This window comes from Bradyrhizobium cosmicum, from assembly GCF_032290525.1.
Lineage (GTDB): Bacteria > Pseudomonadota > Alphaproteobacteria > Rhizobiales > Xanthobacteraceae > Bradyrhizobium > Bradyrhizobium cosmicum_A.
Map to the genome: position 1 here is coordinate 1 of NZ_JASXTA010000037.1, position 45,085 is coordinate 45,085.

A 45,085-nucleotide genomic window follows, 5' to 3' on the forward strand; every position below is an offset into this window, starting at 1 on the left:
GGACTAATCTCGAAATTCAGTGACCTGAATATGCTCGTCATGCTCGGCGCGCTGGAACGGAGCTACGAAGAGTATTCCGCGCTATGCCGAACGGCCGGATTTGAGATGCGCGGCACAGCTCGCGCGGGCTCGCACTTCCAAGTCATCGAGGCAGTTCCCACTTAGACCGAACCGGTGTGGGACCTTGCTTCACGGCCGCAGGGGCCCGCATCAGATGCGCTTTCGTAACCTGAGGTCTGGTTATGGCCCTTTTCGGACATGGGGCCACGTCCGACTTGAGTCCGTTATCGGCACCAAGGCGGACGTCCGCCGTCCGCTCCATGTTTATGGGTTCACGCCCTAGATGTGGCCCCCCAGGTCAACGGCGGACTCCGATCCTCAAGATCTGAGAGCGTTACGCCTCCCGGGGCGAGGCGATCGACAGGCCTGCGCCGAGATGGCGGCCTGCAATCTCGGCGGGGCCACCTCGCAGCCCGCCCCGCTCATGCGAAATTCCCTGGCGCGGGCCCCCGGGCGTCCCAGCCGCCCCAACGCACCAGCGGCTCTCCCAGCGCGATCCAGACCCTAACCGCGCCAGTGTTGACCGCGCCTTAAACGATGGGCAATAGATTGGTCCGAGACCAAAGGAATCGCTGGCTGTGAAAAGAGACCTCTCTCTGGTCGGATTGGGCCTATATTCGCCAGCCGAGGCGGCCGCGCTAACGCATGTGCCCGTAGCTCGTATCCGGCGCTGGCTCACCGGCCACACGATCGGCGACAAGGATTACCCGGCGCTCTGGCACAGCCAGCTCGAACAATTCGACATCGATCAGCTCTGCCTGAGCTTTCTGGATCTGGTGCAGCTCCGCGTCGCAGAGGCCTTCATCAAGGAGGGCCTGAGCCCGCAGAAGGTGCGCCGCGCCATTGAGGTCGGTTCCAAGATCGTCGCCTCGGATTACCCTTTCGCCAACGCCAAGTTTCGCACGGACGGCAAGACCATCGTGCTGCAAGTGATGGACGACGACGGCGACGAGAAGCTGATCGACCTTTTCAAGCACGGCCAGTATCTGATGCAAAAGGTGATCGAGCCGAGCCTCAAGAATCTGGAGTTCGATGGCGACATCGCGGCCCGCTGGTGGCCGCTCGGTCGCGCCAAGGGCATCGTGATTGATCCCCAGCGCCAGTTCGGCCAGCCGATCGACGATTCCAGCGGCATCCCGACCAGCATCCTCGCGCAGGCCGAGAAGACCGAGGGTTCGGCCCAGCTCGCCGCCAAGCGCTTCATGGTGCCGGTCGCATCCGTCCGGCGGGCTGCAGCGTTCGAACTGCGGCAGGCCGCTTGAAGGTCTTTTTTGATAACTGCACCTCGCCCGTGTTCGCGGGCAGCCTCAATGCTCTAATTCAGCCCGATGGGGACCAAGCTCACCACGTCCGGTTCATGTCCGCTTTCGGATTTGCGCACGACACCAAAGACGTTGACTGGATCACCAAGCTTGGCGCCGACAATGCCAACTGGATTGTCGTCACCGGCGACGGCCGCATCCGCAAGAATCTAGCCGAGCGGGCCGCGTGGATCAGGGCGGGACTGAAAGGCTTCGTGCTGGCGCCCGCCTATCAGAAAACCCCGCTGCATCAATGCGCTTCGATCCTGCTATGGCGCTGGCCCGAAATGAAAACCTTTATCGCCTCAGCCGCTCCAGGCTCGATGTTCGAGCTGCCGATCAACCGGCGGCCCGGCGGTTTTGTGACTCTGGCCGTGAAATAGAAGTGAGAAGGAAACGGATAGCCATGTTGCGCAGCTCGGGTGCCGCCCAAATCATTTGTCGGCTGCTTGCCGTTGCGGGCATGGTCTGCCTTAGTTGCGAAGCCTGTTTTTCGCAGACGATCGGCGATCCGAAATGCCGTGATCAACAACATACCTCGGAGCGCGTTGGGGCGATCCGCACGAACGTCGTGGGCTTGCGGGATTTAGTCGAGATGGTTCCTCCCGACGAAGCGGCGTACATCCATTCGGAAGCGCAAAAGGCCTTGGATCAGAGCAATTCCGCCCGCTACAACGCGGTGGCCAATCGCCGGTACTTTCGTGCGTTGCAGTTTCACGATGATGCACAAGTCGTACTGGACAACCTCGATGCGGCCAAGAATGCCTCGGGCAAGGATTTGGCGCGTCACCTTGTCGTGGTGCTGTCGAGGCTCGGAGAGGTGAACGAACGGATGAGTGCATTCATAGACGCTGATAGTCGTCGCGCTTCACCCACGTTGGACAAGGCGACGCGCGATGAAATCTATTACCGGCTTCCCGCTGCGAAGGCCGTTGTCGTGAGCCTACTGCAATGCGTCATTAGTGCCCTCTGAGCGCTACCTTGAGCGCAGCGCCATGATCGAGGTCATCGGCATTGCTCCAATCGCGTTGGGAGCGGTGGTGGTGCTTTCCTTCGGCGCACGGCCGCCAAAAGCGGGAAAGGGCCGCTCAAAATGGCTAAACCGCCGCCACTGGGGAAGCGCCGGCCGTCGACAACGCATTCGACACGAAGTCGAGGCTGCAGCGCTGGTTCGTGCCTGCGGAATTGCCCTTCTTGTGCCGAGCGCCCGTTTGCGCCCGCTGCTTCGGCGGACCTTGCAGCAGTTCCTCAGGCAGAGAAGGAGGAACTTTTTGTGGATCATGGTCAGGCCCTCGCGGCACATTAGCACGAGCAAACGGCGGTACCGATGCTCGATAATGCCATGCTCAAGGACGTGGCCTCAAATGGTGACGCCCGGCGCCACGCGAGAGGCCTCACTGGGCTCGTGGTAACGTTGGCGAAGCGGCTAGTTGTGCATTCTCAAAAATCTTTTCCGTTTCAGCAAGAGAAGTAGTTTCGCGCGAGTTCTAGAACACAAAATCAGCAGCGGGATTGGCACCAAGTGTGGGTGTAAACCCCGTCCGCATCGTGGCCTGCAGGAGGGGCATCAGCTCCGCGACCGCCACCCGCATGCTGCGCGGGGCAGCGCACAGAACGCGGAGCAGTGCCAATGGATCCATTTGTCTGATCATCACCGCCAGAAGGCCCTCCGCTGCCCGGAGGCAACACGTCGCCACAAACATGCCAACGTGTGGCATTGACTGGATTGTGGCATTGCTTTAGGAATGCCACGCGAGGTCGTTCATGCCGGTTTATGGATATTGCCGAGTTTCCACGGCCGAACAGGCCAACGGGGGCTTGTCTCTGGATACGCAGCGCCAGCAAATCACCGGATACGCCATGATGAAGGGGTGGTCCGTCCAGGACTTCTTTATTGAGAGCGGCGTATCGGGATCGGTACCTCTCGCGGAGCGAGTTGCAGGCCGCGGACTTCTCGAGCGCCTTCAGCCAGGGGATGTGGTGATCACGGCGAAGCTCGACAGAGCTTTCAGGTCTGCAGCTGACGCCCTGGGCACGCTCGAACAGCTGAAGGCCGATAAGATCGCGCTCCACATGATCGATCTCGGTGGTGATGTTACCGGGAATGGCATTAGCAAATTGGTTTTTACGATCTTGTCGGCCGTCGCCGAGAACGAGCGCGACCGTATTCGCGAGCGGGTCCGCGACGTCAAGCGACACAGAGCTTCTCAGCGTCTTTTCAACGGGGGCAAGAGGCCTTTCGGTTTTGTTGTCGAAGGTGAGGGTAGGGACAGGCGTTTAGTCCCTAATCACAACGAGCAGGCCGCGCTAGCTCGCGGAAGGGCACTCAAGTCGCAAGGAGCGAGCTTCCGCGCGATAGCTCAGCTCTGGGTCACCGAATATGGTCTGTCCGCGCTCGACGCTAAAAGCGTAAAGCGCATCATCGAGCGCGTGGACGAGCCGACCTGATGCCTGCGCGCCTGAAACGCAACAAGCGCGGCCACCGTGCGCACATAATGCTAAAGGCAATCCAACTTTTCCGGCAGGGCATGCACGCGCCAAATGACCATGCGACCAGGATCGCGCTTGCCGCAGCGCTCGGCCGCTCGAAATTCCGGGCCAATCCGCTGGATCGCGAACCGTGATCGTTGCTCGGCTGCGACCCCGAGCCGGTCGAGGTTGCGCTCGGACTTCGGGCAAAGCTGCTCAAGATGATCTGGATCGACAGGCGCGGCAAGGACTCGGCGGAAAATCTGCGCGTCGGGTGAGGCGCCCGAGATCCGGTCTAGGGACTTGCAGCGTTTCGGCAGGGAAGGGAGCGCGAGTGCTCAATGTACTCCGCTGGCCGTGCCTTTTGAGATCGCACGCGTCACAGCCTCAAGACGGGCTGCGATGCCGCTCATCCGGCGTGCCGTATCTTGAAGCGCTGCTACATCGGTCGGCCCGGCGCCAGTTGCGAGATTTAGTTCGTTTTGCAGGTGCTGGAATTCTGCCTTGCACCGGTCCAGCTCGGCCAGAAGCATCACGAATTCGTCCATTGGGGAGAGGCCCTTCAGTCGAACGGACTTTAGGATGAAGCCCACCATCCGTCGGGGAATGGCTCCAGAAAAATCCACTCGCCTTCGTTTTCGTTGTCAGGCGTACAGATAGCGCCTGCGTTCCTGCTTGGACGCGCAAGGCGACGTAAGCGGACTGCCAAGGCGCGCGGTTCGCGACTGCGAAGGCGGCGCGAAGCAAGACGTGTCAAGCGCAACCGAGACGCACCACAGGCGCGGCGCTCTGCTTCTTCGACTAAACCTCGAAGGTCTGATTCTGAGAGTTGAAAAGTGAGTTCGCTAAGTCGTTGGGCATAAAGGATTGCGCGAGAGCCTCGCATGAAATGTCCTCCCTAGTACAAAAAGCACTATCAGGACGGCTTCAGAGCAAACAGAGTCAGCGTAAAGACCTAGAATACCACAGGTAAATCGGATTTCAATCACCTCCAGGTTACTGCCCAGGATGCGCAATTGGAACCTCTTCCGCATCTGAGTGTTCATCGGCAAACAACCCCAGGGAGTCGCCGATGAACAGAATGCTTGTGTCGCTTGGGACAGTAGCCTTGATGGCGATCTCAGTTGCGAACGCATCTGCGAAAGATAAGCAAAGCGAGGCGTTCCTTCAGAAGGCAATCGAGGGCAATTTCGCTGAGGTGAGCATGGGAGAGCTGGCGCAGCAGAACGGCCAGAGCGATGCCGTCAAGTCGTTCGGCAGAATGCTCTCCACAGACCACGCGGCCGCCAATCAGAAGGCTTTAAATGCTGCCCAAGGATTAGGAATGAACTCGCCAAGCGGGCCGAATGCGAAGCAAAAAGCCGATTTCGATAAGATGGCGAATATGTCCGGCGAACGCTTCGACAAGATGTTCGCATCCCACATGGTCGCAGATCACCAGAAGGATATCGCCGAGTACAAGAAGGCGTCAAAAAGCAAGGATGCTGCCGGCGAATATGCTTCCGGCCAGATAGACACGCTGCAAAAGCATCTGGACACGGCAAAATCGTTGAAAGCTGGCCGGTAATCGATGCGAGGTCGGAGGTCTCAATAGGCGCCAACCCGAGGCCCAATTGCCCGCGCCGCTCAGGCGGCGGGCGCAGGCCCAGGGTTAACCAGCCCATTGCGCGAAGGCGTGTCCGCTCGTTCGGCTTGTTCGCCCTCGCTGCTTGCGGAAGCGTTGTAACCGACCGTACACGGCCTGGCGACTGCGACCCAAGCGCTCGCCCAGCTCGGTCGCAGTCATGCCCTCGTCGAATAGCGCAAGTAGTTGCGCTTCTTCTTCGGGCGACCACGGACGGATCTCTTGTCGATTGTTGGACATCTGATTCATGCCAGCAAAGGCACTGCGGAGCGTCATCGTACATCGAGATAGTAAACGATGCGTATGCCGTTGGTGGAGGTGACGCGCGCTCCGGTGATCCGCTTCGCGGGCGCCTGTCGTTTTTGACAGGTGCGGGCCGTCCCAACACGTGGGCATGATCGCGGCTTAAGGACGAGGGCCGCGGTATGCGACGTTACCACTTCCCGATTTTTCACAACGGCGAGACACAGGCGGACGATGTGGGGGAGCTATTTCGCTCGCCTGATCTAGCAGCCCAATACGGCGAGCGCATCGCGCGGGACATCGCCAGCGATCCCGAATATGACCGTGAGGCGGGCACTGTCGTGCTCGTGGTTGATGCCTCCGGTGCCGAGATCGCGCGGCATAGCGTTTGCAAGACAGAACCCTGAGCAGCCGGTAGCGTTATGGAGCGGTTCCTCACTTCCTAGCTGTTGTTGGCCAGTGTCGCCATCATGCTCTTCGCGTCTCTGGTAGGTAACTCGGTGAATTGCTGTTTGGTGACTCCTCCGATCGCGGCCATTGTATTGAACAGTTTTAGGGCGACATCCGTCAGCTCGCGCAACTCGGCAGGAGACACCTTTGCTAGATCGAAAACATCATTGTAAGAAACAACGCTGCTTCGATGGGCGAACGCGTTGTTGCGTAGAATGGCCACTTTCCCCGCTGCAGATTTGGCGGTCAGCATGAGCGCCGCGACCTCCTCTTCTTGCGAGCCCTGCAGATGACCCGCGCCGGTCATGGCTCGGATCAAAGCTCCAAAGTTTATCGTGTCGCGCCTCTTTTCAAAGGCTCCTGCGATGTAGATGCAGTAGGTGAGAAGATATGCGTGCGGAGTGAACCGGAAAAACTCATTGTAGTCCCGCATGGTCTCAATGATATGCTTTCTGGTGTCATCCAGTTCGAAGTAGGACCAGAGATCCAGAAACAGTCGCGCTCTCACGACATGCTGGCCAAGGCGATCGAGCCGCTGTTCAATCGATAGTTGATGCTGCGCTGTTCCTGTTTTCAAGGCCTATCTCACAAGTGACCGATCAAAGCTGGCGTTGATGGACAGATGCTTGCGTTGGTCGGCCCAACTCAATTCGATCAGGTTACGAATGCCTCCTGTGGTCACTCCGATGCGTCCTGGTCTGTATAGCCATTCACCTAGAATCGGGCTCTTGGAAACGACTGGAGCGGCTATCATGAGCACGAATTCTAATCCCAGAAAGCTCGTCCATAGACCGACGATTTCCTGATCGGAGTCGCCGTACCAGGGCTGAATCTGAATTCTTGTGTTATTGATGAAGCGGCTGCCCGGACGCATAACAAAGTACAATCCGGTGGCCTCCGGCCACGTCGATTGATCATCGATCATCTTCACGACGTCGACGTCGCGCTGAAACAAGTCCGGCAATTTTACTCTGCCGCTCGCGAGATTTCCGGACGCCGCCATCGCCTTCAGGGTCTTAAGTAACCAACGCTCCAAATCGTGGCCTGACAACAGGACCGGCTGTTCCGGCTCGTTCCTCTCCAGGCATCTTTTAAGGGCGGAAAAAAATAGTTTCGCGCAGTCATCGAGCGGATGGATGGCGCTGTTGTGTCCCCTGCATAGGCATTTCGCTGTGAGATTCCCGGGCGCCAGAGCTTTTGTTTCCCCGGCCTGGAGCCATGGCAAGCCACCGACAGTAAATTCACCACCTGCGGACAAGATTTCGATGACGCTCTCGCTGATGATATGCTCCCGCGATATTGGCGCTGCGCAGTTGCCCAGCGTTCGCATATAGCATCGAGCCAACGGCGGTGCACATGTCGGGAGCCGCAGCCGAAGAGAGGCGGGGGGCTTGTGCCAGCGGTTGCCGGAAAGGCAGCAGATGCCCGCGATCCGCCCAGACCGGCATCTGCAAAGGCTTGCCTTCTGTTGTTCGCGCTCCCTCCTGGCCTGAAGCATCAGCGAACGTTGTCGTCTCGTCACTTTCCCTGCTTATCCTTCGTCATGCTCATAGTAGCCCTCAATGAGTCGATCCAGATCGATCTTCCTGATTGATGCTACGATCGATCGGTCCACTTTCCATATGCGTGGCTGCGCAAATTTCCAACGCAGACAAAGCTCTATTTGGTTTTCTGGGCTGATTTGGTCGTAATCACGAGGTTTGAAGATTGGGAGTAGGGCCTCGCCACCGGCGCCTAGCGAGATGGTCGTATCGCCATCGAACATGGTTTGAAGCACGCCTTCTACCGATTGCCCTTTGGCGACGCGCATTTTTCTGTGGTCTCCGTCCTTCCAGGAAACCAAAATGGGTCGATCACTGGCATTCTTGAGATGCAGGAATGGGACTATCTGACGGCTGCCTGCCATGAGCGGTCTTGCGACGATGACAGCCACAGGGACGTGTTTAACGTAACGATCCCAAAGCAAGAGGCTGATAGCCAGCAATCCGGAAGCGGCACCGACGGCCTTGGCAATCTCGTAGAGTATGTCCAAGCTATAGTCCCTGCGGTTAATGGGCTCGTAATCGCCATTGTAAATTCGGTAAACGCAACGAGAGCACGACCAAGGCCACTGGAGTCCCACAAAAAGTCGGTTGTGCTAGCGCGTTCATCAATGCGGCTCGTCCGGTTTCTTTTGCAGCTTTTGCATCACCCACTCCATGATCGGATTTGGGTAACGGGCCTCGCTAGAGCCAGCGTCCATTCGGGTGGCCGGGTTGAATGTCAGCTCAAAGAACGCCGCGGCTGCTATTGCGTCCTTCATCTCGGGCGCTTGCTGCTTAAAACCCTCAACCGATGAAGCGACCGAATACTTGAAGGCGTAGTGCTCCCTTAGACGAAAGAGCCGCTCGTGCCGCGCCGCCGTAAATCGCACCAGCCATATGCCTGGGACGAGCAGCAGTGCTCGTGCGGCGATTTGTGCGATTGTCTCAAAGGACGAGTGGTCGGCCAAGCTCTTTGGCAACAGCGGATCGAATGACAATCCGGTGATCTGCTTCAAAAGGATCTGCAGCCCAGGGAATACGTAGATGGCAATGGGGAGTGTTAGGAAGACGAGCAGGGTGATGCTTAGGTAAAAAGACCAGCGAGCGAAGAGTAACTCTCTCCCAATTGTTTTCTGCAATCGCGAGAAGCTGGCCGCCAGACCCGCATTTGTTGCGCCTCGCAGCAAATTTTCCGAATCGTCAAGTAAGGCGCTCGCTCTTTCCTTCGCCTCAGTGAGTTCGCCCTTTAGCTCCTCGTATTGGCTCTTTTGGGTCGCGAAAACCGCCGTGCGGAGCTTGGTCTCGTCGTCGAATTGATCGAAGGATGATTTGTGCGCCTTGATGGACGCCGAGATCTCTGCTGCGCTGTCTTCTACCGCAGTTAGCTCAGCTAGTTTTGCTGTTGCGGTCGCAGCGTTCTCGTCGATCGATTTGCGCTCGCTTTGCACAGCCTTGAGTATGCGGTTGATCTCTAAGAGACTTTCGTCAGCGCTCTCGTGCCACTTAATGATTTCCTCGCTTATCGACTTGATTCCATCGGTAGATTGTGCCGCTGTGTCTGCCAGGTCAGAAATCTTGCCTGTTTGTACTTCTCCCAAGCGCAGGATGCTGGACAGTTCCTTTAGCTGTGGGGTTCGCACCACGAGCCGAAGTTGATACCAGGCCGCGTAAGCCGCATCCATCCTGGCGAAAGCATTCCGGATCGGCTTCGCAAAGTTGATGGCGTTGCCAGCCTTTGTCGTTGTGATAAAATTGGCTTCGTCAAAGGACGCGAAGCCGCCCTGATCGGCGACAGCCCGGAATTGCGAGTTTGCGCTTTCGAGGGCAGAGTCGAATTCTTTGAGACGATCCCTGAGCGCTTCCAAGTATGCCTTCGGAACGAAGGCGCCGCCGTCCTTGACAGTAACTTTCGTTGTCATGGCCGCCAGCGCCGAGGCAGCGCCAAAGAATGTCGCAAGATCAAAATCAGCGCTGGGCAAAATGCCGTCAACTGGGAGTACGCGATTTTCGGAAGCAAATACCCTATGAGTCTCGCGCAATTCATTTGTTCGAACTTCTACGCTTACCGCCCACTCGTTGATTTCTGTGAGAACAGCCTCGTGCATTACGATTCACCTGATAAAATGGCTATTTGCAAGGCCAAGCCTGACTGAGAGCGGTCATCGCCAACATTCGAATGGCTCGTTGAGAAGCTGCGGATTGTTTTGCATGAAAGTAACGACAACTCGAGCAGCCTGCTCTTTAGTGTGGCCCTTGGGAGGACAGGTTTTGAAGCCTTCGGGAAGCGCGTTGCCCAGGAAAATGAGCGTTGCGATCGTGCCGCCGCACTCACCGTCCCAAACGTCAAATTGTGCAGTCCTGACTATGTAGTGTTCGCAATGTTGGAGCATGTAGTTGCCGCTGCTGAAATCGGCTTCGGTCGCGAATACGGACGAAACGGGAGCGAATGCGAGCGTGGCAGATAAGATCGCGATCTTCATTTCGGGTGCCCGGTCTATTGACTGACACGGACATCGCCGTAGCTTTCTGCCATCGGTCGCTCGCCATCGAAATCTGTATGAGCGAATAGGGCGCCTATACCGAACAGCACCATGCCGCCTATCCAGATCAATGCGGAGGCAGCAAGAAGCGCGGAGGTGCCAACACCGATTGAGCCGGTGAGACCGAATAACGTCCCGGCGTTGAACAACAGTCCGACGATACCCCAGAGCCAAAACAGTACGACAAGAAGCCCCTTTGAGACGCCGTGATTGGCACAAAGCCTAAACGTGCGCTCCCATTTTTCTTTGCGTTGAAATAGCCCCATCAGGCCATAGAACCGCAACCAAAACGAGAGCGCAAGGGCCATTACGCCAACAAGCGGTGGATTGCCACCAATCATCCTTTGACCCGCCGCGACTCAGGCGCTGCATTGCGCAGCGCAATCCTGCGCTGTGCGGAGGCGAGCATGGGAGCAGCCGTTTACACGATCCGGGACGAGACGGCCGCGAGGTTGATGGTACATCTTCCGCGCCAGAAACATCGTGCATATCGGCTGGTCGCCACCTGGATGGTAGAGGCCCTCTCCGCGCTGGACCAAGAACCCGTAGACACGAGCCAGCCGCAGCGGCTTGATCATCCCAGGAAACAGAACGATGCGCCTGTCCGTCATTTCCTCTCCCAAGCGCCGGTATCGATGATCGTTCCGGAATGCTCGGGCTGAAGACTTCATCTCGTGGTCAGGGAGCCACCGTGTCTTCCTTGTCAGCGCCGCGCGCGACGATCTTGAGGGCGTCATCCGTTAGCGGGCGCTGTAACGCCTTTGCATCATCCACCACCACTCCTGACTTGCGCAGTTGGCGTTCGCTGCTGGAAAGAAGGAACGGCGCGCCGCTTCCATGTACAGCCAGGTCGTGACAGCTAAAATGCACGGCGCCGATCCGCAGCTTGGCTGGCCGATGTCCTTGCTCGCATGGCCACTCATCCGGCTCATCGGCTCGACGAACTTGTGCCCTGGACTTGGATGCCAGCATCAGCGTTCTCCGCTCGAGCCGCATGACTAGCCACGACAACAAGATCCAGCACGTCACCACGATCACTAAGGTCGCGGAGGACCTCAGTGAAGATGAGGATTGGCTATGCGACTTCGGGATCTCACAGAAAATCCTTGCCGTTTCTGCATAGCGCTCACTGCGCGCACATCTCGAACGTGCTCGCGGGGCGATTGGTTTGAGAGAATTCTGCCCATCTTTTCATGTCCCCGAGCCCTGGACGCCTAGGCGATCGTTTCACGTTCAATAAAGTTGGTGGGCATCTCGCGCACGAATTCAAAGGCTTGCCTGTCGATGCGAAAAATTGGATCGCCGAAAGGGCACGGTGCAACGACGCCAGCCTGAACTCAGAACTTTTGCGTCTTATTCGTCGAATCCGGAGCCCAACGAGCAATCCGCGGCACCTTCGATTGGGGATGGTCGCGACTTACAAGAACTCTCCGAAATACACAAAACTGCCGGCGGACACGCGAAGCAGCTACGATCACAAGCTCAATTTAGTATCGTCGTTGTCGTTGAAGGACGGCAGGACCGTCGGCGTCTAGAGATGAACGCCGAAAGGGCCCGGGGGGCGACGGAATAGTATGTCACGTCCGGTCGCCAATCCTGGAGCTTGGCCGCTAGAAATGAGGGCCGAAACTGCGGCTGCCTATGTCGATGAGCCTAGCGTGGAAGCATTTCTGAGAAAGATACCTAATTTTTATTCGGAGCCAACGCGCGCCAAGGGGGCGCTGCCGAAATGGCACCGCTCGAAACTCGACCGTGACGTTGCCCGGCGACACGGGCTACAACCGGAAGGGCTGCACTTGGCTGAAGACGTGGTGGACTTGATCTGATGCCAAAGCGCAAGCCGATAGGTTGGCCTGATCTGATGACGGCGAAGCGGCTCTCTAGCGGCGCCACGGCTTATTACTGGGCGCCCCCGACCCGCGCTCGCAAGGCGGACTGCCCAGTGCTCCCCGAAGCCCTGGGGACCGACTACGGCAAGGCCAAGCACCGCTGCGATGAAATTCTCAACCCACACTATCGGTCGTGGTTGTCAAAAGGTGAGGGCGTAACCATCCACTGTAAGCCGCAGGTTTACTTGTGAAATCAAGGCCTTATTGACATTTCTTTCATAATTATATCAGTCTGCAATCCAGGACGTTCTTCAAGCGAGTAAGAGCATGACCGGCAAGCAAGAAAGAGTTGCAGTCTTGGTTCGGCTGGGGTTCACCTTCACCCGCTCATACAACTTGTCGGCCGCGCCAGGCGTGATCAATTGTAGCATCAAGGCGAAGGGGGGCCAGCGAATCCGCACTGCGGTGCTCACCATGACAGTATGCAAGCGTGCTTGGAATGTAGCCCGCCGCTCCGAACCCAAGATGGTGCCTTTAGACAATCCGTTCCGGATGATGGACCTGGCCTATAAAGCGAAGACGACTCGGCTGTTCCAGTACGAGGACTTGCAGAAATTCGTTGCTGCCGGAGATGCGGCGGGCGAACGGTCGATCGGCACCGCCGCAATGATCGCCTTCTTCTGGTTGCAGCGGGAAATCGATATAATCGGACGGTTCGCATGGTCGCACTATCGCCCGTCCGATGCACCGCACGTGGCGCGGATCATCCACCACAAAACGGGTGAGGTGGTCGACCTGCCGCTATACGACGACGACGGGACCGTCCTGTGGCCTGACCTCATGGAACGGCTGGACGCCAGCGATCGCCACGGAACGCTAATTGTGACCCGCGAAGCCGTCGACAGGTTCAAAAAGGTCCGCCTGCCCTGGAAAAAGCGCCACTTCCTTCGACATGTAGCGAAGATCAAAATCGCGGCGGGGATCGACCCGGAAATTAAATTCATGGGCTTGCGCCACGGTGGCAACACTGAGGGCGCCGACGCGAATCTGAGCGATGCGCAGATGCGCGCGCTGAGCGGACACAAGACCAACGCAGCACTGCTGAGGTACGCCCAGGCATCGACACAGCAGCGCCGCGTCGGAGCACGACTACGACTAAACGCCAGAACGAAAGGTGGGCAAAGGTCGGAATGAGCAGATGACATCGTGTCGGAATGACACGCTGGATAGCTGCTAAGTGATTGATTTTATGGTGAGCGCGCTGGGGCTCGAACCCAGGACCCCGTGATTAAAAGTCACGTGCTCTACCGGCTGAGCTACGCGCTCCCATGGCCGCTGATGGCTGCTAACGAGATTGCCATCGTCTTCGGACATTCGAGAAGCATGTCTTGCCGCTGCGCTCAAACTTGCGTCGCGGGGAAAACCGGCCGTTTCCGGATCACGCTTTCGGCCCGCGCTGTGTAGGGGGATGGGGCGCCGAGGTCAATAGCGCGGGTGGGTGCCGAAACTGTTGGCAGGAGCGGGGATTTTGTCGCGGTATCCGCAGTTTAAGCCGGAATGTTCAACCCGATTGGCGGGGCGCTATCCACGCCGAACCGTGCTGGAGGCGTGTTGGCGCGGACGTCTTGCCCGCGCCGGAGGGCCGTGGGTCGTCAGTTCGTCTCCCGCCGGACCTCGTTTGGCACCGGCTGCGGCGCGCCGACAGGAGGCAGGGCGACGGGGCGCAAGCCGATCAGCTCGGCGGAGCGGATCGCGCTGTCGCGCCAGAACTGGAACGAGTTGATGCGGCTGAGCTCGAGGATGGCGATCGCCACTGCGGCGAGGAACGGCAGACTTTGCAGCACCAGCACGCCGGCGAAGATGTAGATCTCGGTGATCTGCCTGAAACTGTTGGAGGCGACCAGCACGCCGGCGCCGATCAGGAGCAGGGCGCCGATCACGGCCTCCCAGAACGCCTGGAACTCGATCGACATCCGGGACAGGCCGCCCTTGGAGGTGCGCGCGAACGCGATGTGCTCGGTGATCAGTCCCTGCGCGACCGCGCGCGACACCGTCCATTGCACGCTCATCGCGGCGATCATCGCGCCCAGCATCTGGCCGGGTTTGATCGCGACGCGCGCGCGGTACATCGACAGGAAGTGCACGAGCGAGACGATGAAGGCGCCGATGATCGGCAGCGTCAGGATTTTGTCGGGGATGGCGATATCGGCAAAGGCGACGATCGGCACCCAGACGAGGTTGAGCAGCGCCACGACCACGCCGAGGCTTTCGGCGCCCAGCCAGTTCAGCCAGCCCAAACCGTATTCACGCTTCTGATCGGGCGTCAGCCGGCTGCGGCCGGGCAGGAATTGCCGCCAATGCTTCTTCACGATCTGGAGGCCGCCATAAGCCCAGCGGTGACGCTGCTTCTTGAAGGCCTCGTAGGTGTCGGGGAGCAGACCCTGGCCGTAGCGATGGCGGGTGTAATGGGTGGTCCAGCCGAGCTCCTGGATCGCGAGGCCGAGATCGGAGTCTTCGCAGATCGTGTCGGACGACCAGCCGCCGGCCATGTCCATCGCGGCGCGGCGGATCAGGCACATCGTGCCGTGCACGATGACGGCGTTGAGCTCGTTGCGCTGGACCATGCCGATGTCGAAGAAGCCGGCATATTCGCCGTTCATGATGTAGTGCATGATCGATAGGTCGCCGTCGCGATGCTCCTGCGGCGCCTGCACCAGGCCGACGCTGGGGTCGGCGAAAGCCGGCACCAGGTCCTTCAGCCAGTCGGGATCGACGACATAGTCGGCATCGAGGATGCCGATGATCTCGGCATCCGCGGCGGTGCGGTCCATCGCGATGCGCAGCGCGCCGGCCTTGAAGCCCTGCACCTTCTCGGCGTTGATGAACTTGAAGCGTTCACCGAGCGTGCGGCAATGGTCCTGGATCGGCTGCCAGAAGGCGGGATCGGGCGTGTTGTTGATGATGACGACGCATTCGTAGTTCGGATAGTTCAGCCGCGACAGCGCATCGAGCGTCTGCTTAAGCATCTCGACCGGCTCGAAGTACGCGGGGATGTGGATCGAGACCTTCGGGTAGTAGTTCTCCGGAACGTTCTCGACCGGCTTGCCCTTGGAGAGCAGCCGCTGCGGCGGCCGGCCGAACGCGACCGCTGCGATCTCGTCGATGCGCGCCATCGCGATGAGCACGAGAGGAACGAGCAGGATCATGCCGAGCGTGAGCGCGAAGGCCGAGCCGAAGATGAAATAGTGCCCGTTCCAGAATGCGAACACGGTGGCGGCCCAGGCGCCGACGCCGTTGGCGGTCGCCGACAGCAGGAAGGCCTGCCGCGCGGTCGGCTGCTGCAGCCGTAGGATCGGCAGCGACAAGAGGACGCCGACCAGCAGCGCGATACCCATCAGCTTCCAGTAATCGGGATTCTCCACCGGGCCGGTCCAGGCGAATTTCGGCTCGCGGCTGGCGTTGAGGATGCCCCAGTACGGTCCGACGCCGCCTTCGAAGAACTTCCAGGGCTGATCGATGGCTTCGACGATGTTGTATTCCATGCCGATCGCATCGGCGCGGCTGACGAAATTGCGCAAGGTCAGCGCCTGCTGGAATTGACCCGGGTCGGCGTTGCGCAAATTGTAGCCCTGGCTCGGCCAGCCGAACTCGGCGATCACGATGCGCTTGCCCGGGAACAGGTTGCGCAGCAAATTGTAGCGGTCGACGGCCTGATCGACCGCCTGGTCCGAGCGGAAGTTTTCCCAGTACGGCAGCACGTGGGCGGCGATGAAGTCGACGTTGGACGCAAGGTCGGGATTGTCGCGCCAGATGTTCCAGATCTCGCCGGTCGTGACGGGCACGCGGACCGAGCCCTTCACCTTCTTGATCATGTCGATGAGGTCTTCGACCTTCTGCTCGCCGCGGTAGATCACCTCGTTGCCGACCACAACGCCGACGACGTTGCTGTTCTTGCGGGCGAGCTCGACGGCGGCCTTGATCTCGCGCTCGTTGCGGTCCTTGTCCTTGTCGATCCAGGCACCGACCGTGACCTTGAGGCCGAACTCGGCCGCGATCGGCGGCACCAGCTCCACGCCGCCGGTGGACGAATAGAGGCGGATCGCGCGCGTCATCGTCGACAGCGTCTTCAGGTCGGCGCGGATTTTCTCCACGCTCGGGATGTTGTCGATGTCGGGGTGGGCCGAGCCTTCGAACGGGGCGTAGGACACGCTCGGCAACAGGCCCTTGAAGTCCGGCGCAGGTTCCCTGTCGCGCATGACTCCCCAGATGCCCGCGTGGAGCGCGGTCACAAGCAACAGAACGGCGGCGACAACGCGCATCGCGGCTAAACCAAAAGGGGCTGAGGTGGCAGGGAAGCGGATCCGACCCCGAGATCCGACCAAGTCCGCGGCAAATGGAACATACCTCTGCCGCGCGGTTTCACAACTGTCATGGCCTCATGACCTTATGAGGGCTGACCGGTTCAGAATGTGCGGCAGTGCCAACCGCTTCTATCGCCGATCGTTCCTGAACGGCAGCTGAAACGATCGCGGCTATTTCTGTGGCGCCGGTGTCGGGCTTGCCGCGGGCGAGGGGCTCGCAGGCGGCTGCGGCTGCGAATTTGCCGTGGTCGGAGCTGTCGGCTGGGAGGTCGCGGCCGCTGCCTGCTGCGGCTGGGACGCCGGGTTGATCCAGCAGGCGTGCACACGACTATCCAAGGTCTCGGCGACCTTGGGATCGATCTGGCCGCCAAACCGGGTCAGGCAGCGGAAGGCGGCCTGGATATGGCCGCCCGGGCAGCCGAAGCGGTCGTAGAGGTCGAGATGCCGGAACGCCGTGTCGAGATCATCCCGCCACATCAGCCGCACCACGCGCCGGCCAAGCCACACGCATTCGGGATTGCCGGCCGGGCCGTTGATGACCTGGGCGGCTTCGGCAAATTCATCGGTGCGGCGCTGGTTCTGGGCAGCATCCTTGGCCGCGGCGTCGGCGGGTTGGGCGGCAGCCTTGCTCTGGTCCGGGGCGGGGGTGCCGCTCTGGGCGGAGGCTCCGGCAACGCCTGCCATGAGGACCAGGGAGCAGACGGCCAAGGTGGCGGCGAACTGCCGCAGGACCGCATTTCGTGACTCGAACACCCGTTGCCGCATGAATTCCCCAATATTTCCGCTGACCGCCCGCGTCAGGATCCCGCGGACGTGCCGGTGATGGCGTCCAAATGGGTCTCCAATGCGGCGGAAAAGTCTTTCCGAGTCCATGGCCTGAATCTCAAATTTTGTCCAGCAAAGTCACGATCCTAGGCCTCTGTCGAACGGCCGCAGGTAAATTCCTCGGGGGACGGAGGGGTCCCTGCCGGCCACCCCCTTGGCAGACGGCGTGCGAGCAGGTAATCGACGGCCCTTCGCGGAGGACGGAACCGATTTCTCTTCGTACGCCATTGGCGCTCCTGCTCGTTTCACTGGGTGCGATTGCTGCCGTGTGGTGGTGGCTCGCCACGCCGATCACACTCACACGCGCTCCGATCGATCCCGCCGACAAGGTCCAATGCGTCTCCTATGCGCCGTTCCGCGGCGAGCAGACGCCGCTGAACGCGTGGACCCATATCGAGGCCGACCAGATCGAGCAGGACCTGCGTCAGCTCAAGGAGATCACCGACTGCGTCCGCACCTATTCGATGGAGAACGGGCTCGACCAGGTGCCGGCGATTGCCGCCAAGGTCGGCGGGCTGAAGGTGCTCCAGGGCATCTGGCTCTCCAGCAATCGCAGCAAGAATTTCGAGCAGGCTGCGCTCGCCGTCCGCCTCTCCAGGGATTTCCCCGGCATCGTCACCAGCCTCGTCGTCGGCAACGAAGTGCTGTTGCGCGGCGAGATGACCACCGCGGATCTCGTCTCCATCATCCGCTCGGTGAAGGCGCAGGTCAGCGTACCCGTCACCTATGCCGATGTCTGGGAGTACTGGCTCAGGAATCGCGAGATCTATGACGCCGTCGACTTCGTCACGATCCACATCTTGCCCTATTGGGAAGACATTCCGGTCCGCGCGAAATTCGCAGCAAGCCATGTCGAGGCGATCCGCGAGCGGATGGCGGTGGCGTTCCCCGGCAAGGAGATCCTGATCGGCGAGACCGGCTGGCCGAGCGAAGGACGCATGCGCGACGGCGCGCTACCATCGCGCACCAACCAGGCGCGCGTGGTCTCGGAAATCCTGGGCCTTGCGAAAGCGAACAAGTTCCGCGTCAACCTGATCGAGTCCTACGACCAGCCGTGGAAGCGCCAGCTGGAAGGCACCGTCGGCGGCTATTGGGGCCTCTATGACTCCGTACGCCGGAACCTGAAATATCCCCCGGGCCAGCCGATCAGCAATTTCCCGTACTGGAAATGGTACATGGGCGCGGGCATGGGCCTCTGCGTGCTGGTGTTCGCGGTCGCCGGCCTCACGCTGCGCAGACGGCCGTGGACGCCGCGCTTCTCGGCCTGGCTCGGTGTCGCCATCTCGGCGACGTCAGCGGGCATCCTGCTCGGGATCGGCGCCGACAAGATGTACTATGAAAGCTACGGCATCGGCGGCTGGCTGCTCTGGGGCGCGCTGCTGCTCGCCGGCATTCTCTCGCCGATCTTCTGCGCGCAGGCGATGGTGATCGGCCGCAGCCTTCCGACCTTCCTCGATCTGCTTGGCCCGCGCGAGGGGCGGAAATGGTCGAAGCTCACCGCCGTGCTCTGTTTGACGCTGGCCGTGACAGCGGTGATTGCGGCGCAGACCGCGCTCGGCTTCGTGTTCGACCCGCGCTACCACGACTTCCCCTACGCCTCACTGACGATGGCGGTGGTGCCGTTCGCGATGCTGATGCTGAACCGCCCGCAGATCGGCCAGCGTCCGATCGCGGAGTCGGTATTCGCCGGTGTGCTGACGCTGTCGGCGGCCTATGTCCTCATCAACGAGGGCCGCGACAACTGGCAGTCGCTGTGGACCTGCGCGATCTATTTCCTGTTCGCCTTCACGCTGTGGCGGGCGCGGGCCGAGCAAATCCGAGAATGAGCAGGCCGATCGCAAGGCCCGACAGCACGACATTGTAGAGCACGATGCCGAGGCCGGCGGCGATGATGCCGACGGTGAGCAGCACGATCGACGGCCGCATCAGGTTCAATGTCGCAACCACCAGCGCGACGATGCCGAACACCGAATTCTTGAACAGCACGGTCGAGACCGAGCGTGCCTTGCACATCAGCGTCTGCAAGCCGGCATCGCAGGCGAGCCCGACGGTCGAATTCTCGATGCCGAGATAACGCAGATAAATCGCATAGCCGACCGACGCGAAGCCGACGACGATCAGGAACTGCACCTGGTAGGGCGTGAGGCGGAAGGGCTTTTTTGTCATGGGCGCAATATGGTCGGGATGGCAGGAAGGAGCAACAGGGGAGGCGGAGGTTTCTCGCGAGCTTGGGTGAGAACCTGCGTCGATTCTGCTGATGGATTGCGGCTTTCGAGGAGAGCTACCGCCTGAAGAACGACGACAATGTCGATCCCGCCGACGCCGTCTCAGGCTTTGCCGCGGCTGCCGGCGGTTGTGCCGCAGGTGGAGGCGCGGGCTCCTCGCGCTTTGACGAGCGTTTTGAGGAATAGCTGCGGCGGTGCTTCTCGGGCTTGGCGGCGGGCGCCGGCGCCGGGGCGGTCTCGGCTTGCGGCACCGCGTCCTGGGTCTTCTCGGAGGTCTTCTCCTGTACCCGATCCTGAGACTTCTCTTGTCCCTTTTCCGCTCCGCGCATCGACAGCCGCTGGCCGTCGAACACGGTGGTCTCGCAATGGCGGTCGTTCTCGGCGAGGCCTGCGCAGAGCTTTGCGGCGGCGGCGGCGTTAATCAGCGGACCGGCGCCGAGACGAAGCTGCATGCCAAGGCCGGTGTTGCCTTCCTTGATCATGATGATCGGGCGCAATGCCGCGATCTCCGGATGGGACTTGGTCAGGCCGCGCCAGAGCGCACGCAGACCGTCGATCGAGTTGGCGCCGCCGAGGTCGATCGCAAAGCGCGTTTGCTGGACCGCGATTGCCGGAGCCTCGCTCTCGGTTGCTTCCGACGGCTTGGCTGAAGCTGCGGCGACTTCAGTCGGTGCGGGCGGCGGCTCGGGCTTCTTCTCGGCAGCCTTTTCCGTTGCCTCGGGCTGGACCAGTTTCGACGCGGCCGGATCGGGCGGCGCCATGATCGACTTGGAGGGGACCAGCGGAAGCATCGGCAATGCCGACGTCGTCAGCGGCGACTGCTGCATGAGCGAAGCCGCGGCAGCGCTCTGCGGCGGCGGGACCAGTTGCTCCTTTGCAGCGTCCTTCGGAGCGTCCTTGGCGATCTCAGTGCGCGGCTTGTCGTTGGCCGGGGCGGGCGTCGAGGCGACAGGTGCGACGCTGGGTGCCGTTGGCCCGATCAAGGCCGGCGTATCCTGCGGTTTGGCAGCTCCCGCCTGCGGCGGCGGTGCGGACGTCTGCTTGGCGATGGCGCCGGTGACCGAATCCAGCCCTTGCTCCACCACCGTGACGCGCGAATAGAGCCGGTCTCGATCGGTGTTGAGCGTCTCGATGGCGGCGGCGAGGCGACGGGCCTCGTTCTGGCCCTCCTTGGTCAGCAGCTGGAGCCGGTCGGCCTGGCGCGACAGGTCGGCCGAGGCAACCTGGTCGCGCCGCCAGCCGAGCTGGGCCTGGTTGGCCGTCACGGCCAGCACGACAGCCGCGACGGCTGCCACGCCCCACGAGCCCAGCCGCCACATCACGCGACGGTCGAATGCGCTTTCCTCGGCCAAAAGTCCGGAGAACAGCCCGCCCGTCTCCTTGGTGCCGAACGCATCCGCCAGTGGGTCGGAATCCTTTGCCATGAACGTTAAGTGCCCAGCCCCGAACAGCTTCCCCGAATCAATCAGGAAACATTAACAGGAAAACCCCGTCGCACTTGAATTCCGGGCGTTTGCGGGGGTAGCAAGGCGGGTCGCTCGTGACGGCATCGGCCTGCCGCCGTCCAATGATTCGGCCGTATCTGACAGGATTTCGATGACCGCCCGTTCCAGCCTCACGATCGTGCTCGCCGCCGGCGAAGGCACGCGGATGCGCTCACAGCTGCCGAAAGTGCTGCATCCCGTCGCGCACCAGAGCCTGCTCGCGCACGTGCTCGCCGCTGCACCCAAGGGAACCGGCACCTCGCTCGCCGTCGTGATCGGTCCTGACCATCAGGCGGTGACGGACGAGGCGAAGCGCATCCGCCCCGACGCGCTCACCTTCGTGCAGAGCGAGCGGCTGGGCACCGCACATGCGGTGCTCGCGGCGCGCGAGGCGATTGCGCGGGGCGTCGACGACCTGCTGATTGCGTTCGGCGACACGCCGCTGATCTCGGCGGAGACCTTTGCGCGGCTGCGTGCGCCGCTCGCCGAGGGCGCTGCGATTGCCGCGCTCGGCTTCCGCGCGGCCGATCCGACCGGCTATGGCCGCTTCATTGTCGAGGGCGATCGCCTGATCGCGATTCGCGAGCAGGCCGATGCCAGCGCTGAAGAGCGCAAGATCGATCTGTGCAATGCCGGCGTGATGGCGATCGACGGCCGCCGCGCGCTCGAAATTCTGGGCAGGATCGGCAATGCGAATTCCAAGGGCGAATATTATCTGACCGACGCGGTCGGCATTGTCCGTGAACAGGGATGGGAGTCCGTCGTGATCGAGACCAGCGAGGACGAGGTGCGCGGCATCAACACCAAGGCGCAGCTCGCCGAGGCAGAAGCCGTGATGCAGGCGCGACTGCGTAAAGCGGCGATGGAGGCCGGAGTGACGCTGATCGCGCCGGAGACCGTCTATCTGTCCGCCGACACATCGTTCGGCAAGGACGTGACCATCGAGCCGTTCGTCGTGATCGGACCGGGCGTGTCGATCGCCGACGGGACGGTGATCCATTCGTTCTCGCATATCGTGCAGACCACGCTCGGCAAGAATGTCTCGATCGGTCCCTATGCACGCTTAAGGCCCGGCACCTCGCTCGGCGACGGCGCGCGGATCGGCAATTTCGTGGAGACCAAGGCCGCGACGCTGGAGGCGGGCGTCAAGGTCAACCACCTCTCCTATATCGGGGATGCCACCGTCGGCGCCAATTCCAACATCGGCGCCGGCACCATCACCTGCAACTACGACGGCTTCAAGAAGCACAAGACCGTCATCGGGCAGGGCGCCTTCGTCGGCACCAACTCCTCGCTGGTCGCCCCCGTGAAGATCGGCAACGGCGCCTATATCGGCTCCGGCTCTGTGATCACGAAGGATGTGCCCGACGACGCGATGGCGCTGGAGCGGAGCCAGCAGACCATCCGGGAAGGCGGCGCGGCACGCTATCGCGAGATCAAGACGGGCGGCAAGAAGCCGGAGAAATAGGCGCCGCTATTCGTCGTCGGCGAATTCGGAGAAGATCGCGCGGGTCAGGCGCCAGCCGCGCGCCTTGGCGCGCTTGGCCGGTTCGCCTTGCACATGCTTGACGAAGACCGGCTTGCTTTCCTTGCCGCGCTGGGGCGGCGGCCAATGCGCCAGGTGCGTGCCGGTGGTTTCGCTGGCGCGCACGGACATCGATGACAGACCTTTGCGGCCGGATGAGCCTTTCATGGCCTTGTTCTCCTGCCCCGGAATCGTTGGTCAAATTTGTTGACAAGAAGTTAATGAACGCGGTTTAAGGCCGGCCAATTCGACGCAGTCGAAGTTGGATGCAGAACGGCGCTGTCTCAATCAGCAATAATTATTGAATATCTGGTTCCTTAGGAACTTCGCTAAAAACCGAGTGGGTCGTTTAGGCGCTTTTTCGACGATTTGGGGGATATTGATCCGCATGTGCGGGATTGTCGGCATTCTCGGGCGCGAACCGGTTGCAGAGCAATTGGTGGATTCGCTCAAACGTCTTGAATATCGCGGCTACGACTCCGCGGGCGTCGCCACGCTCGAAGGCAAGCACATCGAGCGCCGTCGCGCCGAGGGCAAGTTGAAGAACCTGGAGAAGCGGCTCGAAGCGGAGCCTCTGACGGGGACGACCGGCATCGGCCATACCCGCTGGGCCACACACGGCAAGCCGACCGTCAACAACGCCCATCCGCACGCAACCGAGCGCGTCGCTGTTGTCCATAACGGCATCATCGAGAATTTCCGCGAGCTGCGCGCGGAGCTCGAGAAGAAGGGCGCGGTGTTCAACACCGAGACCGATACCGAGATCGTGCTGCATCTCGTCGACGATCTGCTGACGCGCGGCAACAAGCCCGTGGAAGCGGTGAAGCTGGCGCTGGGGCGGTTGCGCGGCGCGTTCGCGCTCGGCTTCATCTTCGCCGGCGACGACGACCTCATGATCGGCGCCCGTAACGGCCCGCCGCTCGCGATCGGCTATGGTGATGGCGAGATGTATCTCGGCTCCGACGCCATCGCGCTCGGCCCGTTCACCGACACGATCAGCTATCTCGAGGACGGGGACTGGGTCGTGCTGACCCGCAAGAGTGCTGCGATTTTCGACAAGGACGGTAACGCCGTCCAGCGCGACAAGATCAAGCACGCCGCCTCGACCTCGCTGGTCGACAAGGCCAATTACCGCCACTTCATGGCCAAGGAAATTCACGAGCAGCCGGAAGTGGTCGGCCACACCCTGGCGCGTTACGTCGATATGGCGACCGAGCGCGTCTCGCTCCCGGTCAAGCTGCCGTTCGACTTCAAGAACATCCAGCGCATCAACATCACGGCGTGCGGCACCGCGAGCTATGCCGGCTTCGTCGCGAAATACTGGTTCGAGCGCTTTGCGCGCGTGCCGGTCGAGGTCGATGTCGCCTCCGAGTTCCGCTACCGCGAGGCACCGCTGCGCAAGGGCGATCTCGCCATCTTCATCTCGCAATCGGGCGAGACCGCCGACACGCTGGCTGCGCTGCGTTACGCCAAGGCCGAGGGCGTGCACACTGTCGCCGTCGTCAACGTGCCGACTTCGACGATTGCGCGCGAGAGCGAGACCGTGCTGCCAACGCTGGCCGGCCCCGAGATCGGCGTCGCCTCGACCAAGGCCTTCACCTGCCAGCTCATGGTGCTGGCAAACCTTGCGATCGCGGCCGGCAAGGCCAGAGGCGAACTGTCCGACGAGGACGAGACCAAGCTGGTCCACGGCCTCGTCGAGATCCCGCGCCTGATGGCGGACGCGCTCACCACCGAGCTTCAGATCGAGAAACTCGCGCGCGAGATCGCCAAATCGCGCGACGTGCTCTATCTCGGCCGCGGCACCAGCTACCCGCTGGCGCTCGAAGGCGCGCTGAAGCTCAAGGAAATCTCCTACATCCACGCCGAGGGCTACGCCGCCGGCGAGCTCAAGCATGGCCCGATCGCGCTGATCGACGAGACCATGCCGGTCGTCGTCATCGCGCCCTACGACCGCGTGTTCGAGAAAACCGTGTCCAACATGCAGGAGGTCGCAGCCCGTGGCGGCAACATCATCCTGATGACCGACGCCAAGGGCGCGGAGGAGGCGACGGTGGAGTCCCTCGTCACCATCGTCATGCCCGACATGGCGGCCGCCTTCACGCCGATGGTCTATGCCGTGCCCGTGCAGCTGCTCGCCTATCACACGGCTGTCGTCATGGGCACCGACGTCGACCAGCCGCGCAACCTCGCCAAATCGGTGACGGTGGAATAGGCAGAAGGGGTCGGGCCGGACGCTAGGTACTCTTCCAAAACCTGCTAGAAGACCCTAGCTTGAGTGCTGCGACCGACTTGGAACCCGAATGACCCCCCGCGACGACGCGCCTGCGCCGCTTGATCCTGTCCCGGAACCGCATACCGGCCTGATGGGCCGCTTCCGCAACTATTTCCTGACCGGCCTCGTCGTGACGGGGCCGATCGCGATCACCCTCTATCTGGTGTGGTGGTTCGTCACCTGGGTCGATGGCGTGGTCCGGCCGTTCGTGCCGCTGGCCTATCGGCCCGAAACCTATCTGCCCTACGTCGTTCCCGGCTGGGGACTGGTTGTCGCATTTTTCACGCTGACGCTGGTCGGCTTCCTGGCGGCGAACCTGATCGGCCGGACGCTGGTCGATGTCGGCGAGACCTTCCTCGGCCGGATCCCGGCGGTGCGCGCCATCTACCGCGGCCTGAAGCAGGTGTTCGAGACGCTGTTCTCGGGCAAGGGCTCGAGCTTCCGGAAAGTCGGCCTGGTCGAGTTTCCTTCACCTGGCATGTGGTCGATCGTGCTGATCTCGCAGTCGCCGAATGAAGAGGTCGCGCGCAGCCTGCCGGGGCAGGAGGAGCACGTCTCCGTGTTCCTGCCGTGCTCGCCGAATCCGACCACGGGTTTTTTCTTCTACGTGCCCAAGAGCAAGATCGTCGAGGTCGACATGAGCACCGAAGACGCTGCAACGCTGATCATGTCGGCGGGCGTGGTGCAGCCGGGTTCGGCGCCCGACCCGAAGAAGGCGGCCGCGCTTGCGGGCATGGCGAACGCCGCGCGCATCGCCAGCGCCTCCACGCTCCAGCCGCAGCCTGCGAAGGTGGAGTAGGGCCATTCCCCTGCGGGATGGCCGCCGGTCACGCGGGCGTTCGTATCCTCTGCTATTCTCCGGTTGAACTGGGCGCGCATCGCTCGGTGTTCGATCTGGAGTGCATGATGTCCAAGACCATTGCGATCCTCGCCCCCGGCGCCATGGGCAGCGCCGTGGCCCGCCGCCTCAGCGAAAACGGCGCACGCGTGCTGACGTCGCTGAAGGGGCGGAGCGAGGCAACACTGAAGCGTGCCGCGGATGCCGGCATGGTCGGCGCCGAGGACGACGCGATCGCGGAGGCCGACATCATCCTCTCGATCGTGCCGCCGGGCGAGGCCGTGGCGCTGGCCGAAAGGCTGGCCGGGCTGATCGTCCGGCGCGAGAAGAAACCGGTCGTGGTCGACTGCAACGCGGTCAACGTCGATACCGTGCAACGGATCGAGGAGATCATCGGCTCGGCGCGGGCGCCGTTCGTCGATGGCGGCATCATCGGCTTCCCGCCGCAGCGAGGTGGCAAGAGCCCGGCCTTCTACATGTCCGGCGAGCACGCCGGCGACGTCGCCGTGCTGAAGGATTTCGGCCTCGACGTACGCATCGTCGAAGGTCCGGTCGGAGCGGCCTCCGCGCTGAAAATGTCCTACGCCGGCATCGTCAAGGGCCTCGCCGGCATCGGCTCGGCCATGGTGGTCGCGGCGACGAAAGCGGGCGCGGCGGATGCGCTGCGCGGCGAGCTGGCGCTGAGCCAGCCCGCGATTCTGGCGCGGCTCGAGGTCGCGCTGCCGGACATGCTTCCAAAAGCCTATCGCTGGGTTGCGGAGATGCGGGAGATCTCCGGATTTCTAGGTCCCGATCATCCGGCCAGCCAGATCTACGAGGGCTTTGCACGCTGGTTCGAGCATCTCGCCGAGGACGTGAAAGGCGAGGCGGTGGATGCGGAGCTGATGAAGGCGTTCGCCGCGCGTATCGCGCAGAAGAAAGCCTAGTCGTCCGTACCTGCGGAAATCGACTCCAGAAAACCCTGGATGTCCCGGTCGCGCCTCAAGCGCACGACGGGGACATCAGAGCCATATTGCAGGCGCTCGGCCTCGATGACGGGCGTGCGCTCGGTGCCGTAGCGCCACGCCTCCCGCATCAATTTCCAGTCGAACTGCTCCGGACACCCCTCGGGCAAATCAGATCGCGTCGCGTCGCGATCGAAAGCCGAGCGCCAGAGAATGCGCCATTGGCAGAGCCAACGCGGCCGGTCGATGACGACCAGCGTATCGGCGCGGGCGAGCGTGAGATCGAAGGCGAGCCCCGAAAAGCTGCCGTCGACGACCCATGCGTCGCCTGCGATTGCCTCCGTGACGCGCGTTCGAAAGCCCGGTCTGTCGGACGGCTTCCAGCCCGGCCGCCAGTACAGCACGTCGAGATGCACCACGGGCAATCCGAGCTTCCGCCCGAGATTCCGCGAGAGGCTTGTCTTTCCGCTTCCCTGGGAGCCAACGACGATGATCCGGCGCATGGCGGGAAGGTTTCACGAAATCGGCCGAGACGAAAGATTCGACTTGCCGTTCCAGGAGCGGGATGGCTGTATGTGCGATGCATGCAAATGGGAGTTCGAATGAGAGTGCTGGTGGTCGGCGCAGGCGCGCTTGGCGGTTATTACGGCGCTTGTCTGGACCGAGCCGGGCGCGACGTGGCCTTGCTGGTGCGCGAGAAGCGGGCCGAGCAGCTGCGCCAGAACGGATTGCAGGTCGTGAGCCCGCATGGCGATTTTGCCGTGCAGCCGAAGATCCTCCTGGCCAATGACCTCAAGCACCCGTTCGACGTTGTGCTGGTCGGCGTAAAGTCCTATTCGCTCGACGACGCCATGAGGCAGTTTGCGCTGGCCGTTGGTGCCGACACGATGATTCTGCCGATACTCAACGGGTTGAAACATATCGACGCGCTGACCGCGCGGTTCGGCGCAACGCGCGTCCTCGGCGGGCTTGCGAATGTCAGTGCGGGGCTCGATGCCGATGGCCGTGTCGTTCAGTTCATGGCCAATCAGACGATTGTCTTCGGCGAGACCGAGGGGGCGTTAAGCGAGCGTGTGCTCGCGCTGGAAGCACTGCTTCAGGTCCCGGGTATCGACGTGCGCGCCAGCGAAGCGATCATGCAGGACATGTGGGAAAAGTTCGTCCAGCTCAGCACGGTCGCCGGCATCACCTGCCTGATGCGCGCGAGTATCGGCGATATCCTGACCGTCCCGAACGGCGAGCGATCGATCTTCCGCTTGTTCGCGGAATGCTGCGCCGTCGCCACCGCTTCTGGATTCGAGCCGCGCGCTCCGTTCATCGAATTTGACCGAAAGCTGTTCACGACCCGGGACTCTCCGCTCAAGGCCTCGATGTTGCGCGATATCGAGCGCGGTTCAATCACCGAGGCGGAACATATCCTCGGCGATATGGCCAATCGGGCCCGGACGCTCGGCATCGACACGCCGCTGCTGGATCTGGCCCGCGCCCATGTGGCGGCCTATGAGGTTGGGCGGCAGAGAACGGCCAGCTAACCCGCGCCGATCAGCGGGATCGCCTCGTCGCGCTCGTAGAGATACAGCAGGCACCGCAGCGCCTCGCCGCGCTCGCCCTTCAGCTTCGGATCGTCCTTCAGGATCCGCAGCGCCTCGTCGCGGGCTTGCGTGATGAGCTGGCCGTGGACTTCCGACCGCGCGATGCGATAGCCGGGCAGGCCGCTTTGGCGCACGCCCAGCACGTCGCCTTCGCCGCGCAGCTTCAGATCTTCCTCGGCGATGCGAAAACCGTCGGTGGTCTCACGGATCACCTTCAGCCGGGCCTTCGACATCTCGCCGAGCGGGTCCGAGTAGAGCAGCAGACACGTCGAAGCTTCCGAGCCGCGCCCGATGCGGCCGCGCAACTGGTGCAGCTGGGCAAGGCCAAAGCGCTCGGCATTCTCGATCACCATAATGGTGGCGGCCGGCACGTCGACGCCGACCTCGACCACGGTGGTCGCGACCAGCAGCCCGATCTCGTGGGCGGCGAACCGGCCCATTACGCGGTCCTTCTCGGTGCCCTTCATCTGGCCGTGGACGAGGCCGACGCGGTCGCCGAAACGTTTTTGCAGGCTCTCGAAACGCTTGGTCGCGTTGGTGAGGTGCTCGGTGCCTTCTGCCTCGGATTCCTCGACCAGCGGGCAGATCCAGTAGACCAGCTTGCCCGATTCGAGCGCGCGGCCGATGCTGTCCGTGACCTCGTCGAGGCGGCTCATCGAAATGGTGCGGGTCTCGATCGGCTGGCGGCCGGCGGGTTTTTCGCGCAACTCGGAGATATCCATGTCGCCGAAATAGGTCAGCACCAGCGTGCGCGGGATCGGCGTCGCGCTCAGCACCAGCACGTCGACGGCCTCGCCCTTCGAGGTCAGCGCGAGCCGTTCGCGCACGCCAAAACGGTGCTGCTCGTCGACGATGGCAAGGGCAAGATCGCTGAAGATCACGTCGTCCTGGATCAGCGCATGGGTGCCGACCAGGAGATGGATCTCGCCGGCTTCAAGTTGCGCCAGCAGCTCGCGCCGCTCCTTGCCCTTTTCCCGCCCGGTGAGGATCGCGACCCGCATTCCGGCGCGCTCGGCGAGCGGCGCGATGGTCTTGATGTGCTGCCGAGCCAGAATTTCAGTCGGGGCCATCAGCGCGGCCTGCTTGCCGACCTCGGCCACGGCCGCGGCGGCCAGCAGCGCAACCACGGTCTTGCCGGAGCCGACGTCACCCTGGAGCAGGCGCAGCATGCGCACCGGCTGTTGCAGATCGTTAGCGATCGCCGCGGCCGCGTCGCGCTGGGAGAGCGTCAAGGCATAGGGCAGGGCGTTGATGATCTTGGCGCGCAAATGGCCGTCGCCTGCATTGCGCACCCCGGCCGGACGGCGCAATTGCGCGCGGATCAGTGCGAGCGCGAGCTGGCCGGCGAGTAACTCGTCGAAGGCGAGGCGCGACCAGAACGGCTGGTCGGGCAAAATGTCCGTGAGCTCGACCGGCTGGTGCACGCGGTTGAGGGCTTCAGCGATCGGCGGAAAATTGCAGCGGCGCATCACCTCCGGGCTGATCCATTCCGGCAGCGCCGGCAGCTTTTGCAGCGCCTGCGCGACCGCGCGGCGGAGCGAGCCGAGCGCGAGACCCTCCGTCAGCGGATAGACCGGGTCGATGCCCGACAGTTTTGAGATCGCCTCCTCGTCCAGCACGCGGTCGGGATGCACGATCTGCGGGATGCCGTCATACATCTGCAGCGTGCCGGAGACGAAGCGCTTCGAGCCCACCGGTAGCAGCTTCTCGACATAGCCCGGCTTGGCGCGGAAGAAGGTCAGCACGACGTCGCCAGTGTCGTCGTTGGCGTAGACGAGATAGGGCGCGCGGGCGTTGCGCGGCGGCGGAGGGCGGTGGCGGTCGACGGTGACCTCCAGGGTCACCATGGTTCCCTGGGCGGCGTCGCGGATTTTCGGCCGGACGCGGCGGTCGATGACCTGGCTCGGCAAATGCAGCAGCAGGTCGACCAGCCGCGGTGTCTCGCTCCGGCCGAGCAGGTACTGCAGCAGCTTGTCCTGCTTCGGACCGACGCCGGGCAGGCTGGTCACGGCAGCAAACAGCGGATTGAGCAGGCTGGGGCGCATGAGAGCGAATCTAGGATCGTTTCGGCCCGTCATGCCCGGCTTTATGCCGGGCATCCACGTCTTTTTTCGTCGCCCGTGGCGGTCGCGAGCCAGAACAGATTGAAGACGCAAATCGAGGGCTGACATGGCCCGCCCGAGTAGCTATATCACGCCGGCCCGGCACGTCCGGGCTTTCTGCGTTTGACTGGATTTGAGACATGACGGGAACGACACGATCGAGCAACGGGCTGGACGACCGCCGCAAGCGGCTGCTGTTCCGCTGCTGGCACCGCGGTACGCGCGAGATGGATCTGATCCTCGGCCGCTTCGCGGATGCCGAGATCGGCAAGCTGTCGGATGACGAGCTGACGCAGCTCGAGACCCTGCTCGAGGCCAACGACCCCGATCTCTATGCCGCCATCACCGGCGACAAGGTGCTGCCGGCCGAGGTCACCGGCGCGCTGTTTGCCCGCATCAAGGCGTTTCCGATCGCGGACCGCGACGCATGAAGCAGGGGATGAAATCTCCGGCCGAGCTGCTCACGCCCGGCCGCGCGCTGACGCTTGCCAATGTTGCCGAGGGTGCCGAGGGCCTCGTCGTCTCCGATCTCGCGCGCGCAATCGCGGCGCGCCCGAAGAAGCCGGCCGTCAGCCTTGCGGTGGTCTGCCGCGACGGTGCACGGATGCAGCAGCTCGAACGCTCGCTCCAGTTCTTCGCGCCCGACCTGCCGGTGCTGACCTTCCCGGCCTGGGACTGTCAGCCCTATGACCGGGTTTCGCCGCATGGCGGCATCCTGGCGCAACGCCTGACCACGCTGGCGCGGCTCGCGCCGCTGACCGGCAGTGACAAGCCGCTGATCGTGCTCACTACGGTGAACGCAATCGTGCAGCGTGTGCCTGCGCGCGAGCTCGTCGCGGCGCAGGCGCTGTCGGTTGCGCCCGGCAACGTCGTGCCGATGGACACCATCATCGCCTGGCTTGAGCACAACGGCTACAATCGCTCCTCGACCGTGCGCGAGCCCGGCGAATACGCCGTCCGCGGCGGCATTCTCGATCTCTTCCCGGCCGGCCTCGACCAGCCCGTCCGCTTCGACTTCTTCGGCGACAGCCTGGAATCGATCCGCACTTTTGACGCCGAGACCCAGCGCACGCTGCTCGACATGCGCGCGCTCGACCTCGTCCCGATCTCGGAATTCCAGCTCGTCACCGACACCATCCGCCGTTTCCGCATGGGCTATGTCGCCGAGTTCGGCGCGCCCGAGCGCGACGATGCGCTGTACGAGGCGGTCAGCGAGGGCCGTCGTCATCCCGGCATGGAGCACTGGCTGCCGCTGTTCCAGGACCGGATGGACACGCTGTTCGACTATCTGCAAGGCGCAGCGGTGGCGATCGAGCCGCAGGCCGAGGACGCCGTCCGCGAGCGCTTCAAGCAGATCGTCGATTACTACCAGGCCCGCCGCGACGCGATGGAGCATCCCGGTGGCGGCGCCATCTACAAGCCGCTGCCGCCGGACCGGCTGTATTTTACCGAAGAGGAGTGGACCAAACGCCTCGGCGACATCCCGCTGGCGCGGCTGACGCAGTTTTCGGTGCCGGCCGATGGCACGAGTGTCGTCGATGCGGGCGCGCGCAAGGGGCGTGACTTCGCGCCCGAGCGTAACGACAGCACCGTCAACGTGTTCGAATCCGTCGTCAGTCACGTCATGGCGCTGCACGCTCAGCGCAAGAAGGTGGTGATCGCGCTGTGGAGCGAAGGCTCGCGCGACCGCATGACCTCGATGCTGCGCGATCACAAGCTGCCCCACATCACCAGCGTCAACAGCTGGCGGACGGTGCAGGCCACCCCGCGCAACGAGACCATGCTCGCCGTGCTCGGCCTGGAGAGCGGCTTCGAGACCGACGAGATCGCGCTGATCAGCGAGCAGGACATCCTCGGGGACCGCCTGGTCCGGCCCCGCAAGGCCAGCCGCAAGCTCGACAATTTCATCTCTGAGGTGACGAGCCTTGCCGCCGGCGACATCGTCGTCCACGTCGATCACGGCATCGGTCGCTTCGTCGGCCTGCAGACCCTCGACGTCGCCGGCGCGCCGCATGACTGTCTCGAATTGCACTACGCCGCCGAGACGAAGCTGTTCCTGCCCGTCGAGAACATCGAGTTGCTGTCGCGCTACGGCTCCGACCAGACCACGGTCGAGCTGGATCGTCTGGGTGGCAGCGGCTGGCAGACCCGCAAGGCGAAACTGAAGAACCGCATCCGCGAGATCGCGGGCGAGCTGATCAAGATCGCCGCGGCGCGCCATCTGCACGAGGCGCCGAAGCTGCCGGTGCAGCCGGGCCTCTACGACGAGTTCTGCGCGCGCTTCCCCTATGACGAGACCGAGGACCAGCTCGGCGCCATCGAATCCACCCTGAAGGACCTCGAACTCGGCCGTCCGATGGACCGGCTGATCTGCGGCGACGTCGGCTTCGGCAAGACCGAGGTGGCGCTGCGCGCGGCCTTCGCCGTCGCGCTCGAAGGCAAGCAAGTCGCTGTCGTGGTGCCGACCACGCTGCTGGCGCGCCAGCACGCAAAGACCTTCACCGACCGCTTCAAGGGCTTTCCGGTGAACGTGGCGCAGGCTTCGCGCTTGATTCCGACAAAACAGCTCAACGAGGTCAAGAAGGGCATCGCCGACGGCTCGGTCGACATCGTCGTCGGTACCCACGCGCTGCTCGGCAAGGCGATCAAGTTCCGCGATCTCGGCCTCGTCATCGTCGACGAGGAGCAGCATTTCGGCGTCACCCACAAGGAACGGCTGAAGGCGCTTCGCTCCGAAGTGCACGTGCTGACATTGTCGGCGACGCCGATCCCGCGCACGCTGCAACTGGCGCTCACCGGCGTGCGCGAGCTCTCGATCATCGCCTCGCCGCCGGTCGACCGTCTCGCGGTGCGCACCTTCGTCGCTCCGCATGACCCGCTGATGATCCGCGAAGCGCTTTTGCGCGAGCGCTATCGCGGTGGCCAGGCGTTCTACGTGGTACCGCGCATCGACGACCTCGCCGAGGTCAAGGATTTCCTCGACAAGAACGTGCCGGAGATGAAGGTCGCGGTCGCGCACGGCCAGATGCCGCCCGCCGTCATCGAAGACATCATGACCGCGTTCTACGACGGCAAGTTCGACATCCTCCTGTCGACCACCATCGTGGAATCCGGCCTCGACATTCCCAACGCCAACACCCTGATCGTGCATCGCGCCGACATGTTCGGTCTCGCCCAGCTCTATCAGCTCCGCGGCCGCGTCGGCCGCTCCAAGCTGCGCGCCTATGCGTTGTTCACGTTGCCGGCGCAGCAGAAGATCACCGCGCAGGCAGAGCGCCGGCTCACCGTGTTGCAATCGCTGGAGACGCTCGGCGCTGGCTTCCAGCTCGCCTCGCACGACCTCGACATCCGCGGCGCCGGCAATCTGCTCGGCGAGGAGCAGTCGGGCCACATCAAGGAGGTCGGCTTCGAGCTCTATCAATCGATGCTGGAGGAGGCGATCGTCAACCTCAAGGCCGGCGTGTCCGAGCCCGCCGCCGACCGCTGGTCGCCGTCGATCACCATCGGCATGCCCGTGCTGATTCCGGAGGACTATGTCGGCGATCTCTCGGTCCGGCTGTCGCTGTACCGGCGTCTCGCCGACCTCGACACCGAAGAAGAAATCGAGAACTTTGGCGCCGAGATGCGCGACCGTTTTGGCGTGCTGCCGGACGAAGTGCGCTATCTGTTCAAGGTCGCCGCGATCAAGGCGTTCTGCCGAAGGGCCAATGTCGGCAAGATCGACGCCGGTCCGAAGGGCGCGGTCATCGCGTTCCGCGACAATTCGTTCGCTCATCCCGACCGCCTGGTGTCGTTCATCCGCAGCTATGGCCAGGCTGCCAAGGTGCGGCCCGACATGAAGGTGGTATTTTTACAGGACTGGGAGACGCCGGAAGAGCGTCTGGCCGGAACCACCGAGATCATGCGGCAGCTGGCGCAACTCGCGCAGGCCAAGAAGGCGGCGTAGCGGCCCAAGGTCCTGGAGGCGGCGCGGCGCGAAACGCTGTTCCGCGCCTGGATCCCGAAATAGCGACATATTGGCCACTTGCGGAATGATTGGAGAAGAGCCATATTCCACGAATCGAGTTTCGGCCGAACGACTTGGCCTCGCCGCTGAATAGCGTGCCTGACTGACGACCCTCCCTCCAGATCTCGAATTCGCTGACCGTGCTCCTGAGCGCGGTCCCAAAACTTATCTATCCTAAAGGACGACCCTATGACTACGGGAACTGTGAAGTGGTTTAACGGCCAAAAAGGTTTCGGCTTCATTCAGCCTGACCAGGGTGGCCAGGACGTATTCGTTCATATCAGCGCCGTTGAACGCGCCGGCATGAGCACCCTCAATGAGGGCCAGAAGGTTTCCTTCGAAGTCGTCGCAGACCGCCGCACCGGCAAGTCTTCGGCGGACAATCTGCGCGCCGCCTAGGCTGACGCAATCGATACTATGTTGCTTTGACCACGGATGTACTGGCAGAGCTTCTGGTTCTTTCGACCCGCGACTGGTTTACCGGCCGCGGGTTTTTTTACACCGGTTGCGGGTTGGCCCGCCCATCGAAACAGCTGAGGTCGCGAGCGTGTCTATCAATATCGATTCAGGCCGGGAACCCGAGGACGAGCATGACGACGTCATGTATCCGCAGGTCCTGCCGTTTGTATTGGTCCACGCCGGATGCGTCGCAGCGATCTGGTCGGGCGTCTCGTGGCAGGCCATTGTCATTTGCGCGGTTCTGTACTGGTTGCGCATGTTCGGGGTCACGGCCGGATATCATCGCTACTTCTCGCATCGGGCCTACGCGACCAGCCGGGTGTTTCAATTCCTCCTGGCCTTCCTGGCCCAGAGCAGCGCGCAGAAAAGCGTGCTCTGGTGGGCCGCCAAGCATCGCCATCATCATCTCCACTCGGACACGGCGCACGACGTGCATTCGCCCCGGCACAAGGGCTTCCTCTACAGTCACCTCGGCTGGATCTTCTACCGGCAGCACGATGCGACCGACCTGGTGAAGGTATCGGATCTGGCGGCCTATCCCGAGTTGATGTGGCTGCACAGGCTGGAGCTTCTGCCGGCATTCGTGCTCGCGGGCCTCTGCTTCCTCATCGCCGGGTGGTCGGGGCTTGTGGTCGGCTTCCTCTGGAGCACCGTGCTGGTGTATCACGCGACCTTCTGCATCAACTCTCTCGCGCATGTTCACGGCCGCAGGCGGTATGTGACCGGCGACGATTCCCGCAACAACTGGCTGCTCGCCTTCTTCACCATGGGGGAGGGGTGGCACAACAATCACCACGCCTATCAGGCCAGCGCGCGGCAGGGCTTCTACTGGTACGAGATCGACTTCACCTATTATATCCTGGTAGCCTTGTCCTGGTTCGGGATCGTCCGGGATCTGAAGATGCCGCCCAGGCAGGTTCTGCGCAATGAGCATCGGTTGGGATCACGCGTTGTCAAACAGGCCGCTGAGCAGCTCGCCGCGCGCTTCAATCCCGAACACATCGCGCTGGCGATCAGAGCGTCGATTCATGAAACCGAATTGTCGGTCCGGGACGCGATCACTCTGTTACAGCATCGTGCGGATCTGCGCCTGTCCAGCATGCCGACCCGCGACCAACTGCTGGCCGAAGCGCAGCGCATGTTCACCAAGACCATATCGTTGGACGATATCGTCGATCGAGCCTACGAAGTTTTGAATGACTCTGTCGGCTTTCTCCTGGCCAGTCCAGCCAACGCGACAGCGAAGAGCGGCATCTAGCGTCGGGATGAGCAGCTCTCGCTGCCATATCCGACAATGACAGCGAAATCCACGCTAACGATCCGGTAGGTCACGTGACCTCAGGCTGCAATGGCCGTTGCCGCGCCGATAGCGCTGCCGGCACTGGTGATGAACCAGACGTTGCTCACGTGTCAGCTCTCGATGTTGAAGGGCAGTTGGCGCACCGGCTTGCCGGTCAGCCGCGTGATCGCGTTGGCGAAGGCAGGCGCCAGCGGCGGCAGGCCTGGTTCGCCCATCCCAGTCGGGGGATCGGCACTGGGCACGATGTGGACAGCGAACGCGGGAGTGCTCGTGATGCGCGCCACGGTGAAGTCGCCGTAGTTGCTCTGCTCGACGACACCGTCCTTGAGCGTGATGGACGAACCCGCAAGGCACATCGACATCCCCATGATCGCCGCACCCTGCACCTGGGCCTCAATGGTGCGCGGGTTCACGGCGAGATTGCAGTGAACGCCGGCAGTGACTTTATGCAGCACCGGCTGGCTATTCTTGATTGAAGCCTCGACGACGTAAGCCACAACGGAATCGAAGGATTCGTGCACAGCCACACCCCAGGCATGGCCGTCCGGCAGCGGAGTCTTGCCGTAGCCGCTCTTGTCGACAGCCAGCTGCAGGGCGTCGCGATGGCGGGGATGTTTGTTGCCGAACAGCTTCATCCGGTAGTCGACCGGATCCTGCTTGGTCGCGCGGGCGATCTCGTCGAGCAAAGCCTCCATCACAAAGGCCGTGTGGGTCGAGCCGACGCTGCGCCACCACAATACCGGCACGTTGAGCTTGGGATGATGCACGGTCAGGCGCATCGGCAGCGGGTAGGGCTCGCGCATCCCCTCCGTTGCCGAGACGTCGATGCCGTTCTTGATCTGGGACGCTGCGAACACGGTTCCGGCTAGGATAGACTGGCCGACGATGACATGATCCCAGGCCAGCACGTTGCCATGCTCGTCGAAGCCGATGCGGGCACGGTGCAGGTGCATGGGCCGATAGAAGCCACCTTTCATGTCGTCCTCGCGGCTCCAGATCGTGCGCACCGGCGCTTCCAGACCGGTGGCGCGTGCGGCTTTGGCGATCGCGCACGCCTCGACCACGACATCGCTGGTGCTGGAAAAGCGCCGGCCGAAGCCGCCGCCCGACATCTGCACGTTGACCAGCACCTGCTCAGACTTGAGGCCGAGCGCAGTCGCGGCGGCGGCTGCATCGAGACCAGCGCTTTGGCTCCCCATCCAGATCTCGGCGCGATCGTCGGAAAGCCGAACCGTGCAGTTCAGCGGCTCCATCGCCGCATGGGCGAGGTAGGGGAACACGAACTCCGCGTCCAGCTTCAGGGGCGCCGTAGCAAGCGGCGCCATGTCGGCGTCCAGTTTGCGGGGGCCCGGGCGATCCGCCAGTTCACGGTACTGGGCAAGTTGCTTTTCGCTGTCGACCTTCTCGACAGTCGAGGTGTTCCATTGCAGCTTCAGCGCGTCGCGGCCTTGCGTGGCCTGCCAGTACCCATCCGCAACGACGGCCACGCCCTCCGCGCCACTATTCAGTGGTACGCGAAGCACAGCTTTTACGCCCTTGATGGTGCGGGCGGCGCTATCGTCCAGCGAGGCGAGACGTGCGCCGAACACCGGCGGCCGTGCGACAACGGCGGTGAGCTGGCCCGGCAGGCGCATGTCGATGCCGAAATCCTGCCGTCCGCTGCTCTTGGCCTGCGCGTCCAGACGCTGGGTCGGACGGCCGATGATGCGGAAATCCTTCGGATCCTTCAGCGTGACGGTCGCTGGCACGGGGAGCGCCATAGCTGCGTCGGCCAGTTCGCCGTAACCCAGCTTGAGGTTGCCGGGCCCGAGCACCGTACCGGCCTCTGTGCGCAGCATGGCAATCTCGACCTTCCACCGCGCCGCCGCGGCGCTCAGCAACATGGCCCTGGCGCGAGCGCCGAGCTCACGATACTGCGTGAAACTGTTCTTGATGGTGTGCGAGCCGCCCGTGAGGTGGATGCCGAACAGCGGGTCGGCATAGGCGATGTCGTTGGTGCCGTGCTTGCTGCGCACCAGGCTCCAGTCGGCATCGAGTTCCTCGGCGAGGATCATCGGCAATGCAGTGTTGACGCCCTGGCCGAACTCCAGCCGGTTGATTGTGACCGTGACCTCGCCGTTGCTTGCAATCTGCACGAACGCGGAAGGCTGCTGCGTCGACTTGAGGGTGGAGGCGGCTTGACCCATCGCCGTGTAGGGATAGGCGCCGATCGCCAGCCCGGTGGCACCCGCCAACTTGAGGAAGCTTCGACGTGGCAGTGTGCGAGGGCCGGTGTGGTCGCGCTTGAGCATGTGCTGAAGGGCGCGGGGCCGTTCGCTCTCGTCGATATTGTAAAGCATGACGGCTCCTTCAGGCCAGCGTGCGCGCGGCATCGGTGATCGCGGCCCGGATGCGGGGATAGGTGCCGCAGCGGCAGATGTTGCCGTCCATCGCGGCATCGATTTCGGCGGCGGCTGGCTGCGCGCCCTTGGGCAGGGATTTGAGAAAGGCTGTGGCGCTCATGATCTGGCCGCTCTGGCAGTAGCCGCACTGGGCTACATCATGCTTGACCCATGCCGCATGCACGGCGGCGCCGATGCGGTCGGTGCCGTCGGTGATGGCCTCGATGGTGGTGAGCTTCTTGCCCTCGGCGTCGGAGGCGGGCGTGATGCAGGAACGAATGGCCTGGCCATCCATATGCACCGTGCAGGCGCCGCACAGCGCAGCGCCGCAGCCGAACTTGGTGCCCGTCAGTCCGATGACGTCGCGTAGCGCCCAGAGCAGGGGCATCGCAGGATCGGCGTCGATCGTGATCTCTCGGTTGTTCACTACAAGCTTCATGGGTTAGCTCCGTACGGCCTTTTGAGCAGACCCGCGGCCGGGGTTCGCCGACGCCAGATAGCCCTGTTTGTCGCTTCCCGATTAGACGCTATAATCGGGATGGGCTTATGTACGCGGTGCATGAATGAAACGAGATGATCTGTATGACCTCGCGGCCTTCGCTGCGGTCGCGGAGCGGGGCAGTTTTACCCGCGCGGCGGCCGAGCTCGGCATGTCGCAGTCGGCGTTGAGTCACGCCATGAAGGCGCTGGAGGAACGGCTCGGGGTGCGGCTGCTGTCGCGGACCACGCGCTCGGTATCGACGACAGAGGCGGGCGAGACGCTGCTGCGTTCACTGCGTCCCGCGCTGGACGAAATCTCCTCAGGCGTGGATGCAGTCAGCGCTCTGCGTGGCAAACTGTCCGGCACCGTCCGCGTCACGGCAACCAAGCACGCAGTCTCGTCCGTCGTGATGCCGGTCTTGCCGCGCTTCCTTGCCTCCCATCCCGAAATCCGGGTGGACATGATCGTCGACGACAATCTGACAGACGTCGTCGCGGACCGTATCGATGCCGGCATCCGTTTCGGCGACATCGTCGAGAAGGACATGATCGCGGTCCGCATTGGGCCCGACATCCGGATTTCCGTAGTCGGCGCGCCCTCCTATTTTGCCGACCATCCGGTGCCCAGGACGCCGCGCGACCTCGCCGGCCATCGCTGTATCAACTACCGGTATGTCAGGTCGGGTGGACTTTACGCCTGGGACTTCGAGGAGAAAGGCCGGCCGTTCCAAGTTCGCGTGGAGGGGCCGCTCGTGTTCAACAACTCAGATTTGATTCGGGAGGCCGCCTTGGCGGGGCAAGGGATTGCCTATGTCTACGCGGATGAGGTGGCAGCGGACGTCCAGGCTGGGCGGCTCAAGCAAATTCTGGAGAGATGGTGCCCGACGTACCCCGGCTATTATCTCTATCACCCGAGCCGGCGGCACGTTCCTCCGGCACTGGCCGCACTCATTGGCGTGCTCCGCTACAAGCGCTAGACGCGGCAGCTAAGACGCCGCCCGCGAGGCGTCCGCCGACAGCCGCCCGAGCAGCGACCTTGCCGTATCCGACGGCGACAGCGAGTCCACGCTGACCACGGGATCGCTGCGCATCTCGTGCTTGCCGTTGGACGTATGCCGCATCACCGCGGAGAGACGGCGGGCGATCATATGCGCCGTGCGGAAATCGGTCTCGGCGAACACCACGATGACCGAGCCGTCCTTCTGCGCCGTGCCAAAATCCATCTGCCGCATCAGGCGGCTCAGGATGCGCGCGGCATCGAGCTGGGCGCGGGAATTGCCGGGCTCGAAAGCGAAGCGCGCCACGGAGAGGCCGCCGCCGCGGGCGAGCGTCTGCTCCACGGCCTTGGAGAAATCACGCGCGAAGGCTTCCACGGTGAGCAGGCCACTGCGCGGATCGAGCCAGCCGCCGGCGTCGATCGAGCGCAGCGTGCGGCTCAATTGTGCTTCCATCGCATGCTGGCGGATCAGCGGCAGCGCATTGGCGGCAACCTTTGCCGGCTCGCCCGGGATCAGCTCGAGATTGGGCAAGTCGTAGCTCTGCGTGAGCTGGTGCGCGGTAACGACCACGGGCAGGCTGCGGAAGCGGGTGTCCTCGGCGAGCACGGTGAGAAAAGCATCCGTCACGCGTGCCGTAAAACCCTCGGCCAGCACGACGCCGTCGAGATCGCGGGTGTTGAGATGTTTCGCTGCGGCCTCGATCGAGAGCGCGCCGACGACGCCAACGCGTTCGCCGAGCGCGACGGAGAGCGCAGGATAGGCCGCGCCGCGGCCGATCAGGAGCACCGTGGCATCGCGTGCGGGATCGCCCTCCGGCAAGGGGACCTTTACCTCCGGCAGCCGGCGCAGCACGGTGGCATGGAGCGTGCGGATGCGCAGTGCGGCGCGGAGCCGCGCGATCAGGCGATCGGAATTGCCGCCGCGCGAGGAGTAGGGCAGGGCGTTGTGCGGGAGCGCGCCCGCCGCATCCAGCGCCACGAAGGGCAGGTAAGGCGATTGGTCCGCGATCTTCCTGGCGAGCGGCGCGATGTGCGGCTCGTGCCCGGCATGCATCGCAGCGAGAACCGCGGCCGGCTGCACCTGCTCGACCGCGCGCGCCGCGCCGGCCCAGTCGGTGTCGACGACGGGGAACAATCGGGCCTCGTCCAGCGCCGCAATGAAGCGCGGCCGCTCCGCATTGGACACAAACAGAATTGGGCCCTGGGACATTAGGAAACTCTGACCACGCAACAGATGCCGCGCAATCTAGTCCGGCCGCCTTAATGCAGCGTCAATGGAAGCAGCGAAACCGCGCCTAGACCGGCCCGGAGCGGTCGCGAAAAGCTTCGACCATCAGGGGGTTAAGCCCGAGTTCGTTGAGCGCCTCGCGGGCACGGGCATTGTCCTGGGCCCTGCCTGCAAGCCGGTGGCCCGAGAGCCGGTCGGGCAGCGCGGTGAGCAGGGCGCCCTGGCCGAGCCGTCGCGCCCATTCCTGGAGGTCGTTGGAGAGGAAACGGTAGCCGCCGACGGCCATGATGCCGGTGGGCGGGGCGGTGATGCAGATCGCGCCGCTCGGACGGTCGAGCCGGGCAGCATAACCGGTATCGACATAGTCGCGCGGCGGCTGCGCCGTCAGGGTTTCGCCGACCGGCTGCGGCGGGGCGTAGGCCGCAATCGGCACCATCGCTCCGCGCAGGCCGAGCGTGCCCTTCGGCGTCAGCAGGATCTCGCCGGCGATGGAGGAGCCCGCCTGCTCGCGCGGGGCGCCGTGAGGACCGGGCATCACCGGCACGGGCATGCCGTCCTCACCGCGGCGGGCGCCGAACAGCCCGGCCTCGCCGAACAGATAGACGTCGGTCAGCGGTGCATGCGGAGCGATCCAGGCATCGCTCGCCGCCACCTGCTCCGGTGCGCGCCAGAGGCCGATGACGTTGCGCAAGCTCGGCATTCGCGCCGCCAGATCGGAATCGCCGAGCCTCAGTGCGAGTTGCGCGGGGGCGATCAGCACCTCGCATTCATGCTCGTTGATCTGCTGCTCCAGCACCTCGTTCTCGAAGGGGTGATGCAGCGCCAGCGCGCCGCCGCACAGCAGCCACACCGCGAGCGAGGAGGCTAGCCCGGCGAACGACATCGGTGTGAACGCTGCCATCACGGTCGCGCCCTGCCTGATGTCGGCTTCCAGCGACATCGCGAGGCCGCCGGCGATCAGGCTGAAATGCGGCCGCGGCACCGGGCGAAACCCTTCCGCGGTGACGTCGAACGAGATCATCGCGGCCTTGCGGCCGTCCTGGATCACGGCGCGCGCGGTGCCGGGCGGGCGGGCCAGCACGTCGTCGAGCGAGGCCATGCCCTCGGGCAAATCGGTGCCGAAGCCGCAGACGTAACGGATCGAGAAAGCCTCCGCGGCCGCATGCATCGCAAGGTCGGCATAGCTGATGCCGTCGACCTTGCTCATGGTGACGATGGCGCGCGCCGCGGTGCGGTTCAGCGCGGCGGTCAGTTCCGCATGCCGCCACAGCAGCGGCAGCACCGCGACGACGAGGCCGGCGCGATGGGCGGCGAGCACAGTCAGCACGAACTCGACCGTGTTGGGGAGCTGGATCGCGATGACGGAATTGGCCGGCAGGCCCGATTCGACGAAATGCGCCGACAGCGCCTCGATGGCGGTATCGGCCTCGGCGTAGGTCATCCGCCGCGGCTGGTGGCCGGTGACGCGGGCCTTGTTGTTGGGATCGAGCAGGGCGGGCGCGTGCGGCTGCCGGGCCAGCGTGCGCTGAAACAGCGTGTCGAGCGTGGGCGATACGGCTGACTGGTTCACGGCGTCACTTTGCTTGATGAGCTTGCGGCTGCTCCTTCGACCACCAGGTCTCCGGCAGGTAGCCGGACAGCGAGGTGGCCTTGGGCCATTCTATCCGATTCCAGCGCGCGATCCATTGCTCGGATACGTTAAACAAGGGGATTGCATAAAATCCCGCGATCAAGGTGCGGTCGAGCGCCCGCACCGCCGAGACGAAAGCCGTATGTTCACGGGCCTCCAGCAGGGCCGCGATCATGGCATCGACGGCGGGATCCCTGGCACCCATGTAGTTGCGGGTCCCCTGATTGTCGGCGGCAGCGCTTCCCCAATAAAAAGACTGCTCGTTGCCGGGCGACAGCGACTGGTCCCACCGGTTCTGGATCATGTCGAACTCGTACGCGAGCCGACGCTGGTCGAATTGCACGGGATCGACGGCGCGCACGCTCGGCTCGATGCCGGCGCGCTTGAGGTCTCGCTGGAACGAAAGCGCGATGCGCTCCTGGTCGCGGGTCGTGACCAGCATCTCGAAGGTGAAGGGCGCCCTGGTCTTGCGGTTGCGCAGCACGGTGCCGTCGAGATCGTAACCGGCATCCGACAACAACTTCAGCGCGGCGCGCAGCGTGGTGCGGTCGCGCCCCGAGCCGTCGGTCACCGGCAGGCGGTAGCTGCCGTCCATGATGTCGGGTGGAATCTGCGCGGCATAGGGTTTCAGCAGCTCGCGCTCGCGCGGATCGGCAGGGCGGCCATAGGCCGAGAGGTCCGAGCCCGGAAAATAGCCGGCGACGCGCGCATAGAGTCCGAAGAAATAGTTGCGGTTGACCAGCTCGAAATCGAACAGGAGCGTCAGCGCCTGGCGCACGCGGATGTCGGCGAAGATCGGCCGCCTCGTGTTGAAGACCAGGAATTCGGAAGGTTGCGGCACGCCGGGCCTCACCGTGTCGCGGATCACCTCGCCGCTCCTGGCCGCGGGAAAATCGTAGCCCTCGTGCCAGCGCAGCGGCTCGTGCTCGACGCGGAAATCATAGAGGCCGCGCTTGAAGGCTTCGAACTGGCCGTTGGCCTCGCGAAAATAGTCGAGCCTGATCTCGTCGAAATTGTAGAGCCCGCGGTTGATGGCGAGGTCGCGGCCCCAATAGTCGCGATTGCGCGTGAGCGTGACGCTGGCGCCTGGCTTCACCGCGGTGACGCGATACGGGCCCGAGGCGATCGGGCCCGTCAGCGTCGTCTCCTCGAAGGTCGCGACGTCAACCGCATGCTTCGGCAGGATCGGCATCAGGCCGAGGATCAGCGGCAGCTCGCGGTCGTTGGCGCCGGTGAGGTCGAAGCGGACGGTGAGAGGATCGGGCGCCTCGGCCTTGGCGACCTTGGCATAGTACTGCCGGTGGTTGGGGCGGCCGTGATCGCGCAGCAGCTGCCAAGAGAACAGTACGTCTTCGGCCGCGACCTGCTTACCATCAGAGAAGCGGGCGCGGGGATCGAGGTGGAAGGTGACGTAGCCCCGCTCGTCATCGGTCTCGACGGTCCTGGCCAGCAAGCCGTAGAGCGTGAACGGCTCGTCCTGGCCGCGCGCGAGCAGGCTCTCGACCACGTAGTTCCGCACCGGCTGTACCGCCAGTCCCCTGACGATGAAGGGATTGAGGCTGTCGAAGGTGCCGAGAATGCCCCAGACCAGCCGGCCGCCCTTGGGAGCGTCAGGATTGGCGTAAGGCATGTGCTTGAAATCGGCAGGCATCGCCGGCTTGCCGTGCATGGCGAGGGCTTCCTCAGCCCATGCGCCGCCCGCCGGGAGCGCGGAAGCCAAGGTCAGGGTAACGGCCGAGACGAGGGCGCAAGGGCGGACGGGGAGGCGCTCAAAAAGGTTCTCGAGCGGGCGCTGGAACATGAACATCGGCACACGCTGATTCGAGGACCGGCGGGCCTGAATCCTATCACAGGGAATTTGGTGGGAGGCTGGCGCCAAGGCGGTCAAAGACGCTTGTCGGCATTGATCTTTTCGTCGGCCACGCTATGAAGGCGGGCAATCGCGCAAGAGCGCCGAGCCCGTCACTTATCCGCCTCAATTGACGGGGAGAGAGCCGCGCCCAAGGCGGCCAGGTTCGGCGCTTCGGAGCGGTTCGGGCACTTCCCGTTCAGAAAGGGTGATTTGGAGACCTTTGTTTTTTCAAAGTTTTTCAAGGGTTTCCCACTTGCGTTTCTTTTCTACTTTTTGGGAAATCGAGTACGGGTAAGGCGGTCTTAACCCCGTACAGCAGCAACCTGAACGCTCCGCACGCGACTAATCATCTTTGTCCTTCGGGATTAGGGCGTGTACTCATAAACGCTTGCCGCAGATCAGCGCGCCCAGTCTGCTGTGCCCTCGATAGCGGCGGAATAGCGGACATCCCTGAACCGCCGCTTGGGGCCATGTGTGGACGGCTCCGGGTTGGCAAGGAGAATCTTCACTTGCGGCGTTGGTCGGAGCAGCCATGTGTTCGG

41 protein-coding genes, 1 tRNA gene and 2 pseudogenes are annotated in these 45,085 nt (G+C 63.0%); 22 read left to right on the top strand and 22 right to left on the bottom strand.

What is annotated here, in order from left to right:
* Positions 1–638 precede the first annotated feature (638 nt).
* Genes QSV46_RS36805 through QSV46_RS36815 form a run of 3 tightly spaced genes read left to right on the top strand, consistent with a single transcriptional unit; the run spans position 639 to position 2,334 of the window.
* Positions 639–1,322: a hypothetical protein gene (locus QSV46_RS36805; protein WP_314963401.1), complete on the top strand. Its 684-nt coding sequence runs from the start codon at positions 639–641 to the stop codon at positions 1,320–1,322.
* Positions 1,319–1,744 carry a hypothetical protein gene (locus QSV46_RS36810; protein ID WP_314963403.1) on the top strand — a complete coding sequence of 142 codons (426 nt, stop codon included), beginning with the start codon at positions 1,319–1,321 and terminating at the stop codon, positions 1,742–1,744. The genes QSV46_RS36805 and QSV46_RS36810 overlap by 4 nt, the downstream gene beginning before the upstream one ends.
* Before the next feature lie 23 nt (positions 1,745–1,767).
* Complete coding sequence (locus tag QSV46_RS36815; protein WP_314963405.1) at positions 1,768–2,334, top strand: hypothetical protein; 567 nt, start codon at positions 1,768–1,770, stop codon at positions 2,332–2,334.
* Between the two features lie 143 nt (positions 2,335–2,477).
* On the opposite strand, the pseudogene QSV46_RS41520 reads toward QSV46_RS36815, so the two are convergent.
* Positions 2,478–2,685, bottom strand: a pseudogene (locus QSV46_RS41520) (IS3 family transposase); the annotation flags it as partial.
* Between the two features lie 440 nt (positions 2,686–3,125).
* Here QSV46_RS41520 and QSV46_RS36820 point away from each other — a divergent pair.
* Positions 3,126–3,809 (top strand): recombinase family protein, encoded by a 684-nt coding sequence (locus QSV46_RS36820; protein WP_314963407.1) that lies wholly within the window; start codon positions 3,126–3,128, stop codon positions 3,807–3,809.
* Entirely contained in the window at positions 3,809–3,985 is a 177-nt protein-coding gene (locus QSV46_RS36825; RefSeq protein WP_314963410.1) for a hypothetical protein, read from the top strand. The genes QSV46_RS36820 and QSV46_RS36825 overlap by 1 nt, the downstream gene beginning before the upstream one ends.
* A gap of 183 nt (positions 3,986–4,168) precedes the next feature.
* Here QSV46_RS36825 and QSV46_RS36830 read toward each other — a convergent pair whose 3' ends face one another.
* On the bottom strand, positions 4,169–4,378 hold the full coding sequence (locus tag QSV46_RS36830; RefSeq protein ID WP_314963413.1) for a hypothetical protein: 210 nt from the start codon (positions 4,376–4,378) through the stop codon (positions 4,169–4,171).
* Between the two features lie 524 nt (positions 4,379–4,902).
* Between QSV46_RS36830 and QSV46_RS36835 the strand changes: the two genes are divergently transcribed.
* On the top strand, positions 4,903–5,397 hold the full coding sequence (locus QSV46_RS36835; RefSeq protein ID WP_314963414.1) for a DUF4142 domain-containing protein: 495 nt from the start codon (positions 4,903–4,905) through the stop codon (positions 5,395–5,397).
* Positions 5,398–5,481: 84 nt separating this feature from the next.
* Here QSV46_RS36835 and QSV46_RS41525 read toward each other — a convergent pair whose 3' ends face one another.
* Positions 5,482–5,850, bottom strand: a complete 369-nt coding sequence (locus tag QSV46_RS41525; protein WP_409997259.1) for a helix-turn-helix domain-containing protein — start codon at positions 5,848–5,850, stop codon at positions 5,482–5,484.
* 29 nt (positions 5,851–5,879) lie between these two features.
* Between QSV46_RS41525 and QSV46_RS36840 the strand changes: the two genes are divergently transcribed.
* Entirely contained in the window at positions 5,880–6,104 is a 225-nt protein-coding gene (locus tag QSV46_RS36840) for a DUF6894 family protein (RefSeq protein WP_314963415.1), read from the top strand.
* A gap of 35 nt (positions 6,105–6,139) precedes the next feature.
* Here the strand turns inward: QSV46_RS36840 and QSV46_RS36845 are convergent, their stop codons facing one another.
* The 6 genes from QSV46_RS36845 to QSV46_RS36870 form a co-directional block, all read right to left on the bottom strand.
* The gene (locus tag QSV46_RS36845; RefSeq protein ID WP_314963416.1) at positions 6,140–6,724 is read right to left on the bottom strand and encodes a hypothetical protein; all 585 of its coding nucleotides are present in this window, start codon (positions 6,722–6,724) and stop codon (positions 6,140–6,142) included.
* Positions 6,725–6,727: 3 nt separating this feature from the next.
* Positions 6,728–7,477: a hypothetical protein gene (locus QSV46_RS36850; protein WP_314963419.1), complete on the bottom strand. Its 750-nt coding sequence runs from the start codon at positions 7,475–7,477 to the stop codon at positions 6,728–6,730.
* 201 nt (positions 7,478–7,678) lie between these two features.
* Positions 7,679–8,179 (bottom strand): hypothetical protein, encoded by a 501-nt coding sequence (locus tag QSV46_RS36855; protein WP_314963420.1) that lies wholly within the window; start codon positions 8,177–8,179, stop codon positions 7,679–7,681.
* Between the two features lie 117 nt (positions 8,180–8,296).
* On the bottom strand, positions 8,297–9,775 hold the full coding sequence (locus QSV46_RS36860; protein WP_314963423.1) for a hypothetical protein: 1,479 nt from the start codon (positions 9,773–9,775) through the stop codon (positions 8,297–8,299).
* Between the two features lie 54 nt (positions 9,776–9,829).
* Positions 9,830–10,150: a hypothetical protein gene (locus QSV46_RS36865; RefSeq protein ID WP_314963426.1), complete on the bottom strand. Its 321-nt coding sequence runs from the start codon at positions 10,148–10,150 to the stop codon at positions 9,830–9,832.
* Between the two features lie 14 nt (positions 10,151–10,164).
* Positions 10,165–10,551 carry a hypothetical protein gene (locus tag QSV46_RS36870; RefSeq protein ID WP_314963429.1) on the bottom strand — a complete coding sequence of 129 codons (387 nt, stop codon included), beginning with the start codon at positions 10,549–10,551 and terminating at the stop codon, positions 10,165–10,167.
* A 66-nt stretch (positions 10,552–10,617) separates the two neighbouring features.
* Here QSV46_RS36870 and QSV46_RS36875 point away from each other — a divergent pair, with 66 nt between their 5' ends.
* The 4 genes and pseudogenes from QSV46_RS36875 to QSV46_RS36890 all read left to right on the top strand — a co-directional run bounded on the left by QSV46_RS36875 (position 10,618) and on the right by QSV46_RS36890 (position 13,233).
* On the top strand, positions 10,618–10,872 hold the full coding sequence (locus tag QSV46_RS36875; RefSeq protein ID WP_314963431.1) for a hypothetical protein: 255 nt from the start codon (positions 10,618–10,620) through the stop codon (positions 10,870–10,872).
* A 160-nt stretch (positions 10,873–11,032) separates the two neighbouring features.
* Positions 11,033–11,208 (top strand): annotated as a pseudogene (locus tag QSV46_RS36880) (transposase domain-containing protein); the annotation flags it as partial.
* Between the two features lie 660 nt (positions 11,209–11,868).
* A complete protein-coding gene (locus tag QSV46_RS36885) occupies positions 11,869–12,036 on the top strand; it encodes a hypothetical protein (RefSeq protein ID WP_314963434.1) in 168 nt (55 codons plus the stop codon).
* Between the two features lie 330 nt (positions 12,037–12,366).
* A complete protein-coding gene (locus tag QSV46_RS36890; RefSeq protein ID WP_314963437.1) occupies positions 12,367–13,233 on the top strand; it encodes a hypothetical protein in 867 nt (288 codons plus the stop codon).
* 56 nt (positions 13,234–13,289) lie between these two features.
* On the opposite strand, the gene QSV46_RS36895 is transcribed toward QSV46_RS36890, so the two are convergent.
* The 3 genes from QSV46_RS36895 to QSV46_RS36905 form a co-directional block, all read right to left on the bottom strand.
* Positions 13,290–13,365 (bottom strand) — tRNA-Lys (locus tag QSV46_RS36895).
* A gap of 326 nt (positions 13,366–13,691) precedes the next feature.
* A complete protein-coding gene (locus QSV46_RS36900) occupies positions 13,692–16,358 on the bottom strand; it encodes a glycosyltransferase (RefSeq protein ID WP_314963440.1) in 2,667 nt (888 codons plus the stop codon).
* A 213-nt stretch (positions 16,359–16,571) separates the two neighbouring features.
* Positions 16,572–17,165 carry a beta-1-3, beta-1-6-glucan biosynthesis protein gene (locus QSV46_RS36905; protein ID WP_314963442.1) on the bottom strand — a complete coding sequence of 198 codons (594 nt, stop codon included), beginning with the start codon at positions 17,163–17,165 and terminating at the stop codon, positions 16,572–16,574.
* A gap of 269 nt (positions 17,166–17,434) precedes the next feature.
* Between QSV46_RS36905 and QSV46_RS36910 the strand changes: the two genes are divergently transcribed.
* The gene (locus QSV46_RS36910; protein WP_409997260.1) at positions 17,435–19,051 is read left to right on the top strand and encodes a beta-(1-6) glucans synthase; all 1,617 of its coding nucleotides are present in this window, start codon (positions 17,435–17,437) and stop codon (positions 19,049–19,051) included.
* On the opposite strand, the gene QSV46_RS36915 is transcribed toward QSV46_RS36910, so the two are convergent.
* Together QSV46_RS36915 and QSV46_RS36920 are read right to left on the bottom strand one after the other, a co-directional pair.
* On the bottom strand, positions 19,011–19,391 hold the full coding sequence (locus QSV46_RS36915; RefSeq protein ID WP_314963448.1) for a hypothetical protein: 381 nt from the start codon (positions 19,389–19,391) through the stop codon (positions 19,011–19,013). The genes QSV46_RS36910 and QSV46_RS36915 overlap by 41 nt on opposite strands.
* 115 nt (positions 19,392–19,506) lie before the next feature.
* Positions 19,507–20,874: a hypothetical protein gene (locus QSV46_RS36920; protein WP_314963451.1), complete on the bottom strand. Its 1,368-nt coding sequence runs from the start codon at positions 20,872–20,874 to the stop codon at positions 19,507–19,509.
* A gap of 172 nt (positions 20,875–21,046) precedes the next feature.
* On the opposite strand from QSV46_RS36920, the gene glmU reads away from it, so the two are divergent.
* Positions 21,047–22,402 (top strand): bifunctional UDP-N-acetylglucosamine diphosphorylase/glucosamine-1-phosphate N-acetyltransferase GlmU, encoded by a 1,356-nt coding sequence (gene glmU / locus QSV46_RS36925; RefSeq protein ID WP_314963453.1) that lies wholly within the window; start codon positions 21,047–21,049, stop codon positions 22,400–22,402.
* A gap of 6 nt (positions 22,403–22,408) precedes the next feature.
* Here the strand turns inward: glmU and QSV46_RS36930 are convergent, their stop codons facing one another.
* A complete protein-coding gene (locus QSV46_RS36930; RefSeq protein ID WP_314963455.1) occupies positions 22,409–22,627 on the bottom strand; it encodes a hypothetical protein in 219 nt (72 codons plus the stop codon).
* Between the two features lie 220 nt (positions 22,628–22,847).
* On the opposite strand from QSV46_RS36930, the gene glmS reads away from it, so the two are divergent.
* From glmS to QSV46_RS36945, 3 genes are all read left to right on the top strand, one after another.
* Complete coding sequence (gene glmS, locus QSV46_RS36935) at positions 22,848–24,674, top strand: glutamine--fructose-6-phosphate transaminase (isomerizing) (RefSeq protein WP_314963457.1); 1,827 nt, start codon at positions 22,848–22,850, stop codon at positions 24,672–24,674.
* Between the two features lie 88 nt (positions 24,675–24,762).
* Positions 24,763–25,533, top strand: a complete 771-nt coding sequence (locus QSV46_RS36940) for a DUF502 domain-containing protein (protein WP_314963458.1) — start codon at positions 24,763–24,765, stop codon at positions 25,531–25,533.
* Positions 25,534–25,640: 107 nt separating this feature from the next.
* Positions 25,641–26,498 carry an NAD(P)-dependent oxidoreductase gene (locus QSV46_RS36945; protein WP_314963462.1) on the top strand — a complete coding sequence of 286 codons (858 nt, stop codon included), beginning with the start codon at positions 25,641–25,643 and terminating at the stop codon, positions 26,496–26,498.
* Here QSV46_RS36945 and QSV46_RS36950 read toward each other — a convergent pair.
* On the bottom strand, positions 26,495–26,935 hold the full coding sequence (locus QSV46_RS36950; RefSeq protein ID WP_314963488.1) for an AAA family ATPase: 441 nt from the start codon (positions 26,933–26,935) through the stop codon (positions 26,495–26,497). The two genes, QSV46_RS36945 and QSV46_RS36950, sit on opposite strands and share 4 nt — an antisense overlap.
* A gap of 183 nt (positions 26,936–27,118) precedes the next feature.
* On the opposite strand from QSV46_RS36950, the gene panE reads away from it, so the two are divergent.
* A complete protein-coding gene (gene panE, locus QSV46_RS36955) occupies positions 27,119–28,048 on the top strand; it encodes a 2-dehydropantoate 2-reductase (protein WP_314963491.1) in 930 nt (309 codons plus the stop codon).
* Here the strand turns inward: panE and recG are convergent.
* Complete coding sequence (gene recG, locus QSV46_RS36960; protein WP_314963464.1) at positions 28,045–30,153, bottom strand: ATP-dependent DNA helicase RecG; 2,109 nt, start codon at positions 30,151–30,153, stop codon at positions 28,045–28,047. The genes panE and recG overlap by 4 nt on opposite strands.
* A gap of 197 nt (positions 30,154–30,350) precedes the next feature.
* Between recG and QSV46_RS36965 the strand changes: the two genes are divergently transcribed.
* From QSV46_RS36965 to QSV46_RS36980, 4 genes are all read left to right on the top strand, one after another.
* Positions 30,351–30,641 carry a succinate dehydrogenase assembly factor 2 gene (locus QSV46_RS36965; RefSeq protein ID WP_314963467.1) on the top strand — a complete coding sequence of 97 codons (291 nt, stop codon included), beginning with the start codon at positions 30,351–30,353 and terminating at the stop codon, positions 30,639–30,641.
* Positions 30,638–34,156: a transcription-repair coupling factor gene (gene mfd / locus QSV46_RS36970; protein ID WP_314963470.1), complete on the top strand. Its 3,519-nt coding sequence runs from the start codon at positions 30,638–30,640 to the stop codon at positions 34,154–34,156. The genes QSV46_RS36965 and mfd overlap by 4 nt, the downstream gene beginning before the upstream one ends.
* A gap of 249 nt (positions 34,157–34,405) precedes the next feature.
* Positions 34,406–34,615: a cold-shock protein gene (locus QSV46_RS36975; protein WP_314963472.1), complete on the top strand. Its 210-nt coding sequence runs from the start codon at positions 34,406–34,408 to the stop codon at positions 34,613–34,615.
* A gap of 202 nt (positions 34,616–34,817) precedes the next feature.
* Positions 34,818–35,933, top strand: coding sequence for an acyl-CoA desaturase (locus QSV46_RS36980; RefSeq protein ID WP_314963494.1), 1,116 nt, complete (start codon positions 34,818–34,820; stop codon positions 35,931–35,933).
* Between the two features lie 152 nt (positions 35,934–36,085).
* Here QSV46_RS36980 and QSV46_RS36985 read toward each other — a convergent pair whose 3' ends face one another.
* Together QSV46_RS36985 and QSV46_RS36990 are read right to left on the bottom strand one after the other, a co-directional pair.
* A complete protein-coding gene (locus tag QSV46_RS36985; RefSeq protein ID WP_314963474.1) occupies positions 36,086–38,314 on the bottom strand; it encodes a xanthine dehydrogenase family protein molybdopterin-binding subunit in 2,229 nt (742 codons plus the stop codon).
* 10 nt (positions 38,315–38,324) lie between these two features.
* On the bottom strand, positions 38,325–38,795 hold the full coding sequence (locus QSV46_RS36990) for a (2Fe-2S)-binding protein (protein WP_314963477.1): 471 nt from the start codon (positions 38,793–38,795) through the stop codon (positions 38,325–38,327).
* Between the two features lie 124 nt (positions 38,796–38,919).
* Here QSV46_RS36990 and QSV46_RS36995 point away from each other — a divergent pair, with 124 nt between their 5' ends.
* A complete protein-coding gene (locus QSV46_RS36995; RefSeq protein ID WP_314963480.1) occupies positions 38,920–39,813 on the top strand; it encodes a LysR family transcriptional regulator in 894 nt (297 codons plus the stop codon).
* A gap of 9 nt (positions 39,814–39,822) precedes the next feature.
* Here QSV46_RS36995 and QSV46_RS37000 read toward each other — a convergent pair whose 3' ends face one another.
* From QSV46_RS37000 to QSV46_RS37010, 3 genes are all read right to left on the bottom strand, one after another.
* Positions 39,823–41,043 (bottom strand): GGDEF domain-containing protein, encoded by a 1,221-nt coding sequence (locus QSV46_RS37000; RefSeq protein ID WP_314963482.1) that lies wholly within the window; start codon positions 41,041–41,043, stop codon positions 39,823–39,825.
* Between the two features lie 85 nt (positions 41,044–41,128).
* Entirely contained in the window at positions 41,129–42,631 is a 1,503-nt protein-coding gene (locus tag QSV46_RS37005) for a class I adenylate-forming enzyme family protein (protein WP_314963485.1), read from the bottom strand.
* Between the two features lie 4 nt (positions 42,632–42,635).
* Entirely contained in the window at positions 42,636–44,498 is a 1,863-nt protein-coding gene (locus QSV46_RS37010; protein ID WP_314963497.1) for an extracellular solute-binding protein, read from the bottom strand.
* Positions 44,499–45,085 lie beyond the last annotated feature (587 nt).

Bases quoted from the DNA above. Each gene is read 5' to 3' on its own strand.
- QSV46_RS36980 (WP_314963494.1), top strand. From the start codon at position 34,818: ATGTATCCGCAGGTCCTGCCGTTTGTATTGGTCCACGCCGGATGCGTC.
- QSV46_RS36865 (WP_314963426.1), bottom strand. From the start codon at position 10,150: ATGAAGATCGCGATCTTATCTGCCACGCTCGCATTCGCTCCCGTTTCG.
- QSV46_RS36905 (WP_314963442.1), bottom strand. From the start codon at position 17,165: ATGCGGCAACGGGTGTTCGAGTCACGAAATGCGGTCCTGCGGCAGTTC.
- QSV46_RS36985 (WP_314963474.1), bottom strand. From the start codon at position 38,314: ATGCTTTACAATATCGACGAGAGCGAACGGCCCCGCGCCCTTCAGCAC.
- QSV46_RS36830 (WP_314963413.1), bottom strand. From the start codon at position 4,378: ATGGACGAATTCGTGATGCTTCTGGCCGAGCTGGACCGGTGCAAGGCA.
- QSV46_RS36940 (WP_314963458.1), top strand. From the start codon at position 24,763: ATGACCCCCCGCGACGACGCGCCTGCGCCGCTTGATCCTGTCCCGGAA.
- panE (WP_314963491.1), top strand. From the start codon at position 27,119: ATGAGAGTGCTGGTGGTCGGCGCAGGCGCGCTTGGCGGTTATTACGGC.
- mfd (WP_314963470.1), top strand. From the start codon at position 30,638: ATGAAGCAGGGGATGAAATCTCCGGCCGAGCTGCTCACGCCCGGCCGC.
- QSV46_RS36835 (WP_314963414.1), top strand. From the start codon at position 4,903: ATGAACAGAATGCTTGTGTCGCTTGGGACAGTAGCCTTGATGGCGATC.
- QSV46_RS41525 (WP_409997259.1), bottom strand. From the start codon at position 5,850: ATGCCCACGTGTTGGGACGGCCCGCACCTGTCAAAAACGACAGGCGCC.
- recG (WP_314963464.1), bottom strand. From the start codon at position 30,153: ATGCGCCCCAGCCTGCTCAATCCGCTGTTTGCTGCCGTGACCAGCCTG.
- QSV46_RS36915 (WP_314963448.1), bottom strand. From the start codon at position 19,391: ATGACAAAAAAGCCCTTCCGCCTCACGCCCTACCAGGTGCAGTTCCTG.
- QSV46_RS36820 (WP_314963407.1), top strand. From the start codon at position 3,126: ATGCCGGTTTATGGATATTGCCGAGTTTCCACGGCCGAACAGGCCAAC.
- QSV46_RS36900 (WP_314963440.1), bottom strand. From the start codon at position 16,358: ATGCGCGTTGTCGCCGCCGTTCTGTTGCTTGTGACCGCGCTCCACGCG.
- QSV46_RS36965 (WP_314963467.1), top strand. From the start codon at position 30,351: ATGACGGGAACGACACGATCGAGCAACGGGCTGGACGACCGCCGCAAG.
- QSV46_RS36975 (WP_314963472.1), top strand. From the start codon at position 34,406: ATGACTACGGGAACTGTGAAGTGGTTTAACGGCCAAAAAGGTTTCGGC.
- QSV46_RS36815 (WP_314963405.1), top strand. From the start codon at position 1,768: ATGTTGCGCAGCTCGGGTGCCGCCCAAATCATTTGTCGGCTGCTTGCC.
- QSV46_RS36825 (WP_314963410.1), top strand. From the start codon at position 3,809: ATGCCTGCGCGCCTGAAACGCAACAAGCGCGGCCACCGTGCGCACATA.
- QSV46_RS36860 (WP_314963423.1), bottom strand. From the start codon at position 9,775: ATGCACGAGGCTGTTCTCACAGAAATCAACGAGTGGGCGGTAAGCGTA.
- QSV46_RS36850 (WP_314963419.1), bottom strand. From the start codon at position 7,477: ATGCGAACGCTGGGCAACTGCGCAGCGCCAATATCGCGGGAGCATATC.
- QSV46_RS36890 (WP_314963437.1), top strand. From the start codon at position 12,367: ATGACCGGCAAGCAAGAAAGAGTTGCAGTCTTGGTTCGGCTGGGGTTC.
- glmS (WP_314963457.1), top strand. From the start codon at position 22,848: ATGTGCGGGATTGTCGGCATTCTCGGGCGCGAACCGGTTGCAGAGCAA.
- QSV46_RS37010 (WP_314963497.1), bottom strand. From the start codon at position 44,498: ATGTTCATGTTCCAGCGCCCGCTCGAGAACCTTTTTGAGCGCCTCCCC.
- QSV46_RS36930 (WP_314963455.1), bottom strand. From the start codon at position 22,627: ATGAAAGGCTCATCCGGCCGCAAAGGTCTGTCATCGATGTCCGTGCGC.
- QSV46_RS36875 (WP_314963431.1), top strand. From the start codon at position 10,618: ATGGGAGCAGCCGTTTACACGATCCGGGACGAGACGGCCGCGAGGTTG.
- QSV46_RS36990 (WP_314963477.1), bottom strand. From the start codon at position 38,795: ATGAAGCTTGTAGTGAACAACCGAGAGATCACGATCGACGCCGATCCT.
- QSV46_RS36945 (WP_314963462.1), top strand. From the start codon at position 25,641: ATGTCCAAGACCATTGCGATCCTCGCCCCCGGCGCCATGGGCAGCGCC.
- QSV46_RS36870 (WP_314963429.1), bottom strand. From the start codon at position 10,551: ATGATTGGTGGCAATCCACCGCTTGTTGGCGTAATGGCCCTTGCGCTC.
- QSV46_RS36920 (WP_314963451.1), bottom strand. From the start codon at position 20,874: ATGGCAAAGGATTCCGACCCACTGGCGGATGCGTTCGGCACCAAGGAG.
- QSV46_RS36995 (WP_314963480.1), top strand. From the start codon at position 38,920: ATGAAACGAGATGATCTGTATGACCTCGCGGCCTTCGCTGCGGTCGCG.
- glmU (WP_314963453.1), top strand. From the start codon at position 21,047: ATGACCGCCCGTTCCAGCCTCACGATCGTGCTCGCCGCCGGCGAAGGC.
- QSV46_RS37000 (WP_314963482.1), bottom strand. From the start codon at position 41,043: ATGTCCCAGGGCCCAATTCTGTTTGTGTCCAATGCGGAGCGGCCGCGC.
- QSV46_RS36840 (WP_314963415.1), top strand. From the start codon at position 5,880: ATGCGACGTTACCACTTCCCGATTTTTCACAACGGCGAGACACAGGCG.